The 57,671-nt window shown below is 56.5% G+C and carries 46 protein-coding genes, 2 tRNA genes and 1 pseudogene (2 of these 49 only partly in view); 34 read left to right on the top strand and 15 right to left on the bottom strand.

The features are described 5' to 3' along the window. The 20 genes from MRBLMS1_RS24015 to MRBLMS1_RS23920 all read left to right on the top strand — a co-directional run. On the top strand, positions 1–450 hold the 3' portion of the coding sequence (locus tag MRBLMS1_RS24015) for an ABC transporter permease (RefSeq protein WP_034782513.1). It extends 489 nt beyond the left edge of the window; 450 of the gene's 939 nt are visible here — the last part of the coding sequence; its start codon lies off the left edge, out of view; the stop codon is at positions 448–450. Between the two features lie 9 nt (positions 451–459). Next, complete coding sequence (locus MRBLMS1_RS24010; RefSeq protein ID WP_128140440.1) at positions 460–1,569, top strand: ABC transporter permease; 1,110 nt, start codon at positions 460–462, stop codon at positions 1,567–1,569. Positions 1,570–1,578: 9 nt separating this feature from the next. After that, on the top strand, positions 1,579–3,270 hold the full coding sequence (locus tag MRBLMS1_RS24005; protein WP_485882451.1) for an ABC transporter ATP-binding protein: 1,692 nt from the start codon (positions 1,579–1,581) through the stop codon (positions 3,268–3,270). Between the two features lie 27 nt (positions 3,271–3,297). Beyond that, complete coding sequence (locus tag MRBLMS1_RS24000) at positions 3,298–4,260, top strand: VTT domain-containing protein (protein ID WP_070303333.1); 963 nt, start codon at positions 3,298–3,300, stop codon at positions 4,258–4,260. Between the two features lie 378 nt (positions 4,261–4,638). Next, a complete protein-coding gene (locus MRBLMS1_RS23995; RefSeq protein WP_485882449.1) occupies positions 4,639–5,658 on the top strand; it encodes a glucokinase in 1,020 nt (339 codons plus the stop codon). Between the two features lie 18 nt (positions 5,659–5,676). Beyond that, positions 5,677–5,853, top strand: coding sequence for a hypothetical protein (locus MRBLMS1_RS23990; RefSeq protein WP_160309317.1), 177 nt, complete (start codon positions 5,677–5,679; stop codon positions 5,851–5,853). Between the two features lie 204 nt (positions 5,854–6,057). Beyond that, positions 6,058–6,852 carry an SMC-Scp complex subunit ScpB gene (gene scpB, locus MRBLMS1_RS23985; RefSeq protein WP_092715998.1) on the top strand — a complete coding sequence of 265 codons (795 nt, stop codon included), beginning with the start codon at positions 6,058–6,060 and terminating at the stop codon, positions 6,850–6,852. Continuing rightward, complete coding sequence (rluB, locus tag MRBLMS1_RS23980; RefSeq protein WP_485882446.1) at positions 6,845–8,920, top strand: 23S rRNA pseudouridine(2605) synthase RluB; 2,076 nt, start codon at positions 6,845–6,847, stop codon at positions 8,918–8,920. Before scpB ends, rluB begins: the two co-directional genes overlap by 8 nt. 345 nt (positions 8,921–9,265) lie before the next feature. Further along, positions 9,266–9,754 carry a ribosome maturation factor RimP gene (gene rimP, locus MRBLMS1_RS23975; protein ID WP_034760462.1) on the top strand — a complete coding sequence of 163 codons (489 nt, stop codon included), beginning with the start codon at positions 9,266–9,268 and terminating at the stop codon, positions 9,752–9,754. After that, positions 9,751–11,316, top strand: coding sequence for a transcription termination factor NusA (nusA, locus tag MRBLMS1_RS23970; protein WP_034760148.1), 1,566 nt, complete (start codon positions 9,751–9,753; stop codon positions 11,314–11,316). The genes rimP and nusA overlap by 4 nt, the downstream gene beginning before the upstream one ends. Before the next feature lie 46 nt (positions 11,317–11,362). Beyond that, complete coding sequence (infB, locus tag MRBLMS1_RS23965; protein WP_034760145.1) at positions 11,363–14,221, top strand: translation initiation factor IF-2; 2,859 nt, start codon at positions 11,363–11,365, stop codon at positions 14,219–14,221. 114 nt (positions 14,222–14,335) lie between these two features. Next, positions 14,336–14,752 (top strand): 30S ribosome-binding factor RbfA, encoded by a 417-nt coding sequence (gene rbfA, locus MRBLMS1_RS23960; RefSeq protein WP_456148644.1) that lies wholly within the window; start codon positions 14,336–14,338, stop codon positions 14,750–14,752. Between the two features lie 2 nt (positions 14,753–14,754). Continuing rightward, positions 14,755–15,690 (top strand): tRNA pseudouridine(55) synthase TruB, encoded by a 936-nt coding sequence (truB, locus tag MRBLMS1_RS23955; RefSeq protein WP_485882443.1) that lies wholly within the window; start codon positions 14,755–14,757, stop codon positions 15,688–15,690. A 207-nt stretch (positions 15,691–15,897) separates the two neighbouring features. Beyond that, positions 15,898–17,730 carry a translational GTPase TypA gene (gene typA, locus MRBLMS1_RS23950; RefSeq protein WP_092716010.1) on the top strand — a complete coding sequence of 611 codons (1,833 nt, stop codon included), beginning with the start codon at positions 15,898–15,900 and terminating at the stop codon, positions 17,728–17,730. A gap of 119 nt (positions 17,731–17,849) precedes the next feature. Next, positions 17,850–18,845, top strand: a complete 996-nt coding sequence (gene dusA, locus MRBLMS1_RS23945; RefSeq protein WP_485882440.1) for a tRNA dihydrouridine(20/20a) synthase DusA — start codon at positions 17,850–17,852, stop codon at positions 18,843–18,845. Continuing rightward, a complete protein-coding gene (locus MRBLMS1_RS23940; RefSeq protein WP_456148646.1) occupies positions 18,845–19,306 on the top strand; it encodes a hypothetical protein in 462 nt (153 codons plus the stop codon). The genes dusA and MRBLMS1_RS23940 overlap by 1 nt, the downstream gene beginning before the upstream one ends. Positions 19,307–19,826: 520 nt before the next feature. Next, a complete protein-coding gene (locus MRBLMS1_RS23935) occupies positions 19,827–21,581 on the top strand; it encodes a methyl-accepting chemotaxis protein (protein ID WP_485882439.1) in 1,755 nt (584 codons plus the stop codon). A 63-nt stretch (positions 21,582–21,644) separates the two neighbouring features. Next, the gene (locus MRBLMS1_RS23930; protein ID WP_233516259.1) at positions 21,645–21,992 is read left to right on the top strand and encodes an energy transducer TonB; all 348 of its coding nucleotides are present in this window, start codon (positions 21,645–21,647) and stop codon (positions 21,990–21,992) included. Between the two features lie 168 nt (positions 21,993–22,160). Then, on the top strand, positions 22,161–22,733 hold the full coding sequence (locus MRBLMS1_RS23925) for a hypothetical protein (RefSeq protein WP_139090181.1): 573 nt from the start codon (positions 22,161–22,163) through the stop codon (positions 22,731–22,733). A 150-nt stretch (positions 22,734–22,883) separates the two neighbouring features. Next, on the top strand, positions 22,884–23,267 hold the full coding sequence (locus tag MRBLMS1_RS23920) for a hypothetical protein (RefSeq protein WP_128140431.1): 384 nt from the start codon (positions 22,884–22,886) through the stop codon (positions 23,265–23,267). A 317-nt stretch (positions 23,268–23,584) separates the two neighbouring features. On the opposite strand, the gene MRBLMS1_RS23915 is transcribed toward MRBLMS1_RS23920, so the two are convergent. Both MRBLMS1_RS23915 and MRBLMS1_RS23910 read right to left on the bottom strand, forming a co-directional pair. After that, complete coding sequence (locus MRBLMS1_RS23915; RefSeq protein WP_034760117.1) at positions 23,585–24,034, bottom strand: hypothetical protein; 450 nt, start codon at positions 24,032–24,034, stop codon at positions 23,585–23,587. Between the two features lie 281 nt (positions 24,035–24,315). Then, complete coding sequence (locus MRBLMS1_RS23910) at positions 24,316–26,424, bottom strand: TonB-dependent receptor family protein (protein WP_485882435.1); 2,109 nt, start codon at positions 26,422–26,424, stop codon at positions 24,316–24,318. 287 nt (positions 26,425–26,711) lie between these two features. Here MRBLMS1_RS23910 and MRBLMS1_RS23905 point away from each other — a divergent pair, with 287 nt between their 5' ends. Both MRBLMS1_RS23905 and MRBLMS1_RS23900 read left to right on the top strand, forming a co-directional pair. Then, positions 26,712–27,158 carry a response regulator gene (locus MRBLMS1_RS23905; protein WP_081368151.1) on the top strand — a complete coding sequence of 149 codons (447 nt, stop codon included), beginning with the start codon at positions 26,712–26,714 and terminating at the stop codon, positions 27,156–27,158. A 53-nt stretch (positions 27,159–27,211) separates the two neighbouring features. Further along, positions 27,212–27,964 (top strand): hypothetical protein, encoded by a 753-nt coding sequence (locus MRBLMS1_RS23900; RefSeq protein ID WP_485882432.1) that lies wholly within the window; start codon positions 27,212–27,214, stop codon positions 27,962–27,964. A gap of 48 nt (positions 27,965–28,012) precedes the next feature. Here the strand turns inward: MRBLMS1_RS23900 and MRBLMS1_RS23895 are convergent, their stop codons facing one another. From MRBLMS1_RS23895 to MRBLMS1_RS23875, 5 genes are all read right to left on the bottom strand, one after another. After that, complete coding sequence (locus MRBLMS1_RS23895; protein WP_485882430.1) at positions 28,013–29,374, bottom strand: family 43 glycosylhydrolase; 1,362 nt, start codon at positions 29,372–29,374, stop codon at positions 28,013–28,015. Between the two features lie 181 nt (positions 29,375–29,555). Next, positions 29,556–29,631: transfer RNA gene (locus tag MRBLMS1_RS23890), tRNA-His, on the bottom strand. Positions 29,632–29,764: 133 nt separating this feature from the next. Continuing rightward, positions 29,765–30,610: a glutamate racemase gene (gene murI / locus MRBLMS1_RS23885; protein ID WP_485882428.1), complete on the bottom strand. Its 846-nt coding sequence runs from the start codon at positions 30,608–30,610 to the stop codon at positions 29,765–29,767. A 66-nt stretch (positions 30,611–30,676) separates the two neighbouring features. Then, positions 30,677–32,218, bottom strand: a complete 1,542-nt coding sequence (locus MRBLMS1_RS23880) for a fumarate hydratase (RefSeq protein ID WP_034784516.1) — start codon at positions 32,216–32,218, stop codon at positions 30,677–30,679. A gap of 81 nt (positions 32,219–32,299) precedes the next feature. Then, positions 32,300–32,917 carry a YqhA family protein gene (locus MRBLMS1_RS23875; protein WP_139090187.1) on the bottom strand — a complete coding sequence of 206 codons (618 nt, stop codon included), beginning with the start codon at positions 32,915–32,917 and terminating at the stop codon, positions 32,300–32,302. Positions 32,918–33,225: 308 nt separating this feature from the next. Here MRBLMS1_RS23875 and acs point away from each other — a divergent pair, with 308 nt between their 5' ends. The 6 genes from acs to MRBLMS1_RS23845 all read left to right on the top strand — a co-directional run bounded on the left by acs (position 33,226) and on the right by MRBLMS1_RS23845 (position 39,913). After that, positions 33,226–35,232 carry an acetate--CoA ligase gene (gene acs / locus MRBLMS1_RS23870; protein WP_485882425.1) on the top strand — a complete coding sequence of 669 codons (2,007 nt, stop codon included), beginning with the start codon at positions 33,226–33,228 and terminating at the stop codon, positions 35,230–35,232. A 203-nt stretch (positions 35,233–35,435) separates the two neighbouring features. Continuing rightward, a tRNA-Ser gene (locus tag MRBLMS1_RS23865) sits at positions 35,436–35,526 on the top strand. A 242-nt stretch (positions 35,527–35,768) separates the two neighbouring features. Then, positions 35,769–37,079 carry a tyrosine-type recombinase/integrase gene (locus MRBLMS1_RS23860; protein WP_485882423.1) on the top strand — a complete coding sequence of 437 codons (1,311 nt, stop codon included), beginning with the start codon at positions 35,769–35,771 and terminating at the stop codon, positions 37,077–37,079. Further along, complete coding sequence (locus MRBLMS1_RS23855) at positions 37,072–37,710, top strand: DUF4102 domain-containing protein (protein ID WP_175445081.1); 639 nt, start codon at positions 37,072–37,074, stop codon at positions 37,708–37,710. The genes MRBLMS1_RS23860 and MRBLMS1_RS23855 overlap by 8 nt, the downstream gene beginning before the upstream one ends. A 998-nt stretch (positions 37,711–38,708) precedes the next feature. Continuing rightward, positions 38,709–39,575, top strand: coding sequence for a phage integrase N-terminal domain-containing protein (locus MRBLMS1_RS23850; RefSeq protein ID WP_485882421.1), 867 nt, complete (start codon positions 38,709–38,711; stop codon positions 39,573–39,575). A 137-nt stretch (positions 39,576–39,712) separates the two neighbouring features. Then, positions 39,713–39,913 (top strand): helix-turn-helix transcriptional regulator, encoded by a 201-nt coding sequence (locus tag MRBLMS1_RS23845; RefSeq protein WP_485882419.1) that lies wholly within the window; start codon positions 39,713–39,715, stop codon positions 39,911–39,913. Between the two features lie 333 nt (positions 39,914–40,246). Here MRBLMS1_RS23845 and MRBLMS1_RS23840 read toward each other — a convergent pair whose 3' ends face one another. Then, positions 40,247–42,709, bottom strand: a complete 2,463-nt coding sequence (locus tag MRBLMS1_RS23840) for a hypothetical protein (protein ID WP_485882417.1) — start codon at positions 42,707–42,709, stop codon at positions 40,247–40,249. Between the two features lie 192 nt (positions 42,710–42,901). Further along, positions 42,902–43,060 carry a hypothetical protein gene (locus MRBLMS1_RS23835; protein WP_485882415.1) on the bottom strand — a complete coding sequence of 53 codons (159 nt, stop codon included), beginning with the start codon at positions 43,058–43,060 and terminating at the stop codon, positions 42,902–42,904. Between the two features lie 743 nt (positions 43,061–43,803). On the opposite strand from MRBLMS1_RS23835, the gene MRBLMS1_RS23830 reads away from it, so the two are divergent. From MRBLMS1_RS23830 to MRBLMS1_RS23820, 3 genes are all read left to right on the top strand, one after another. Then, positions 43,804–45,795 (top strand): ATP-binding protein, encoded by a 1,992-nt coding sequence (locus MRBLMS1_RS23830; protein ID WP_485882413.1) that lies wholly within the window; start codon positions 43,804–43,806, stop codon positions 45,793–45,795. A 29-nt stretch (positions 45,796–45,824) separates the two neighbouring features. Continuing rightward, positions 45,825–46,997 (top strand): PIN domain-containing protein, encoded by a 1,173-nt coding sequence (locus MRBLMS1_RS23825; protein WP_485882411.1) that lies wholly within the window; start codon positions 45,825–45,827, stop codon positions 46,995–46,997. Between the two features lie 1,658 nt (positions 46,998–48,655). Next, the gene (locus tag MRBLMS1_RS23820; protein ID WP_485882408.1) at positions 48,656–50,584 is read left to right on the top strand and encodes an AAA family ATPase; all 1,929 of its coding nucleotides are present in this window, start codon (positions 48,656–48,658) and stop codon (positions 50,582–50,584) included. A 337-nt stretch (positions 50,585–50,921) separates the two neighbouring features. On the opposite strand, the gene MRBLMS1_RS23815 is transcribed toward MRBLMS1_RS23820, so the two are convergent. Together MRBLMS1_RS23815 and MRBLMS1_RS23810 are read right to left on the bottom strand one after the other, a co-directional pair. After that, positions 50,922–51,341 (bottom strand): addiction module antidote protein, encoded by a 420-nt coding sequence (locus tag MRBLMS1_RS23815; protein ID WP_485882406.1) that lies wholly within the window; start codon positions 51,339–51,341, stop codon positions 50,922–50,924. 31 nt (positions 51,342–51,372) lie between these two features. Further along, a pseudogene (locus tag MRBLMS1_RS23810) lies at positions 51,373–51,669 on the bottom strand (type II toxin-antitoxin system RelE/ParE family toxin); the annotation flags it as partial. 158 nt (positions 51,670–51,827) lie between these two features. Here MRBLMS1_RS23810 and MRBLMS1_RS23805 point away from each other — a divergent pair. Then, entirely contained in the window at positions 51,828–52,214 is a 387-nt protein-coding gene (locus MRBLMS1_RS23805) for a BPSL0067 family protein (RefSeq protein ID WP_485882404.1), read from the top strand. A gap of 8 nt (positions 52,215–52,222) precedes the next feature. Beyond that, positions 52,223–52,657, top strand: coding sequence for an STY0301 family protein (locus MRBLMS1_RS23800; protein WP_485882402.1), 435 nt, complete (start codon positions 52,223–52,225; stop codon positions 52,655–52,657). 110 nt (positions 52,658–52,767) lie between these two features. Here the strand turns inward: MRBLMS1_RS23800 and MRBLMS1_RS23795 are convergent, their stop codons facing one another. The 4 genes from MRBLMS1_RS23795 to MRBLMS1_RS23780 all read right to left on the bottom strand — a co-directional run bounded on the left by MRBLMS1_RS23795 (position 52,768) and on the right by MRBLMS1_RS23780 (position 57,198). After that, a complete protein-coding gene (locus MRBLMS1_RS23795; RefSeq protein ID WP_485882400.1) occupies positions 52,768–52,983 on the bottom strand; it encodes a type II toxin-antitoxin system HicB family antitoxin in 216 nt (71 codons plus the stop codon). A gap of 257 nt (positions 52,984–53,240) precedes the next feature. Beyond that, positions 53,241–54,821, bottom strand: coding sequence for an isocitrate lyase (locus tag MRBLMS1_RS23790; protein ID WP_485882398.1), 1,581 nt, complete (start codon positions 54,819–54,821; stop codon positions 53,241–53,243). 425 nt (positions 54,822–55,246) lie between these two features. Continuing rightward, the gene (locus MRBLMS1_RS23785; RefSeq protein WP_485882396.1) at positions 55,247–55,810 is read right to left on the bottom strand and encodes a cysteine hydrolase family protein; all 564 of its coding nucleotides are present in this window, start codon (positions 55,808–55,810) and stop codon (positions 55,247–55,249) included. Between the two features lie 83 nt (positions 55,811–55,893). Beyond that, on the bottom strand, positions 55,894–57,198 hold the full coding sequence (locus MRBLMS1_RS23780) for an MFS transporter (protein ID WP_139090201.1): 1,305 nt from the start codon (positions 57,196–57,198) through the stop codon (positions 55,894–55,896). A gap of 163 nt (positions 57,199–57,361) precedes the next feature. Here MRBLMS1_RS23780 and MRBLMS1_RS23775 point away from each other — a divergent pair, with 163 nt between their 5' ends. After that, positions 57,362–57,671, top strand: the 5' end (the start) of a protein-coding gene (locus MRBLMS1_RS23775) for an SDR family oxidoreductase (protein WP_485882394.1). The gene runs 407 nt beyond the window's last position; the window shows 310 of its 717 coding nt (coding positions 1–310); its start codon is at positions 57,362–57,364; its stop codon lies off the right edge, out of view.

Here is a 57,671-nt window from a genome sequence, read left to right as displayed (position 1 = left end):
GTGCAGGGCTGGGGCGACAGCTTCTGGGAAAACCTGCTGCGCTATTCGACCTTGCCGATTCTGATCGGCCTGGCCGTCTCCATCGCACCGACCCTGCGCCTGTTCCGCACCTTCGTGCTGGACGAGGCGAACCAGGATTACGTGCGCACGGCGCGCGCCAAGGGCCTCAAGGAAGGCCGCATCATGTGGGTGCACGTGCTGCGCAACGCCGGCATCCCCATCATTACCTATGTGATGTCGAACTTGCCGGCCCTGCTGATCGGCGCTTTCCTGCTCGAGCGCTTCTTCGGCATCCCCGGCATCGGGCGTGAAGTGATCCTGGCCGTCGAGCGCAGCGACTTTCCGGTGATCAAGGCGATCACCGTGTATGTTGCCGCCGCCACCATGCTCTTCAACCTGCTCACCGACCTGCTGTACCAGGCGGTCGATCCTCGCGTACAACTGAAGTAGAAAGAGACGATGTCGAAACCTCATACATCGCCCGGCCTGTGGGCCCTGGCGTGGCGCCGTTTGCGCGGCGACAAGATTGCAATGGTATCGCTGGCCGTGGTCGGCGCCTTTTTCCTGCTGGTGCTGGCGTCCGCCAGCGGCCTGGTCGCCTCGAACTGGGAAGACGAAGTGGCCGTCAGCTATGCGCCGCCCACCTTTGTCGGCGCCGACAAGGACGTGGCCGCCGATGGCGCCATTCCCCTGGCTGATGAGCGCAGCGCGCCCACCCCCGTCAACGTGCTCGATCCGCTGGCCGACGACATCGCCGAACTGCGCGCCCAGATGGGCAGTAACCCTTCCGCCGGCGTGGAAATGTACGGCGTCACCGACCCGCTGGCCGACGACTTGACGGCCTTGCGCGCCGGCATGGGCAAGGCCAAGAAACTCGTCACGCACAAGGCGGCGACACTGCCGTTCGGCGCCGACAAGTGGGGTCACGACATTATCCAGAAAACCATCAAGGGCGGTGAAACATCGATCGTCGTGGGCCTGGTGGCAGCCTTGCTGGCCGTCGTGCTGGGCACCTTGTTTGGCGCCGTGTCCGGCTACTTCGGCGGCGTCGTCGATGATTTCTTCAACTGGTTCTACAGCATCTTTACGTCGATTCCGTCCATCCTGATGATCTTGACGGTGGCGGCCGTGCTGCAACAGAAGGGCGTGCTGACCATCGTGCTGATCCTCGGGCTGACTGGCTGGACGGGGCCGTACCGTTTGATCCGCGCCGAATACATCAAGCACAAGGCGCGCGAATACGTGATGGCGGCCGACGCGATTGGCGCTTCGCACTGGCGCAAGATGTTTTCCCACATCTTCCCGAACGTGAGCCACGTGGCACTGGTGCAAATGTCGATCCTCGTGGTGGGCTTCATCAAGGCCGAAGTGATTCTGAGCTTCCTCGGCTTTGGCGTGCCAGTGGGTACCGTCTCGTGGGGCAGCATGCTCAACGAGGCACAAAATGAACTGATCCTGGGCAAATGGTGGCAGCTGACAGCCGCCGCCACGGCGATGGCCGTGCTGGTGACGGCGTTCTCGCTGTTTACCGATGCCTTGCGCGATGCGCTCGACCCCAAAGTGAAATAGGAGTTGCTCATGGACCAGAATAACCTGTTGGAAGTGCGTGACCTGCGCGTCACCTTCCGCCTGGACAAGAAGACCACGTTCGAAGCCGTCAAGGGCATTTCGTTCAACGTGCCGCGCAACAGCACCGTCGCGCTGGTGGGCGAATCGGGCAGCGGCAAGTCCGTCAGTTCGCTGGCCGTGATGGGCTTGTTGCCGCCGGATAACACCATTATCGATCCCGCCTCAAGCATCCATTTTGGCGGGCGCAATCTGCTGGACCTGTCTATCGCCGAGCGGCGCACCATGTGTGGCAAGGATATCTCGATGATCTTCCAGGAGCCGATGTCGTCGCTGAATCCCGTGTTCACCGTCGGCTTCCAGATCGCGGAAGTATTGCGCCAGCACATGGGCATGAACCGCAAGCAGGCGCGGGCGCGCACCCTGGCGCTGCTCGAGGAAGTGGGCATTCCCGATCCGGCCACCAAGATCGACGCTTACCCGAGCCAGATGTCGGGCGGCCAGCAGCAGCGCGTGATGATCGCCATGGCGATCGCCTGCGAGCCGAAACTGCTGATCGCCGACGAACCGACGACGGCGCTGGACGTGACGATCCAGAAGCAGATCATGGACTTGATCGCGGCCCTGCAAAAGAAGCATCAGATGTCCGTGCTCTTCATTACCCACGACCTGGGCCTGGTGGGGGAGATCGCCGACCACGTGATCGTCATGCGCCACGGCGAAGTGCGCGAAACGGGCGAGGTGCGCCAGGTCTTTGAAGCACCGACCGACGCTTATACCAAGGCCCTGCTGCATTGCCGCCCGTCGCTGGACGAGCGCCCGTGGCGCCTGCCCGTGATTGCCGATTATATGGAGGGCAAGGCTGGCCCCGGCGTGGAAGTCAAACAGCGCACGCGCGGCTACACGCCCGGTGACGAGCCCGTGCTGGTGGTGAATAACTTGAGCAAAAGCTTTTATACGCGCGAGGGCCTGTTCGGCAAGCGCGAGTTCCAGGCCGTCAAGGATGTGTCGTTCACTTTGCCGCGCGGCAAGACGCTGGGCGTGGTGGGCGAATCCGGCTCCGGCAAGACGACGGTGGGCTTGACCTTGCTGCGCCTGCACCAGGCGACGGGCGGCACGGCCATGTTCCACGGCAAGGATCTGATTGCCATGCCGAACAAGGAATACCTGCCGTATAAACGCCGCATCCAGATCATCTTCCAGAATCCGTATGCCTCGCTGAACCCCCGTTTCACGGTGGGGCAGATTTTGCTCGAACCGATGCGCATCCACAACATCGGCGCCGATGACAAGGAGCGCATCGCCAAGGCCTACTGGCTGCTCGATAAAGTCGGCTTGCCGGAACAGGCTTTCCACCGCTATCCGCACGAGTTCTCGGGCGGCCAGCGCCAGCGTATCGCCATTGCCCGCTGCCTGACCATGCAGCCGGAAATTCTCGTCTGCGACGAATCCGTGTCGGCGCTGGACGTGTCCGTGCAGGCGCAAGTGCTCAATCTGCTGCAGGACTTGCAGGATGAATTCGGCCTGTCCTACATCTTCATTTCGCACGATTTGTCGGTGGTGAAATACATCGCCGACCAGGTGATGGTGATGCACAAGGGGCAAGTGGTGGAACTGGCCGATTCGGATGAGCTGTACCGCAATCCCGTGCATCCGTACACGCGCACGCTGCTCAGCGCCATACCGAAGGGCGTGCAAATCTAAACACGCTTTTACGGTAAGATAGCGACCATGCCCAACCTCATTTACCTGCTCGAACATTACGGTGTCCTGATAGTCTTTGGCATCGTGCTGGTGGAGCAGCTCGGCCTGCCGATTCCCGCTTTTCCCATCCTCGTGGTGGCAGGGGCGCTGGCCGTCGATGGCGACATGAATGGGGCGCTGGTGCTGGCCGCCGCCCTGGGCGCCTGTCTGATCAGCGACTTCACGTGGTTCCGCGCGGGCCGCCATTTCGGCAAGCGCATCCTGCGGCTGCTGTGCCGTATCTCGCTGTCGCCCGATTATTGCGTCAGCCAGACGGAAGACAAATTCAAGCGCTGGGGCCCGAAAGCGCTGATCGTCTCCAAGTTCGTGCCGGGGTTCAATACCGTGGCCGCACCGATGTCGGGCGCGCTGGGCACGCCGCCGGGCCTGTTCTTCCTGTACGCGGGCCTGGGCGCCTTGCTGTGGAGCGGCACGGGCATCGTCGTCGGCGTGATCTTCCATGCCAGCGTGCAACAGGTGCTCGACTTGCTCAGCACCATGGGCAGCACGGCCTTGCTGATGCTGGCCACCTTGCTGGGCTTGTTCCTGCTGTACAAATTCCTCGAACGCCGGCGTTTTCGCCAGGCCCTGCAGATCGAGCGCATCGGCATCGATGAATTGCTCGAACTCATAGAGCAGGGCGAGGAACCGCTGATGGTCGACGCGCGCAGCGCCACGGCGCAGGCGCTGGAACCGGCCGTACCGGGCGCCTTGTTCTTCAATGGCAAGGAGCCGGTGCCCGCCATGATCGCCATGGACAAGGACCGCCACATCATCGTGTATTGCAGCTGTCCCAACGACGTGACGGCCGCGCAAGTGGCCAAACTGCTGCACCAGCACGGCTTTCACCGCGCCAAGCCCCTGCATGGCGGCCTGGACGCGTGGAATGCCGCCTACCGCTCGGACCAGCCGGCGCCCGCCAGCCTGCTGGGCGAAGGCTTGCCCTCCTGATTTCCGCTCCTTCCTGCTCGCCAGGCGGGCAGTCAAAAACCGGTAGTAATAATACGAAAATCGCTTTGCGGCAGCGCCAGGACGGCGGCGCCGCACCCGCGCCGCCGCGTACAAAGCGGCTTTGCGCAAACTCCGGCATACTGTGTTTTCAAGGCGGCTCCTGCTGCTGTGCAGCATGCTTTTCGTGCGCCTGATGAGTGCAAGCACTTACTATAAATCATTGTTCCTAAACAATTTTGGCGTTGCCTGTTGCATTTGGAGTGGAACTACCAATAAAGGCTTGTTTTGATGTACTTAAACTACAAACTTCGCTTGCCTCCGGGCGCATTCATCCTTTAAGCTTGGCGTCCCATGCGTCCCACTTCATCATTTAAAATCATGAGCGCTTCGTCTTCTCCCGTACTGCCGACTTCCGCCTTCGCCGATGGACCGCGCCTGCTGGCCGACGTGGGCGGCACCAATGCCCGTTTCGCCCTGGAAGTGGCCGCTGGCCACATCACCCTGGTGGAAGTGCTGCCCTGTGCCGATTACCCTAGCCTGTCCGCCGCCCTGCAAGCCTATCTGGCCTTGCCGCACGTCGCTGCCGCCGGCGGGCAAGCCGTACGCCATGCCGTGATCGCCATCGCCAACCCGGTCGACGGCGATTTCCTCAGCATGACGAACCACCACTGGTCGTTCTCGATCCGCGCCATGCGCGAAGAGTGCGGTTTCACGACTTTGGACGTGGTCAACGATTTCACGGCGCTGGCGCGCTCCCTGCCGCAGCTGTCAAACGAGCAAAAGCACCAGGTGGGCGCGGGCACGGCCCGTCCGAATACGGCCATCGGCCTGATCGGCGCCGGTACGGGCCTGGGCGTGTCGGGCCTGATTCCGTCGCACGGCGGCTGGATCGCCCTGCAAAGCGAAGGCGGCCACGTCAGCTTTGCGCCGTTCAATGAAGTGGAAGTGAGCATCCTGCAATTCGCCTGGCGCGAATACGAACACGTCTCGGCCGAGCGCCTGATTTCCGGTGATGGCCTGGAACTGATTTACCGCGCCCTGGCCGACCGCGCGGGCGTGCCTGCGGAAGACTTGCCGGCGGCGGAAATCACGCGCCGTGCGCTGGCCGGCGAATCCCAGCTGTGCGACGACGTTATCGAAGCGTTCTGCTGCATGCTCGGCACGGTGGCGGGCAACGTCGCCGTCACGCTGGGCGCGCTGGGCGGCATTTATATCGGCGGCGGCATCGTGCCACGCCTGGGTGCGCGTTTCGACCGCTCCGGTTTCCGCGCCCGCTTCGAGCGCAAGGGCCGCTTCGCCAATTACGTCTCGCAAGTGCCGACCTTCGTCATCACGGCGCAATACCCAGCGTTCCTGGGCGCATCGGCTATTCTCTCGGAGAAACTCGCCTCCCAGTGATGTGCGAGCAGGGGCGATATGTCGCGCCAGGGCCGGGTAAAACGCGTGTTTTGCCCGGTTTTGCGCTTTTCCGCTTTTTATCAGGTACAATTGGCATCGTTGGATGAAACGACGACTGTCGCTCTCCTGTCTGGCTGGTTCGCCGCCACGGGAAAAGCAGCTGCTCCGGAGTTCGTTTCATTGCTGGTTATTTAAGGCCAGCACCATGGATGGCAGGACTTTCACTGCATCCGCTTTAGTCCCGCTTTGCGCGCATCGGCCAAGGCGTCGGAAAAACAGCCTCAACTAGTAACCCAGCACGGCGTCATCATTGATGTCTGCCATCTGTTACGTTGAAATGAACGTTTTTGATTTCTTTCTCTGCATACGAATTGCAACACACATCCGCACAGAATTGCTATGAATACAATTGAGGCTAAAAAAGTCCTCGAAACCGCGTTGCTGTGCGCTCGTGAATCGCTGACGATCCACAGCTTGAAGAAGCTGTTCGTCGATGCGGACGAGAATGGTCGCGTGCGCGGTGTCGGCGTTGGCGCCGATACGATCAAGCAGTTGCTGGAAGAGTTGCGCGATGAGTGGCAAGGGCGCGGCATCGAGATCGTCAGTCTGGCCTCGGGCTGGCGCTTTCAAAGCCGCCCGGAAATGAAGATGTATCTCGACCGTTTGACGCCCGAGCGGCCGCCCAAGTATTCGCGGGCGACCCTGGAAACCCTCGCCATCATCGCCTACCGCCAGCCGGTGACGCGCGGCGATATCGAGGAAATTCGCGGCGTTGCCGTCAATTCGCAGACGATCAAGATGCTGGAAGACCGTGGCTGGGTCGATGCCATCGGCTACCGCGACGTGGTGGGACGGCCGGCCTTGCTGGCCACCACCAAGCAATTTTTGGATGACCTGGGTTTGCAATCGCTGTCCCAGCTGCCGCCTTTGCAGCAAATCAGCGAGATGCAGGGCAATGGGCTCGAAGCCCTGGAAGCGGCCCTGCAGGAAAATTTTGACAAGGCAAGCAATGAGCTTGTCCCCCAGCTTGGTGCAGGTAGCAATACGGCTGTGACAGATGTAGATGTGACAGCAAGCCTTGATGCCGGCCCCGATGCTTCGCCCACGGACGAAGCCTACACTCACGACCCTGCGCCAGAACTAACGGTTGACGCTGCGCCAGGTCAGCACAGCCAAGAAACGAAGAATGAATAATCCGAACACACCCGAGACAGTTACCGCCAGCGACGAAGCCATCGTTGCCAAGCCCAAGCGCCGCACCAAGGCCCAGATCGAAGCTGATACGGCCGCTGCCGTCGCTGCCGGCGACACCGCCGCTGCCAAGCCGAAGCGCCGCACGAAAGCTGACGTGGCCGCCGACGCGCCTGTCGCCGCCGCTGCGGCTGAAGCAGAAGCTGCGCCAGCCGTCAAGAAAACCCGCGCCAAGCCAGCCTTGAAGGCCGTGGCCGATGCCGCCGAAGCGGCTGCCGAAGCGGTTGCCGCCCCTGCACCGCGTCCGCCGCGCGCCCGAGCTGCCGCCAAGGCCGCTGCCGCCGTCGCTGAAACGGCGCCCGAAGCTGTCGCCGACAAGCCGGCCGAAGCGCGCCCGACCCGTGGTCCGCGCCAGATGCGTGGCGTGCAGGCGGAACGCGCACTGCGCCAGCCGCCACGCGCCGAAGCGCCGCAGGCAGCCGACGCCGCGCCTGTCGCAGAGCAGGCCGCCGCGCCTGTCGCCGACGTGTTCGATGCCGAGGGCAACCTCGTGTCCGGTCCGCGCCTGCCGCGCGGCCCGCGCAACGACGTGCCGGGTGCTGGCAAGAATGCCGGCAAGAGCCGTAAAAAGGGCAAGGGCCGCCAGGCTGCGCCAGGCAAACTCAGCGACGCTGATGCTGTTTTCTCGTTCGTCACCTCCGACGCGTTCGACAGCGAAGAGGGCGGCACGGGCCGTATGCAAAAAGTGGCCGTGCGCCGCGACCTGACGTCCGACGACGACGCGCCGAAGCTGCACAAGGTGCTGGCCGAAGCCGGTCTCGGTTCGCGCCGCGATATGGAAGACCTGATCATTTCGGGCCGCGTGTCCGTCAATGGCGAGCCGGCCCACATCGGCCAGCGTATCCTGCCGACCGATCACGTGCGCATCAACGGCAAGTTGATCCAGCGCCGCGTCAGCAAGAAGCCGCCGCGCGTATTGGTCTACCACAAGCCGGCCGGCGAAATCGTCAGCCACAACGACCCGGACGGCCGTCCATCCGTGTTCGACCGACTGCCGACCATGAAGGCGGGCAAGTGGCTGGCCGTTGGCCGCCTCGACTTCAACACGGAAGGCTTGCTGCTGTTTACCACCTCCGGTGACCTGGCCAACCGTTTGATGCACCCGCGCTATGGCATCGACCGCGAGTACGCCGTGCGTACCCTGGGCGAGCTGGAAGAGGGCATGCGCCAGAAACTGCTGGCCGGCGTCGAGCTGGAAGACGGCCTGGCGCAGTTCTCGAAGATTGCCGATGGCGGCGGCGAAGGCATCAACAAGTGGTACCGCGTGGTGATCGGCGAAGGCCGTAACCGCGAAGTGCGCCGCATGTTCGAAGCGATCGGCCTGACTGTGTCGCGCCTGATCCGTACCCGCTACGGCGCCATGACCCTGCCGAGCGGCCTGAAACGCGGCCGCTGGGAAGAGATGGATGAAAACACCGTGCGCGATCTGTTGACCGCCTACGGCATCGAAAAGAAAATGCCGGCATCGGGCGATCCGCGTGCCGCTGGCGCAGCCAAGGGCCGCGAAGCGCGCAAGGCGAGCCGCGATGACGAGCCGAATGGCAACCGCATCGATGTGAGCAACCGCAACGCCGATCCTTTCCCGGTCGCGCCGCGCCGTGGCCAGCCGCAAGGCCAGTTTGCCCGTCCGCAAGGCCAGGGTCGTCCAGGCGGCGCCGGTCGTCCAGGCGAAGCGCGTGGTCCTGGCCGTGGCCAGCCGCAAGGTCCGTTCCAGGGTGGTCAGCCGCGTTCGTCGGCCTCGTTCGAAGGCGCGCCGCAAGGCCAGGGCCGTCCGCCGCGTGCGGCAGGCCAGGGTCAAGGCCGTCCGGCCGGTGGCGGCGAAGGCCGCGCGCCGCAGCGCGGTCCGCGCCAGCCCGACCCGCTGCAAACGGCATTCGGCTTCGCCAACACGGGTCCGCGCCGCAATACGGGCGGTGGCGCCGGTGGGCAAGCGCGTTCCGGTGGCCAGCCGCGTGGCGGCATGGATCGTGGCGGCATGGATGGCATGCCGCGCCGCCGCAGCAAAGGTTAATCGGGAAGAGTTTCTTCTTGCGCGCCCGCTGATCTGCCGCGGGTGCGTGCTCTTGTAACTGTTGTAAGCCGGGCCGCTCCTCGTGTGCGGCATTGCGGCGAAGTTAATAAGAGGTTATAATCTGCAGCCTAATAAAAGTTCTCCGCAGGGTTGTTTGGTGGGGAGTGCTTTCATCTGGTTGGGGAAATACAAGAAGATGGGCAGATGCCCATTTTTTTTTTGTTGAACCGTTTGTAATGGCGCCAGCAAGGCGCCATATATGACTTGAATGCGTGTTTTTGCATGGTGTCGGCGCTCATTGCGGCGCCGTCATGCCGAAAACGGGCCTTATTTCTGGAGAATTTTTTGCAGCAGTTGGGATTAATTGAAAAGACAGTTACAGGTCTGGGCTATGAGCTCGTTGATGTCGAACGTGCCGAGCGCGGGCTGCTGCGCGTCTTTATTGATTTCAGCGCCGCCGATGCCGCTGAAAAAGGCCCGATCACGGTCGAAGACTGTGCCACGGTGAGTCACCAGTTATCGCATGTGTTGACGGTAGAGAACGTTCCTTACGAGCGTCTCGAGATTTCTTCCCCGGGTCTCGATCGTCCGGTGCGCAAGCTGGAAGACTTCGTCCGTTTCGCAGGCCAGGAAATCATCGTCAAGCTGACTGTGGCGATGCCGGGTACGAACAACCGGAAATCGTTCCAGGGGATTCTGCAAGAACCCGTGGGCGATAAATTGTCGTTGGAATTTGAAGGTAAGGATGGTCCGGCGATGTTGGAGTTTACGCTCGCCGATGTGGATAAGGCACGCTTGGTGCCGCAGGTGGTTTTTAAGGGACGCAAAGCATGAGCCGCGAAGTTTTATTATTGGTTGACGCGCTGGCGCGCGAAAAAAACGTCGATAAAGATGTCGTCTTCGGCGCCCTCGAATTCGCGTTGGCGCAAGCCACGAAGAAACGGTATGAGGGTGAGGTAGACATCCGCGTTTCGATCGACCGCGAAACGGGCGAATTCGAATCGTTCCGCCGCTGGCACGTTGTGCCCGATGAAGCGGGCCTGCAATTGCCGGATCAGGAGATCCTGCATTTCGAGGCAAAAGAACAGATCGCCGATATCGAAGTCGATGACCATATCGAAGAACCGATCGAATCCGTCGAATTCGGCCGCCGTTTCGCCCAGGATACCAAACAGGTCGTCCTGCAGCGCGTACGTGACGCCGAACGCGAACAGATCCTGGTCGACTTCCTGGAACGCGGCGATTCGCTCGTCACCGGCACCATCAAGCGCATGGAACGCGGCGACGCCATCGTCGAATCGGGCAAGATCGAAGCGCGTCTGCCACGCGACCAGATGATCCCGAAAGAGAATCTGCGTATCGGCGACCGTGTGCGTGCCTTCATCTTGCGTATCGACCGCAACATGCGCGGCCCGCAAGTGATTCTGTCGCGCACCGCGCCGGAATTCATCATGAAGCTGTTCGAACTGGAAGTGCCGGAAATCGAGCAAGGCATGCTGGAAATCAAATCCGCAGCCCGCGATGCCGGCGTCCGCGCCAAGATCGCCGTCTACACGGCCGACAAGCGCATCGACCCGATCGGTACTTGCGTCGGCATGCGCGGTTCGCGCGTGCAGGCCGTGACCGGCGAACTCGGTGGCGAACGTGTCGACATCGTGCTGTGGTCGGAAGATCCGGCGCAGTTCGTCATCGGCGCCCTGGCACCGGCGAACGTGTCGTCGATCATGGTCGATGAAGAAAAACACGCGATGGATGTCGTCGTGGACGAAGAAAACCTGGCAATCGCGATCGGCCGTTCCGGCCAGAACGTGCGCCTGGCCTCGGACCTGACCGGCTGGAAGATCAACATCATGACGGCCGAAGAATCGGCTGACAAAGCTGCCCAGGAAACGGCTGCCGTGCGCATCCTGTTCATGGAAAAGCTCGATGTCGACCAGGAAGTGGCCGATATTCTGGTGGAAGAAGGTTTCGCCAGTCTGGAAGAAATCGCTTACGTGCCAATTTCCGAAATGCTGGAAATCGAATCGTTTGACGAAGATACCGTCAATGAACTCCGTACCCGTGCGCGTGATGCGCTGGTTACCGAAGCGATTGCTTCGGAAGAGGGTCTGGAAGGCATGGACGAGGCGTTGGTGGGTCTGGAAGGCATGGACCGCATTACCGCCGGCAAGCTGGGTCTGGCTGGTATCAAGACCGTTGAAGCATTTGCAGCACTGGCATACGACGAATTTGGCGCAATCCTGGCCTTGTCTGCGGACCGTGCGCGTGAACTGATTACAAGTGAATTTAAAGATGTGACCGACGATGAGATGAAGTTGGTTGACTCGAAATACGACGATCGTGCCAAGGCGTTGCAAGCCAAGGCATGGAGTCTGGCCGAATCCGCAAAGGCTTAATTTGAGTATCTTTATCATCTCCGCGACACATAGAAAAGAGGACTGAATGGCGAGTAACAACGTAGCCCAATTTGCCACCGAACTGAAGATGCCTGCAGATTTGCTGCTGACGCAGCTGCGTTCTGCCGGCGTCGAAAAAAGTTCGACGTCAGATCCATTGTCGAAAGATGATAAGGACAAGCTTTTGGATCATCTGCGCCGCACACACGGCGCAGCGGCTGACACAGAAAAGAAAAAAATCACCGTGACCCGCAAGGAAACGACTGAAATCAAGCAAGCTGACGCCACCGGCAAATCGCGCACCATCCAGGTGGAAGTGCGCAAGAAGCGCACTTTCGTCCAGCGTGACGAAGCTGCGCCGGTCGCGGCAGAACCGGTCGCGCCTGCCGCACCGGTGATCGATCCCGCCGACGTGGCGCGCCGTGAAGAAGAAGCCCGTAAACAGGCTGAACTGATCGCCCGCCAGGAAGCCGATCTGCGCGAAAAGCAAGAACGTCTGGCCAAGCTCGACGCGGAAAAAGAAGCCCAGGCGAAAGCCACGCAACAGGCTGAATTGGCTGCGAAGAAAGAAGCTGAAGCAGAAGCGAAGAAAGCGGCCGCCAAGGCTGCCGCCGCGCCTGCCGCCAGCGCCGCTGCGCCTGTCGTTGACGATGCCGCCGCCGAAGCGAAGAAAGCTGCTGCCGCTGAAGAAGCGAAGAAGAAAGCGGCTGCCGCTGCTGTTGCCGCCAAGGAAGCCGCTGACAAAGCGGAAGCCACCGAGCGTGCACGCAAGGCCGTTGCCGACGAAGTTGCCCAGATCAAGGCCATGATGAACGCGCCACGCCGCGCCATCAAGGCACCGGAACCCGTACCGGTTCCCGTCAAGCCGAAGGCGCCGGAAGGCACCCTGCACAAGCCTGCTGACAAGAAACCTGGCGACAAGCCGGGCGACAAGAAGCCTGCTGTTGCAGACAAGAAATCCATCAAGTCGGCCAATGTGTCGTCCACCTGGTCCGATGACGCGAAAAAACGCGGCACCACCGGTGGTCCCAAGCCACGCGGCAACAGCGGCCCAGGCGGCCGTGACAGCTGGCGCGGTGGCGCGAAGGGCCGTCGCCCGACGCACCATGACGACCGTGAATCGAACTTCCAGGCTCCTACGGAAGCCGTCGTTAAAGACGTGCACGTACCGGAAACGATCACCGTGGCTGAACTGGCGCACAAAATGTCCGTCAAGGCATCCGAAGTCATCAAGCATTTGATGAAATTGGGCCAGATGTGCACGATCAACCAGGTGCTGGACCAGGAAACCGCCATGATTCTGGTGGAAGAAATGGGCCACAAGGCGTTCGCCGCCGAACTGGACGATCCGGAAGCGCTGCTGGCCGATGTGGGCGAACACGCGCACTTCGAAACCAAGCCACGCGCACCGGTGGTCACCGTCATGGGTCACGTCGACCACGGCAAGACCTCGTTGCTCGATTACATTCGTCGTGCCAAGGTTGCTTCCGGCGAAGCGGGTGGCATTACGCAGCATATTGGCGCTTACCACGTCGATACGCCACGCGGCATGATCACCTTCCTCGACACCCCGGGCCACGAAGCGTTTACCGCGATGCGTGCCCGTGGCGCCAAGGCAACCGACATCGTCATTCTGGTGGTTGCCGCCGACGATGGCGTGATGCCGCAAACGAAAGAAGCGATTGCCCATGCGAAAGCAGCCGGCGTACCGCTGGTGGTGGCGATCAACAAGGTCGACAAACCAGGCGGCAACGTTGACCGCGTGACGCAGGAACTGGTCGCCGAGCAAGTCGTGCCGGAAGAATACGGTGGCGAATCGCCATTCGTGCCGGTGTCGGCGAAAACGGGTCAAGGTATCGACGACCTGCTGGAACAAGTGCTGTTGCAAGCCGAAGTGCTGGAACTGACGGCACCGGTCGATGCGCCTGCGCGCGGCCTGGTCGTCGAGGCACGTCTGGACAAGGGCCGTGGTCCTGTCGCGACGATCCTGGTGCAGTCCGGTACGTTGAAACGCGGCGACGTGATTCTGGCTGGCTCTTCGTATGGCCGTGTTCGCGCCATGCTGGACGAGAACGGCAAATCGATCGCTGAAGCCGGTCCTTCGATTCCGGTCGAAATCCAGGGTCTGACGGAAGTGCCGGTTGCCGGTGAAGAAGTCGTCGTCATGGCTGACGAGCGCAAAGCGCGTGAAATCGGTCTGTTCCGTCAAGGTAAGTTCCGCGACGTGAAACTGGCGAAACAGCAAGCTGCGAAACTGGAAAACATGTTCGACCAGATGGCCGAAGGCGAAGTGAAAAACTTGCCATTGATCATCAAAACCGACGTGCAAGGTTCGCAAGAAGCGCTGGTCGGTTCGCTGCAGAAACTGTCGACCTCCGAAGTGCGCGTACAAGTTGTGCACGCAGCCGTCGGCGGCATCACGGAATCGGACGTCAACCTGGCAGTCGCCTCGAAAGCGGTCATCATCGGCTTCAACGCCCGTGCTGATGCCCAGGCACGCAAGCTGGCCGAGTCGAATGGCGTGGACATTCGCTACTACAACATCATTTACGATGCGATCGACGAGATCAAATCGGCGTTGTCGGGCATGTTGGCACCAGAGAAACGCGAAACCGTCATCGGCCAGGTCGAGATCCGCCAGGTTATCCTGGTCTCGAAAGTGGGCGCGATTGCCGGTTGCCTGGTCACCGATGGCGTGGTCAAGCGTGCTTCTTCCGTCCGCCTGTTGCGCAACAACATCGTGGTGTGGAGCGGCGAGATCGACTCCCTGAAACGCTTCAAGGACGATGCGAAAGAAGTTCGCGCCGGTCTGGAGTGCGGCCTGTCGCTGAAGAACTACAACGACATTCAGGTTGGCGACACACTGGAAGTGTTCGAAGTCCAGGAAATCGCTCGTACCCTGTAATCACAGAAGCAATGGCGCGGACATAGTGATGTCCGCGCAAACACGTGGGGCGCATTGGTCAACGGGCAACCGTTTGACCCATGCGCCCTGCGGCACTTAGGACAGCATAAAATCATGGCTAAACATAGCAAAACCATGCCAGCGCGCGGCTTGCGCGTGGCCGACCAGATCCAGCGCGATCTGGCTGAAATCGTCGCCTACGAATTGAAGGATCCGCGCGTCGGCACGATGATCACCATTACCGAAGTGCAGATCACGCCCGATTATGCGCACGCCAAGGTGTTTTTCACGATGTTGAAAGACAGCAAGGAAGCCATCAAGAACACCACCGAAGGCCTGATGGCAGCATCCGGCTTCATCCGTGGCTTGCTGGGCAAGCGCCTGCACATCCACACTCTGCCGCAACTGCATTTCGTGCACGACAGCTCGACTTCGCGCGGCATGGAAATGTCGCTGCTGATCGACAAGGCCAACGCCACGCGCGCGGCCGACGCCGAGCCGGATGTCAAACCCGAAGCGGACGAGCAATAACAGTGGCGGGTCCGAAGAAACCGCCCGGCATCAAGCGGGTGCGCGACCTGGTCGATGGCGTCTTGCTGTTGGATAAGCCTGTCGGCTGGTCCAGCAATGACGCCCTGATCAAGGCCAAGCGTGTCTTGAACGCAAAGAAGGCGGGCCATACGGGCACTCTGGATCCGTTCGCCACGGGCTTGCTGCCGCTGTGCTTTGGCGAAGCGACCAAGTTCTCGCAGGACTTGCTGGAAGCCGACAAAACCTACGAAACCCTGGTGCACCTGGGGCAGACGACGGATACGGGCGATACGGAAGGCGAGGTGCTGGAAACGCGCGACGTCAGCGTCACCGAAGAGCAGATCGAAGCCGTGCTGGCGCAGTTCCGCGGGCCTATCCTGCAGACGCCACCCATGTACTCGGCCTTGAAAAGGGACGGCAAGCCCTTATATGAGTATGCAAGGGCAGGCATCACCCTGGAGCGCGAAGCGCGCCCGGTGACCATCCACAAGCTCGAGTTCCTCGGCTATGAAGCCCCGTTCCTGAAATTGTCCGTGATGTGCAGCAAGGGCACGTATATCCGCGTGCTGGGCGAAGACATCGGCCATGCCCTCGGTTGTGGCGGCCATCTGAACGCCTTGCGGCGCACGCAGGTGGGCAACCTGACGCTCGATGGTGTCGTCACGCTCGATGAACTGACGGCGCATGCCGCGCCGTTGAGCCTGCTGGCTCCCGTCGATGCCTTGCTGTCGAGTTTCCCTGCCGTCCAGCTGACGGAAGAATTGGCCAAGCGCTTCCTGCATGGCCAGCGCATTGCGCTGGGCAAGGAAGACGTCGCCGTGCCAGCCGAGCCGGGCAGGGTGCGCGTGTATCACGACAGCAAGCTGCTGGGCACGGGTCAGTTGCAGGAATACAGCATCTTGGCGCCAGAGCGTCTCATTGCCACGGCGCACCAATAAGTCACGGCAACGTCACATTACCCAGCGACACTCTTGAACCAGTGTCGCTTTTTTAAACAAATCGTCCCCGACTGCAAGAGCCGCCAGCATTTTTAGATAGCGTTGCAACGCAACATGCTATACTACGCGGTTCCGGAAATAGATTAGCATTCGGGTATCTCGTACACCTTGTACGCACTCCGCAGTTTTTCAGTAACTACTACGACCATGTCAAATACAAAACGCGCAATTCGTAATATCGCCATTATCGCCCACGTTGACCACGGCAAAACCACGCTGGTGGATCAGCTGCTGCGCCAGTCCGGCACCTTCCGTGAAAACCAAGCGGTCGACACCCGAGTCATGGACTCGAACGACCTGGAAAAGGAGCGCGGCATTACGATTCTGTCGAAGAACTGCGCCGTTGAGTACGAAGGCACCCACATCAACATCGTCGACACCCCAGGCCACGCCGACTTCGGCGGCGAAGTGGAACGTGTTCTGTCGATGGTGGACTCGGTTCTGCTGCTGATCGATGCACAGGAAGGCCCGATGCCGCAAACCCGTTTCGTCACGCGCAAGGCGCTGGCACTGGGTCTGAAGCCTATCGTTATCGTCAACAAGATCGACCGTCCAGGCGCACGTCCGGACTGGGCCATCAACCAGACGTTCGAACTGTTCGACAAACTGGGCGCTACCGATGAGCAACTGGATTTCCCTATCGTTTACGCTTCGGGCTTGAACGGCTATGCCGGCCTGACCGAAGACGTGCGCGGCGGCGACATGAAGCCGATGTTCGACGCCATCCTGGAACACGTTCCAGTGCGCGACGACAATCCTGAAGGCCCGCTGCAAATGCAGATCACCTCGCTGGACTACTCGTCGTACGTCGGCAAGATCGGCATTGGCCGCGTCAACCGCGGTACCGTCAAAGTCGGTCAAGACGTGCTGGTCATCAATGGCCCAGGCGCGACTCCGATCAAAGGCCGCATCAACCAAGTGCTGAACTTCAAGGGCCTGGAGCGCGTGCTGGTTGACGAAGCTGTTGCCGGCGACATCTGCCTGATCAACGGTATCGACGAAATCGGCATCGGTTCGACCCTGTGCGCACTGGATACCCCGGAAGCGCTGCCGATGCTGACCGTCGATGAGCCGACCCTGACCATGAACTTCATGGTCAACAACTCGCCACTGGCTGGCCGCGAAGGCAAGTTCGTTACCTCGCGTCAACTGCGTGACCGTCTGGAAAAAGAATTGAAAGCCAACGTTGCTCTGCGCGTTGCACCAACCGACGACGACACGATCTTCGAAGTATCGGGCCGCGGCGAGCTGCACCTGACGATTCTGATCGAAAACATGCGTCGCGAAGGCTTCGAGCTGGCCGTATCGCGTCCACGCGTGGTCTTCAAAATGGTCGATGGCGTGCGCCACGAGCCGTTTGAAAACCTCTCCGTCGACGTTGAAGAAGCCAACCAGGGCGGCGTCATGGAAGAACTGGGCCGTCGTCGCGGCGACCTGCAAAACATGGAATCGGATGGCAAGGGCCGCGTGCGTCTCGAGTACCTGATCCCGGCGCGTGGCCTGATCGGCTTCCAGGGCGAATTCATGACCCTGACCCGCGGCACCGGCCTGATGAGCCACGTATTCCACGAATACGCGCCAGTCGACAACACCCGTGGCGAAATGGCCGGCCGTCGTAACGGCGTGCTGATCTCGCAAGATGACGGCGCTGCTGTTGCCTACGCGATCTGGAAACTGCAAGACCGCGGCCGCATGTTCGTGTCGCACAATGACCCAGTCTACGAAGGCATGGTCATCGGTATCCACTCGCGCGACAACGACCTGGTCGTCAACCCGATCAAGGGCAAGCAGCTGACCAACGTGCGTTCGTCGGGTACCGACGAAGCGGTGCGCCTGGTACCACCAATTCAGATGTCGCTGGAATACGCAGTCGAATTCATCGAGGACGACGAACTGGTGGAAATCACGCCTAAATCGATCCGTCTGCGCAAGCGCTTCCTGAAAGAGCACGAGCGTAAAAAAGCGTCGCGTGATTCGTAATCTGTTGTAGAGCATGGCCTGCGGGCCATGCCGCGCTCAAGCCCGTTGCTCCGCCTTTCCTTCACCGGTGAGGCGCGCAGCGGGTTTGTCATTTGCAGCTCCTGTTTTTTGTAGATACCATGACTTCCACTTCTTTGCCTTCCCGCCGCCTGTCCGTCGCCCCGATGATGGACTGGACCGACCGCCATTGCCGCAAGTTCCACCGCGAAATCACGCGCCATACCTGGCTCTACACCGAGATGGTGACGACGGGCGCGCTGGTCTACGGCGACGTGGAGCGCCATTTGCGCTTCAACGAGGAAGAACATCCGGTCGCGCTGCAGCTGGGCGGCAGCGATCCGAAGGACCTGGCCACCAGCGCCAAGCTGGGCGAGCAGTGGGGTTACGACGAGGTCAACCTGAACTGCGGCTGCCCGTCCGAGCGCGTGCAGAAGGGCGCATTCGGCGCCTGCCTGATGGCCGAGCCGCAACTGGTGGCCGACTGCGTGAAAGCCATGCGCGACGTGGTCGACATCGACGTTACGGTGAAGCACCGCATCGGCATCGATGACAGCGAGTCGTACGACTTCGTGCGCGACTTCGTCGGCACCGTGGCCGACGCCGGCTGCAAGACGTTTATCGTGCATGCGCGCAACGCCATCCTGAAAGGCCTGAGCCCGAAGGAAAACCGCGAAGTGCCGCCCCTGAAATACGATTACGCGTATCGATTGAAACGCGACTTTCCCCAGTTCGAGTTCATCATCAATGGCGGCATCAAGACGTTCGATGAAATCGACCTGCACTTGCAGCACCTGGACGGCGTGATGCTGGGGCGCGAGGCGTACCACAACCCGTATGTGATGGCGCAGTTCGACCAGCGCTATTACGGCGACGATGCGCCTGTCAAAACGCGCGAACAAGTGCTCGAAGCGATGATTCCGTACATCAGCGCGCAGCTGGAAAAAGAAGCGGGGAGATTGAAGCTGAACAGCGTCACGCGCCACATGCTGGGCCTGATGCAAAACCTGCCTGGCGCGCGCGGCTTCCGCCAGACCTTGTCCGATTCGAAGAAGCTGGCTTCGGGCGACCCGCGTTTGCTGCTGGAAGCGGCCGCGCGCTTGTCGCTGCCTGCGTAATGGACGATTTCCACGGCCATGCGCGCCACATCGACGGCTACCTGCAAGCCGTCAGCGCGCTCAAGGATGACGGCAGCGACTTGCTCTGCACGTATCTGGGGCCCGCCGCGCCGCAGGCATCGTTCGATGCCCTGTGCCGCGTGCTGGATGTGACGCCCGACGGCTTGCGCCTGCAGCCGCTCGAAACGGTCGTGTGCAGCGGCGTCTTGTGCACGCCGCGCCAGTGGCTGCTCGAGCGCCTGCATCCGACGAGCGAGGCGGACCGCCAGCCGCTCGACGTCCGTTTATATGACGGTTTCGAGCGCGAACTGGCCGAACTGCTGGGCGCCGAGCCCCGCTGGTATCAACTGGTATCGTCTGGCCAGCGCAGCCTGGCCGGTCAATTGGGCGCCATCTGGAGCGTCTTTGTCTTCGGTACAGAGTGCCACGCCTATGTGATGCATTGCAGCTGGGACAGCTGAGTCAACTTGTCTATACCGGTGCCACTGCGCACTGGTATTGTCCGCACTTCCCCTTCCTCTGAGTCCCCCTCCCAAAACGATGCAATTTGGCTACGCCATGTGTTGTAAATGCGCTGTTTCGGCGCATGCCCGCACTGTCGTGGGGCATTTCTAAGAGGCAAGAAACGGCGTTGTTGCCATTTCCCCGAAGAAAGTTAATCAGCCATTTATTCGGGTACATATTGCTTGCTTTGAGGCAAAATTTACACCTATAATTGATTATAGACAAATATTTCTCATATGAATGTTTGATGTTGATCTCACATCAACGGTGTCAAAAATTCAGTGTGCGGAGCAAGTTTGCATTCGCAGTCACTGGCGTTTCCAGGGCTGCTGAAAGACCAGGAAGTACCCCGGGCTGCGTGCGGCCGGATACCGCCAGCATACCAATGGGTAAGGGCGGACACCGGTGTTGCGCAGCCTTCGTCTTGTCGTGCCGGGCAAAAATCCTTATCAATAGTTTCATTTACGAAGAGCCGAAATGAATTTAGCAAAAATGAAGGTTGGTACCCGCCTGGGCCTGGGTTTCGCCCTGGTACTGGTTCTGCTGGTGGCCGTGACCGTCCTCGGCATCGCGCGCATGGCGCAAATCCAGGAGCGTCTCGATCACGTGATCAATGTCAACAACGTCGTCACCCGCCTGGTGATCGACATGCGTGGCAACGTCAGCGACCGCATCACCTCGCTGCGCATCTTGACCTTGATGACCGATGCGGGCGATATGGAGCCGGAAATGGCGCGTATCAAGACGCAGACGAGCACCTATCAGGAAACGCAGAAGAAGCTCGAAGAGAAATTCGCCGTCGAGTCCACTCCTGAAGAAAAAGCGCTGCTGACCTCGATCAAGGAATACGAAGCGGCCGCCATGCCGGCCATCGCCAAGGCATCCGCGCTGTGGATGGCCAACGATGCGGAAGGCGCCACGCGCGTGATGATCAAGGAAATCCGTCCGGTACAGAAAAAATGGATGGAAGCGCTGGAACAGCTGGCCGTGCTGGAAGACAAGCTCAACGAGCAGATGCAATCGGATGCCCGCAAGGCCTTCGACAGCGCGCGCCTGTTCATGATCATTCTCGGCGTACTGGCCGTGGCGATGGGCGTGGCGGCAGCACTGGTGATTACCCGCGGTCTGCTGAAACAGCTGGGCGGCGAACCTGACTACACGGCATCGATCGCCGGCAGCATCGCCAATGGCGACCTGTCGATCGGCATCCACACGCAGCCATCGGACAATTCCAGCCTGCTGGCGGAAATGAAGGAAATGCGCAACAGCCTGGTGGGCATCGTCGGCCAGGTGCGCGTCGGTACGGAAACCATCGGCACGGCGTCGCGTGAAATTGCCGACGGCAATATCGATCTGTCGTCGCGCACGGAAATGCAGGCAAGCGCGCTGGAAAAAACGGCGTCGGCCATGGAAGAGCTGACCTCGACCGTGAAACAGAATGCGGACAATGCGCGCGAAGCCAACAAGCTGGCCGCCACGGCATCTGATGTCGCCATCAAGGGCGGCTCCGTGGTGTCGCAAGTGGTTGACACCATGAGCTCGATCAATGAGTCGGCGAAGAAGATTGTCGACATCATTGGCGTGATCGATGGCATCGCCTTCCAGACCAACATCCTGGCGCTGAATGCTGCCGTGGAAGCGGCACGTGCCGGCGAACAAGGCCGCGGCTTTGCCGTGGTCGCGTCGGAAGTGCGCAACCTGGCCCAGCGCTCCGCCGGCGCCGCGAAAGAAATCAAGATCCTCATCGACGATTCGGCCGAGAAGACGGAACGCGGTACGCGTCTGGTCGGCCAGGCCGGCGTGACGATGGGCGAAGTGGTTGACAGCGTACGCCGCGTGACCGACATCATGAGCGAGATCGCCAGTGCCAGCCAGGAACAAAGCGCCGGCATCGAACAGGTCAACCTGTCGATCATCGAAATGGATGGCATGACGCAGCAAAATGCGGCCCTGGTGGAGCAGGCAGCCGCCGCGGCGCAAAGCTTGCAGGACCAGGCGGCCGAACTGGCTCACGTGGTCAGCATCTTCAAACTGGTCGAAGGCGAGGAGAAACCGGCGGCGTATGTGCCGGCACCCGTGGCTGTCGCACCAGTGGCCGTGCGCAAGCCGGCACCGGCATTGCGCCCGGTGAAGTCGCTGACGCGCAAGACGGAAGCTGCCGCTCCCGTGGCTGCTGCGGCGCCACGCAAGGCGGCAGGCGCGGGCAGCAATGACGAGTGGGAAGAGTTTTAAGCGCGGCCAACAGCGCACAGGAAATGGTAACTGCCGTATTTGATAATAATCATGGGGAAGCACATGTTTGAGAATAAGCGTTTGATGAGTGTTGCAGCAGCCTTGCTGGTGTCCGTTTCTTCCGCCGCCTTCGCGGCCGAGGTGCCGGCGTCGTTCGATGCCAAGAACTGCAAGGCCGACTATCCGAAAGCCTCGCTGATGAACGAAGAGCAGGGCACCGTGTCGATGTCCTTCCTGGTCAATGCCGATGGTAGCGTTGCCGATTCGAAAGTCGACAAGAGCAGCGGCTTCAAGAACCTGGACAAGGCCGCCATCAAGGCCCTGTCCGCATGCAAGTTCAAGCCGGGCACCAAGGATGGCGCCGCGGCGCAAACCTGGACCAAGGTCGACTACGCCTGGAAGCTGGACTGATCCACGTATCGCCGGGAGCCAGGCTCCCGGCATGGCCGTATCCGCTACGGGCGGCGCCTGCAAAGGTGCCGCCCGTACTGTTATGTGCGTCAGCCAACGGCACTGTTGCCGCCGATTCTGTTACCCTCGAAACATATCTTCGGGATCTCCCACCACAAGAGGCCTATCATGCAGCGCATCCTGACACTTTCTTCCCTGGCCGCCACCGGTTTGCTGCTTTCCGCCTGCGCCTCGCTGGGCACGCCCGTGGGCTTGCAGGCGGGGCAGACCGTGGCCGTCGTCAATAGCCTGAGCTGGGACAATCCCCTGACGGGCAAGCGTGACGGCGTGCGCACGAGCTGGCCCATCAAGAATGGCAAGATTGCCCCTGAATATTTTCCGCTGGCGCAGCTGAAGCAATGCGAAGCTGGCGGCAAGCCTTGCGCCTGGGGTGTCATGCGGGCGCAGCGCGGCGCGCCCACGCTGAGCTATGCGGACGGCGGCGTCGACCTGGCCGTAAGCGTATCGATCGACGTGGCGCGACGCCAGGATGCGCGCCAGGGCGAGACGCAAACGGCGATGGCGATTCCCCAGGATGTGGCCGCGCTGGAAGGGCGGCAACAGGTGCAGCCCAGCTGGAAATTGAAGTATGGCAAAGTCGAGCAGGTCGAGCTCGATTACGGCGTGCGCTATCAGGTGTGCGTACAGCGTTACGATGCGGCTGGCAAGGCCATCGATACGTGCGCGATTCCATTTATTTGAGGAAACATGCGGCGTAGGCCGCTTGTGGTGCCATTGCCACATTTCATGTTGCGGCGTGCGTCGGGGTGTAACAATCGGTAAAAGCGCAGCAAAGGCCCGCGTAATTTCTTATAGTGGTTAATTAAGGTAGTACACATTAGGAGAATTGCGATGAAAACCCTGTTGGCAGTAATTTCGCTGGCCGCCTTGGGTGGCTGCGCCGTGGCGCCGCCCGGTCCCGCGTATTACGGTTCGCGCGCGCCGCAGGGGGCTTACAATCCCTATGAATGGCATACGGTCTCGTCCGAGCCGGTACAGTCGGGCCGCGTGATGAGCGCGCCGCGCGTGGAATATACGAATGAGCCTGTGTATGTGCAACAGCAGCCGGTGTACGTGCAGCAGCCCGTGTATGTGCCGGCGCCCGTGTACGCACCGCAACCGTATTATTACAATCCGCCCGTGACGATCGGGCTGGACTTCATGTTTGGCTTTGGGCGCTACGGTGGACACCGCCGCGGCTGGGGCGGGCATGGCCGCTACCACGGCCGCCGCTAATCTATCGCACTTGTGCGCAGAACTAAGCCGGACAAGCATTGCTTGCCCGGCTTTGTCATTTTATTAGTGGAAATACACGGCCGTCTGGTGCAGCACGTCCGCCGAGCACAGGATGTACATCGCCGCCGCTGCCAGACCTATTTGCAAGGCACCAAAGCTGATCGGGATGAGGCGGGACATGTCGTACTCCTGAGTAGAATGAGGTGTTGTCAGGCTTTCATCATAGGATGAGTTGATGCCTTTGGGCATCGGATGAATGTCCGCCACGATGTAGGACAACACCTCGTGCGTGAGGCCCCGCCTTGCTCTCCAGCCGCCTAGCGGTTTTTCCAGCGCACTACCGGCTCTTCCGGCGCCGTGTCCGGCACGTTCGAAATCGTCAGCCAGTGCGTCAGGCGTTCCGGGTGCTTGAGATTGATGCCCATGCCATCGATGATGCCCACCTGTTCCAGCATGCGCGCATCGATTTTCGCCTTCGACACCGTAGGCGCGCCCATGACCATGCGGTCATATGCCTTGCGCGCCTTGTGTTCCCACTTGTGCAGATTGCTTTCGTCGAAGCGGTTCGCTTCGAAATACACGGTCAGGGTGCCATCGAGGTTGCCGAAGCCGACAATGCCCGCGCCCTTGCGGATGGTGGTGTTGTTGCTGATGTCGAATTCCGCCGTGGGCACGAAAATGCCGGCGCGGCCATCGATGTCGGGACGTCCCACGGGCGTTTCCTTGCCGTAGGAACTCGTTTCGGTAATGGTTTTTTCTGCAGACATGGTGCGTGTGCGGCGGCCGTGCCGGGAGCGCAATCGGGCCCGGTGGTGCCAGCCTTCCTGTTCAAAAAATGCGTGCTGATGATCAGGGCGGGGTAGGGGCCCTGGCGGAGCGATGCTTGGCATTGCTTGATACCTCGCTATTGTAGCGCCAATTTAATTCTTTATGGCAACATTTATTGATATGGTGCACCTATTTTTTCATGAAAAATGCCGCCCGGCCATACGGCGGGGCGGCATTTGTACGTCTGCTGCGCTTTGACGGGCGCAGCTGTGCACGGACATCAGAACGCCAGGCGACCCTGCAGGTAAACCATGCGCGGCGCGCCCACCAGCTTGCCCAGGTTGCCGTCCGAGGTGCGCGTGAAGTAGCGCTTGTCGGCGAGGTTGTTGACGCCGGCAACCAGCTCCAGGCCACTCTGGCCCGGTACTTTCCATTTCACTTGCGTGTTCCAGGTACGGAAGCCGGGAATCACGCCCACGCTGCCGGCCGCGTTTTCCGCCACGGTGTTGGCTTCGTCGGCGAACTGGCGGCTCTGGTGGCTGCTCGACAGGTCGAAGCCCCAGGCGCCCAGCTGGTAGTGGGCGCCGATGGTGTCCGTGGTACGCGAATAGAAGGGCACGTCGTTGCCCGCGTTCACGCCATCCTGCAAGGTCGCCTTGGTGTAGGTGTAGGTGGCGTAGGCGTTCAAGCCGGCCAGCGGGCCGGACTTGTCGAAGTGGTAGTCGATGGCCGATTCCAGGCCCCGGTGGTGCGTGGCGCCGACGTTGTAGAAGACGACGTTCTCGCCGCTGCCGATGGACTGGATCTGGTTGTCGAACTTGATGTTGAACAAGGTCGCTTCGGCCGACAGCTGGCCGCTCTTCCAGCGCGCGCCCAGCTCGGCCGTTTTCGCCAGTTCCGGCTGCAGCGGGTTCTTGCTTGACTGCGCATTGAGCTGCGTATTTTGCACGGCGCCAAACGAGCTGTTGTAGTTACCGAACAGGGTCACGTTGTTGTTGAGCAAGTAGGCCACGTTCAGCGAGGGCAGGGCCTTGTTGTTGAGCAGATCGATCTTCTGGTCGGTCGGCAAGTGATTGAAGCGTTCCGTCTTGATGTGCTCGTAGCGCACGCCCGGCGTGATGCGCCAGGCGTCGATAGCGATCTTGTCGTCGATATACACGGCTTGCGCATCGGTCGAGTTGTCGGCGAAGCGCGTCGGCTTTTGTTGCACGCCGGTGGCGATGACGACGTTGTAGATGGTCTCGTCAGCCCGCTCGGCCAGGTAGCGGTAGCCGACGGTGACGTCTTGCGACACCTTGCCGGTCGTGAAGCGCTGCGTGTAGCGCGGCTCGATGGCCGTCGTTTCATAGTTGCGCGGCTGGCGGCCCAGGCCGGTGCGGTTCGCATTGATCAGGGTGCTTTCGCGCGAGCTCTTGTAGTAGTAGCTGCGCACTTCGAATTCCTGCGTGTTCGACATGGCATTCAAGTAGCCGATGTCGAAGGCCTTGCGCTCGCCGCTCCAGAAGTCGGTCGGACGCGTGTTCTGGAATGGGTCGGCCTTGTATTGCGCGGCGGTCAGGCCGCCCGGCGTGCGCGACGTCACGTCGTAGTAGGACAGCTTGGCGTACACCTCGGCGGTCGGGCTCAGGTCATAGCGGAATTTGAGGGCGAAGTCGTTGACCTTTTCATCGCTGCCCACGCGCCAGTCGCTGCCGCGGATGCCCGAATACAGCACCGCCAGGCCCAGGCCGCTGTCGAGCTGGGTGCCGGCAAAGACGCTGGCCTGCGTGTTGTGGCCCACTTCGCTGTACGAGTTGTAGCGCACGGTGGCGTCACCCGTGATGCCTGGCGTGGTGGGTACGCGGCGCGTCTTGAAGTTGATGATGCCGCCCACGTTTTGCGGGCCGAAGCGCACGGCGCCGCCGCCGCGCACCACGTCGACCGTCTCGACATTGGCCAGGCTGACGGGGGCGAACGACAGTTGCGGCTGGCCATACGGCGCCACCGACATCGGGATGCCGTCCAGCAAGACCGTGCTGCGCGGCGAATAGCGCCCGGCCAGACCGCGCACGCCGATATTCAGGGAGATGGCGCTGCCGGCGCTGCCCGAGTTGTCGCTGATCTGCACGCCGGGAATGCGGCGCATCACGTCGCTGAGGCTGGTCGCGCCCGAGTTCTCGATGTCGTCCTTTTGCACCACGGTGCGGGCGCCCGCGAAATTCTTCGTGCTGGCGGCCATGCTGGTGCCCAGCAGGTTGCTGCTGACCTGGATCGATTCCAGGATGGGGCCGGCATTATCGGCTGTGTTGGCTTGCTGTGCCTGCGCGATGGGTGCGTTCAGGCAGGCGAGGGCGATGGCCAGCGCGCACGGGCGCAGCGAAAAGGGCAGTGTGAAAGGTGTGGCAGCCATGCATGGATCTCCGTAATGACAATGTTTGCGCGGCAATCGGGCGGCGCGACAACATCGTGGCGTGGACATCCGGCGCAAGGGGATAAGAATGATAATGATTCTCATTTTATCCGTCAATTGCGAATGTTGCGTAGTGGCTATATGCCTGCCTGTGTGATGGGGAAGTGTTGCTGGCGCGGTACGGTGGGCGGTTTGGATTGCCGCTTGGCACCATTGCTCGGGTGCGGCGGCATTGCGGGCGCTTCTTGTATACTCCCGCTTTTGCAGCCGTCAGACGTGAACGTACAATGAGCCAGACAACTGAAACGACACCAGGCATTTCCTCCGTGGAACGCCGCCAGGGCGACCAGCCGGCAAGTGCTGCGCGCAAATTGAATCTGCTGGTGGTCGACGACAACCAGGAAGTGGGCGAATCGCTGGCCATGCTGCTCGAAGCGCTGGGCCACCACGCCGTGGTGGTGCGCAACTGGCAGATGGCCGTCGAGCAAGTCAAGCTGTGCGTGCCCGACGCCGTCTACCTCGACATCGAAATGCCCGGCATCAGCGGCATCGAAATCGGCCGCCGCCTGCACCACAATCCCGAAACGGCCAACGCCGTGCTGATCGCCGTCACCGGCCACAGCCTGCCCATGTACATGGACGACGCGCTGGCCGTTGGCTTCCGCCACTTCCTCGTCAAACCCGTGCGCTTGGAAGACCTGGCGACGACGGTGCAGTCGGTGCTGGCGGGCTAAAATGTGTGCTATGGTTTGCCGCCTATCCACGGGTATCCGGACACAGGCACGCAATGACCATGCATTCCCTACAGCAAGCTGCAAGCAGCGACTTGGCCAGCCGCTATCTTGGCGTACTGGCCGATTTTGATACGGCCTTGCTGGATCGTCATGCGCCGCATGCCGATGCGGAAAAGCTTTCTGGCCTCTTCCTTCCCAGCGTGCCGCCCAACTGGCTTGGCGCCCGGCAGCGCATCATGATCGTGGGCTGCGAAACGCGGCAATGGAATGTGCTGCAGGTGGGGGAGCGTTTTAGTTCGATCGAGCACTATGTCAAGCGCTCGATGGCCGTGCACCAGGCTTACTTTGCGCAGCAATTGTCACAGTCGGATATCAGGGGTCGTGCCTTCCATAATTTTACGCGCGCCGTGGCGCAACGCTCCGGCAGCGAGGGTTTGATCTACTCCAATCTGTTGTGCATGGCATGGAAGCGGGGCAGTCCTGTCCGGTGCGATTACTTTGATGTGATCAAACGCTATTCCAAGCTGCTGCTGGATGTGCAAATCGATTTCTTCCAGCCCGAGATCATCATCTTTGCCAACGGCAGCTCCACCGCCGGGCACCGGCGCGACTTCTTTCCGCTGGCCCGCGATGAGCATGGCAAGGCCATCGGCACCGATTACGTCAAGCAGCACATTCCCAATGCGCAATTGTGGCAGTTCCCGATGGACCACAGGACGTGCTATCGCATCCAGCATCCGTCGTCGCGCTCACCAAGTTCAGCGCGGGCGCGCGAGTTCCTGCTGGGCCTGCTCCCCGCCCGCTGAGAGAGCCTCCCGGCAGTGCCACACCACCCGCCGGGATACGTTCGTTTGTTACGGCCGGCTCAGCGACCACTGCTGGTTGTTCGCATTGGTCAGATTCCACTGGATGATCTGCGCATTTTCCGCCGTGCTCAGATTTAAGACGTCCAGGGTCAGGTTGCTGTAGCGGTTGCTGATTGTCTGGTAGCCGGCAGCGGGGCTGGCGAAACGCCATTGCTGGCCCAGTCCGCCCCAGTAGCTCCATTGCGCGATATTCGTGCCGGCTGTGGTCGAGTTGTTGTAGTCGTCCAGGCCCAGCAGGCTGTTCGCATTGATCAGGCTATAGTAGCCATCGCCGTGTCCCACCACATACCATTGCTGGTGTTTGGCCCCCGTATACGTTTGCTGCTGCACCAGCGCGCCATTCGCCGTGCCGGCGCCCGCCACGGCCAGCGCCTTGCCGCTCAGGCGCGAGCGCAGCACCGTGGGGCCATCCGAGATGCCGCCGCAGCTGGCGACCGTGAAATTGCGCGTCAGGCTGGGCCAGCCGCTGTCATACGTCATCTTTAAAATATCGAGCTTGGCCGCGCCATTGTCGTTGACGTCGTAGTAGTGGATCGACGTGTAATTGCAGCCATCCTGCTTGAGCACGCCGATATGGCCCGGGCCCTTGTACTTGCCGTCGAGGTTGGGCAGCACCGTGCGCGTGCCGCTGTACGGCCCCGTCACGCTGCTGGCGCGCTGTACTTCCACGTAATACGTGCTGGCGGCGCCCTGGCAGCATTTGCCGCGGTTGACGAACAGATAGTAATACTCGCCGTCGCGCGTGATGTAGGGCGCTTCGATATCCTTGCCGCCGCCACCGAGGATGGTCGTCACGTTGCCCGTGGTTTTGCCCGTGGCCTGGTTGATTTCCGTCACGCCGATGCCGCCGAAAAACGAGCCATACGACATGTAGACCTTGCCGTCATAATCGCGGAACAGGGCCGGGTCGATGGCATTGATTTCCCCGCTCCCCCCATACGATTGCACGACGATGCCCAGGTCCGTCCAGCTCGGATTTTTCAGCGAGGCCGAGCGGGCCACGCCGATGGCCGACACGGACGTGCCGAAGGTGGAGACCGAGTAATATAGATAATAGTAGCCGTTCATGTGGATCACGTCCGGCGCCCAGTACGAGCCGCTGAAGTTGGGGATTTTATTGGCGATCCAGGCAGGCGGCGTGCTGAACACGGGCGCGGGGCCGGCTGACCATTTCAGCAAGTCCGTTGAGGTGGAATACCAGATGCCGTCGCCCGTCGTGAAATTGAAATACGTGTCGCCGTCGCGCGTGAGGGTGCCAGGATCGTGCGCGTTGGGCACGCCCGTCAGGTTGATTGCTTGCGCCGCATGGGCGCAGAACATCAGGCACAGTGCTGCCAGGATTTGCTTCATCGTTGTCTCCGTACTGTTTTTATGGGGCGGTCCAGGCCGCACCCCAGAGTAGGGCGATGGTCAAATTTGCACTAATGAATTTTTTGCAGGAAGCGATACCAGGGCCGGTATCTGAGGAGAGATAAAACGGGGGCCGGAATAGAAAAAGCCCGGTTCGAAAACCGGGCTCTTCTTTATTCTGTGGGGTGGCTGATGGGGCTCGAACCCACGACAACAGGAATCACAATCCTGGACTCTACCAACTGAGCTACAGCCACCACTGTCTTACTTACCTGTTTAGCTGTTTTGCTGAACAGGTGCCGAATTATACAAAGAACTCGGCAAAGTGGCAAATCTAAATGCAGTCTTTTTTAAAGAATCGAAAGATTGCATGAAAACGCCTGTTTTCCCTCATACAGACAGGTGTTCGACAGGCGGGTGCAAGTCCAGCAAACCGGTGAAGGCTTGCGCCAGGGCTTCGACCTTGGCCGTCGTGTAGCCCTGCAGTTGCGGCGCGTCGTTGCCGCTGCGGCGCAGGCTGGCAGCGTCGAGTAGGCGGGTCAATTGGCGCGCCACGGCTTCGCCGGTGTCGACCAAGGTGACGGGTTCCGCCGTATGTGTGCGCACCGTACGTGCGATGGCGTCCTGCACGAATGGGTAGTGGGTGCAGCCGAGCACGAGGGTATCGACGCCTTGCGCCAGCAGGGGCGCGATATAGCGGTCGAGCATGGCGCTGGTGGCGTCGAGCGGGTCGCTGCCCATCGCGGACTGTTCGATGCGTTCGACCAGGCCGACGCAGGGCTGCAAGATGAACACGGCGCCCGTCGCGTTGCTCACCTGTTCGCGCAAGGCCAGCAGCTTGTCGCCGCGCAAGGTGCGCTCGGTCGCCAGCACGCCGATCTTGCCGTTGCGGCTGATGGCGGCTGCCGGTTTCAGGCCAGGTTCGACGCCGACGATGGGCAGGTCCGGGTAGCGCGCGCGCAGCGCCTTGATGGCGGCGATCGTGGCCGTGTTGCAGGCGACGACCAGTGCTTTTGCGCCGTGCTGCAGCAGATAGCCGGCCACTGCCAGTGAACGGTCGATCACCTGCTGTTCCGTCTTGTCGCCATACGGCGCATGGCCGGAATCGGCAAAGTAAATCAGGTCTTCCTGCGGCAGCTGCGCGCGGATATGGCGCAGCACCGACAGGCCGCCCACGCCGGAGTCAAAAATGCCGATGGGCGCGTCAGGGTGGGCATTGCTTGCAATAGAAGTCATGGGAAACCGGAGTAGATAAAAAAACGCCGCGCTATGTTGCTGCGCGGCGTTAATGGTAGAGCTTGTTTAAGCAACCGTCACGGGAATCTTGCTCACGCTATTGAGTTGCTCGATCTTCGCCTGCCACTCTTTCGGGCCCGTGTTGTGCACCGAGGTGCCTTTCGCATCCACGGCCACCGTGACCGGCATGTCGACGACGTCGAATTCGTAGATCGCTTCCATGCCCATGTCGGCAAAGCCCAGCACCTTGGCGTGCTTGATGGCTTTCGACACCAGGTAGGCGGCGCCGCCCACGGCCATCAGATAGGCCGACTGGTGCTTCTGGATCGATTCGATGGCAACAGGGCCGCGCTCGGCCTTGCCGATCATGGCGATCAGGCCGGTTTTTTCCAGCATCATGTCGGTGAATTTGTCCATGCGCGTGGCGGTCGTCGGACCGGCCGGGCCGACGGCTTCGTCGCGTACAGGGTCGACCGGGCCGACGTAGTAGATCACGCGGTTCTTGAAGTCGACCGGCAATTCCTCGCCCTTGGCCAGCATGTCCTGGATGCGCTTGTGCGCGGCGTCGCGGCCCGTCAGCATCTTGCCGTTCAACAGCAAGGTCTGGCCCGGCGTCCACGAAGCGACTTCTTCTTTTGTGAGGGTGTTGAGGTCGACGCGCTTGGATTTTTCCGTATCCGGCGTCCAGTGCACTTCCGGCCACGACGACAGCGATGGCGGTTCCATGTAGGCAGGGCCCGAGCCGTCCAGCACGAAGTGGCCGTGGCGCGTGGCGGCGCAGTTCGGGATCATGGCGACGGGCTTCGACGCGGCATGCGTCGGGTGCATCATGATTTTCACGTCAAGCACGGTCGTCAAGCCGCCCAGGCCTTGCGCGCCGATGCCCAGCGAGTTGATCTTGTCGCACAGCTCGATACGCAGTTCTTCCAGCTTGTTTTGCGGACCGCGTTGTTTCAGCTCAAACATGTCGATGTCTTCCATCAACACTTCTTTTGCCATCAGCATGGCTTTTTCGGCCGTGCCGCCGATGCCGATGCCCAGCATGCCAGGCGGGCACCAGCCGGCGCCCATGGTCGGCACGGTTTTCATGACCCAGTCGACCAGCGAGTCGGACGGGTTCATCATGATCATCTTGGACTTGTTTTCCGAACCACCGCCTTTGGCAGCCACTTTCACGTCGACGGTATTGCCTTCAACCAGTTCCATGTGCACGACGGCTGGCGTGTTGTCCTTGGTGTTCTTGCGGTCGAAATGCGGGTCGGCCACGATGGAGGCGCGCAGCTTGTTGTCGTCGAAGTTGTAGGCGCGGCGCACGCCTTCGTTGACGGCGTCGGTGACGGTGCCGGAGAAGCCTTCGAAGCGCACGCCCATGCCGATTTTCAGGAAGACGTTGACGATACCCGTGTCCTGGCAGATAGGACGCTTGCCTTCCGCGCACATGCGCGAGTTGGTCAGGATTTGCGCGATCGCATCTTTTGCCGCCGGGCTTTGCTCGGCCGCGTAGGCGCGCGCCAGGTGCTCGATGTAATCAGCAGGGTGGTAGTAGCTAATGTACTGCAACGCTGCGGCGACGGATTCGATCAGGTCTTCTTGCTTTATGACAGTCATGGTGTTCTCGCGGTGGATAAGAAGGGTAAGACTCTTTGCTGAAAGCCCATGGCCGCCGCTGGCAGCCATGGGCTTGTTTCTTTAGTGTGGTGCTCTGGCTTGGTTCTGTGTCACCGTCATGATGCGGTCCGTGTAGGCAATCGCCATCGCCGACAGGATGAAGACCATGTGGATCACCGTTTGCGCGATGATCACTTCGATCTTGTACGAGTTGGCGTTGATGAAGGTCTTCAGCAGGTGGATGGACGAGATGCCGATGATGGCCATCGCCAATTTCGTCTTCAGCACGGAAGCATTGACGTGCGACAGCCACTCCGGCTGGTCTGGGTGGTCATCGAGGTGCATGCGCGAAACGAAGGTTTCGTAGCCGCCGATAATGACCATGATCAGCAGGTTCGAAATCATCACCACATCGATCAGGCCTAATACCACCAGCATGATGGTCGCTTCGTTGAGCTTGGTCGGCAGGGTGCCGCCTGGTACGGCAACGGCCGTCAGGACGTGCTGCAGGGCTGCATCATTGCCGAACACGGCGCCGATCAGGTCGGACAATTCCACCCAGAAATGGAAGACATATACGCATTGTGCGAGGATCAGGCCCAGGTACAGCGGCAACTGCAGCCAGCGCGACATGAAGATGAAGGCGGACAGGGGGCGCAGCTTGGTATTTTTGGCAGACGGTGGTAGGTGGTCGATCATGTGGGGGTTCCTGGGGGAGTAAATACCAATTTTTGGCATGCCCGACATTTTACACTTGCTGTTGATTACTGCGCATGGCCTTGCTCCTGATTATTAGGTTTGATGAAACACAAAGTGGTATTGAACCTTCGGCGCACCATGCATTTTCCCAGCGAAAATACTGTACGGTGTCCCCTTGACTCCTATTGCTGAAGGCGCTTATGGTTAGCCTTGATAGGGGTAAAACGCTGCATAAACGCGACATGTAAGGCGTCCGTAAGACATGGGGCCTATCGTGTTAGCAAACAATTACTACACTGGAGACAAGCATGAGCGCTACAGAGAACCAAGGGCAGGGCACACAGCAGCAGGGACCAGAAGAGTCACGCGTATTTGACCCGTCGGCAGCGTTTGCCGCACAGGCAACGATTTCCGGCATGGAAGCCTATCGCGCCATGGTGGCCGAGGCCGAACGCGACTACGAAGGCTTCTGGGCCAAGCTGGCGCGCGAAAACCTGAGCTGGAAAAAACCGTTCACCCGCACCCTGAACGAAGACAATGCCCCATTCTACAAATGGTTCGAAGACGGCCAGCTGAACGTGTCGTACAACTGTCTGGACCGCAACATCGAAAATGGCCTGGGCGACAAGACGGCCATCATCTTCGAAGCGGACGACGGCACCGTCACCAAGGCCACCTATAAAGAACTGCACGAAAAAGTCTGCAAGTTCGCCAACGGCCTGAAATCCAAGGGTATCGCCAAGGGCGACCGCGTCATCATCTATATGTCGATGTCCGTCGAAGGCGTGGCTGCCATGCAAGCGTGTGCGCGCATCGGCGCCACCCACTCCGTCGTGTTCGGCGGCTTCTCGGCCAAATCCTTGCAGGAACGCATCATTGACGCGGGTGCCGTGGCCGTCATCACGGGCGACGAGCAACTGCGCGGCGGCAAGAAGCTGCCATTGAAATCCATCGTCGATGAAGCGCTGGCGCTGGGCGGCTGCGACTGCGTGAAAAACGTCATCGTCTATAAACGCACGGGCAGCGACCTGCCGATGGTGGCCGGCCGCGACACGTGGCTGCACGAGCTGGTCGAAGGCCAGAGCGCGCAATGCGAACCGGAATGGGTCGATGCCGAGCATCCACTGTTTATTCTCTACACATCCGGCTCGACGGGCACGCCGAAGGGCGTGCAGCACTCGAGCGGCGGCTACCTGCTGTGGGCCGCGCTGACGATGAAGTGGAGTTTCGACATCAAGCCGAATGATGTGTTCTGGTGCACGGCCGACATCGGCTGGGTGACGGGCCACAGCTACATCGCGTATGGTCCGATGGCCGTGGGCGCCACGCAAGTGGTGTTCGAAGGCATCCCGACCTACCCGAACGCGGGCCGTTTCTGGGAAACCATCAAGAAGCACAACGTCAGCATTTTCTACACGGCGCCAACGGCCATCCGTTCGCTGATCAAGGCGGCCGACGTGGACCCGAAAGTCCACCCAAGCAACTACGACCTGACGAGCCTGCGCCTGCTGGGCACGGTCGGCGAGCCGATCAATCCGGAAGCGTGGATGTGGTACTACAAAAACATCGGCGGCGAGAAATGCCCGATCGTCGATACCTTCTGGCAAACGGAAACGGGCGGCCACATGATCACGCCATTGCCTGGCGCGACGCCAATGGTCCCCGGTTCCTGCACCTTGCCATTGCCCGGCATCATGGCCGCCATCGTCGACGAAGCGGGCCAGGACGTGCCGAACGGCCAGGGCGGTATCCTGGTGGTGAAGCGCCCATGGCCATCGATGATCCGCACGATCTGGAACAACCCCGAGCGTTTCAAGTCCAGCTATTTCCCGGAAGAGCTGGGCGGCAAGATGTACCTGGCAGGCGACGGCGCCATCCGCAACAAGGACACCGGCTACTTCACGATCACGGGCCGCATCGATGACGTCTTGAACGTGTCGGGCCACCGCATGGGCACGATGGAAATCGAATCGGCGCTGGTCGCCAACCCGCTGGTGGCCGAGGCCGCCGTGGTGGGCCGTCCGGACGACACGACAGGCGAATCGATCTGCGCCTTCGTGGTGCTCAAGCAAGCGCGCCCGACCGGCGAGGAAGCCAAGAAGCTGGCCCTGGAGCTGCGCAACTGGGTCGGCAAGGAAATCGGCCCGATCGCGAAACCGAAGGAAATCCGTTTCGGCGACAACCTGCCCAAAACCCGCTCCGGCAAAATCATGCGCCGCCTGCTGCGCGTGCTGGCCAAGGGCGAGACGATTACGCAGGATGTGTCGACCCTGGAGAATCCGGCGATTCTGGATCAGTTGAAGGAAGCGTCCTGATGTTGCTTGGATAGCCAAAACCCAAACCAGCATCCGGGGTCGGACCCGCCGGGTCCGACCCCGGCCTTTACTTGGTTACTGTAGATGCGCTACTTTTACCCCACGGTAAATAACTTTGGCAGTCCGTAGATTCTTTGCTATAATCTGCGGCTTCGCGACAAGCGAGAAATAGTACGCAATGTAAGTAAGACACATTGCCTGCAGGAGAGGTGGATGAGTGGTTGAAGTCGCACGCCTGGAAAGCGTGTATAGGTTCATAGCCTATCGGGGGTTCGAATCCCCCTCTCTCCGCCACGGATAGTAATTAAGTAAGATCAGGACGTCTCAGGAAGTCCCTCAAAAACCGCTTAGAGCCTTGATTCTAAGCGGTTTTTTCGTTTTTCGGCGTCTCAGGTCGTGTCAGCCCATTTCAATGCATCGCGCTTTTTTTAGGGTAGGTGATGTGGAATCGGCGGCATACCCTTGATCGTCTACTCTTTTAATTTGCACCATCTTGTCTATAGTGTTCTTTCAACACGTTGACGTGGAGGTGCATCATGCCCAAGATCATTGCTCCGCTGACTGACGCTCGTATCAGGAACGCCAAGTCACGCGAGAAGTTGTACAAACTGTTTGATGGCGACGGCTTGTATATCGAGGTGACGCCAAGCGGTTCGCGCATCTGGCGCTTCAAGTTCCGACAGGCCAACGGCAAGGACAACCTGCTGACCTTCGGCCCATATCCGGAAATCACGCTACAGCATGCTCGCGAAAAGCGCCTTGAGACCCGCCGCCTGATGCTGCAAGGGATCGATCCCGGCAAGCACCGCGATGACGCCAAGCGGCGATTGAAGGAGCGCGCCGCCAACACATTTGAAAAGATTGCCCGCGAGTGGCACGCCAACAAGGTGCCGACCTGGAGCGAGCGCACCGCCAAGAACGTCCTGCAACGGCTGGAGGCAGATATCTTCCCGGCCATTGGCCGCAGGCCCATCGATGAACTCAAGCACCTCGATGTAATCGCTGCACTGCGCAAGATCGAGGAGCGCGGCGCAAGCGAAATCGCCCATCGCCAGAAAGCGGTATGTGCGTCAATTTTCAGCTACGCGATTCAATGCGGATTCACAGAGAGTAATCTGGTCACCGATATGAAGGATGTGTTGAAGACCGTCCGCGCCGGACACTTCGCCGCTATCAACGCCGACGAACTACCGCAGTTCCTGGCCATTCTGGACCGCAACGAAGCACGCATGTTCGCGCCGACGCGCATTGCGCTGCGGCTGATGCTGCTGTGCTTTGTGCGTACCAGCGAGTTGATCGAAACGCCCTGGAGTGAAATCGACCTGGAGCGCGGCGAGTGGATCATTCCATGGCAGCGCATGAAGCGCGGCAAGCTGACCGTCAATCCGGATATGACCAACCATCACGTCTGCCTGTCGCGCCAGGCGCTGAAGCTGCTGCGCGAACTGCACGCGATCACGGGCCGCAGCAAGTACCTGTTCCCGAATCAGCGCGACCACGAAAAGCCGATCAGCAATAACACGATACTGGTGGCGCTTGGACGCATGGGATACAAGGGCAAGATGACCGGCCATGGCTTCCGGGCGCTGGCCATGAGCACCATCAAGGAGCGCCTGGGCTACCGGCATGAAGTCGTGGACCGGCAACTGGCACATGCACCAAAGGATAAGGTGGCCAGCGCCTATGACCGGGCGCAGTTCCTGGCGGAACGGCGCAAGATGATGCAGGATTGGGCCGACTACATCGATGCCGTAAGCGGCAAGGGAGCGCCGCCGCAGACGCCAAGATTAACGCTGGTCAGTGGCGAATTCAGCCGGGATGGCGGAACAGGAGGGCACCATGTCTAAGTATGTATTGCGCCTCACGGATGAGCTTATCAATCAAGCTGCTCCGAAGGACAAAATATACAAACTATCCGATGGGGCTGGTCTGTACATCGCAGTGCAGCCCAGCGGCAGCAAGGTCTGGCGCATGAAGTATCGCCAGCAAAGCGGTGGCGAAAGCGTTCTGACTTTTGGCAGGTATCCCGAAGTCTCTATCGTCAAAGCCCGCGAACACAGGCTTGCAGCGCATCAGCTGCTGGAGCTGCAGCAGGACCCGCGCACAGAATTCAATCGAGAAAAATTGCATCCACTGCCAAAGCCTATTCCAATCGACGAAATATTCGATGAGCCGGAGTGGGGCCATGTGCAGACCAGTATCCGGCGGGCGACCCTGCTCGCTATCCGTCACCTCGAAACCGCCTTATTTCCGGCATTGCAGCGCATTTCCATCAGTGAAGCACAGCACAGTATCCAGCAAGCAGCCATTCGGCAAATTGAACAGGCTGGTTTGCAGGTCGTCTCCCGTCAGCTGGAGGGTGTCGCGACGGCGCTCGCTGCCAGTTATTTACGTAACGGTATGAGCATGGACCAATTGGTTAGTGCGATGAAGGAGTCAAGGAGGCGGGTACGTCGCCAGGGCGACAACATGCAGTAGCTATCGGAGTCTTTGACCGGGTCCCAATTCTGCGTACTACGAAAAGCGCACTTGACGAAACGAACCACTTGCAAACGTCGATATCAGGCATAGAATGAAGCTCTCTTATGTGGGAATCGCTCCCACGAGGGCATGCTTCGAGCATGTCCCTATGCTTAGCGGCATAGGCGTTGCGGTCGTTACCCGCCACCATGATACATAGCAGTTTCTGCTAGATATATCGCCGGGCCATGCAGAAGCATGCACATCTCGGCAAGATAAAGCGCTGCCTTCAGCGCCTACATATCCCACAGTCCGCAAGACGGATTGCCTGGATGATTGCGCCCGGTGGGCGCTTCTTCAAACAGGAGCAAGACTCCTGCCCTGATTGGTTCGCATGCCCCGCGAGGTTGCGCACCGTATGAAGCACAGCATGGCTTTGCCGCAAGCCGCAGCGTCAGCAGAAATGCCAGCGATGCGATGCCATCGCGGCTGCCGCCAGCGCATGTGCTTCAGAGTCGCCAGTATCGTCACCGCGAGTGCGATGCTGGCTTGTATGCCGTCGCATGCCATGGCTACGTGCGCGCGTCGTTACTGGCGGCGTGCTGCCAGTGACGACGCGCCGCCGACGGCATAGGCCCAGGCGGCAAGCGGCATTCCACCGCGTGATGGTGTTCAGTGACGGGGCCAGGCGCCCCGCATCGCAGGCAAGCCCTGCGATGTCCTTTGCCCGCAATGGGCTGATTAGTTGAAGTTGATCCGTGCACGATGTGCACTCCATGGACCCTGGGTGATTGGTCCCCGCTGCGGCAGCTTCCTCCGGGAGCGCGCAGCGGTGCCACACGCGCATGCGGCGCGGGCAGGCAGTAACAGCAACCGCATACACGGGAGTGGTGTCCCGAGGCCCTTGATTCAACCTTTTCTGCCGAGGCAGTGAGGGTGGCCAGAAACACTTACCCGACAGGATTACACCACGCGGCATCGATGTGAAAACCAATGATCGGAAGGATGACTTTGCCATGCGCGACCTGAACTACCAGCTCAAGCAACTGTGTCACCGCAACCGGGATGGCAGCTTTGCGACGCAGGCCGACCGCGAGCGCCTATTAAACCTGTGCGCCAACGACCTGGCGGAACGGGGCTTCCAGCATATGAGCGTGGACAGCCTGAAACCGAAGCATGTGGCGGCGCTGCTCGACAAGTGGAAGCAGGATGGCGTCAGTACTGGAACCATCAAGAATCGCATGAGCGCCCTGCGCTGGTGGGCCGAGAAGATCGGCAAGGAAAACATCATTGCGCGCACCAACGGTGAATACGGCATCGTAGAGCGGGTGTTTGTCACCAATCTCTCGAAGGCGAAGGTGCTCGACGCCGACACGCTGACCCGTGTGAATGATCCGTATACGCGCATGTCCTTGCAGTTGCAGGCGGCGTTTGGATTGCGGCGCGAGGAAAGCATCAAGATCAAGCCGGGATGGGCCGATGGCGGGAGCGTCTTGCGGCTGCAGGATAGCTGGACCAAGGGCGGCAAATACCGGGAGGTGCCGATTGCCACCATGCAGCAGCGCGCCATGCTGGAAGCGGCCAAGGCGCTGGTGGGCAAAGGCAGCTTGATTCCGGCGCAGTTGCGCTATCGGGACCAGTTGAACCGCTTTCGTGCGCAGTGCGACAAGGCTGGCATCCATGGTGTGCATGGTCTGCGCCATGAGTACGCGCAGCGGCGCTATGCCGAGCTGACTGGCCGACCGAGTCCAGCCAGTGGCGGCCCGACGTCGAGGCAGCTGGATGCTTCACAAAAATTGGTAGATCACGCCGCGCGGCTGAAGATTTCGGCGGAGATGGGGCATGGGCGTGAGCAGGTCACTTCCATCTACCTGGGCAGATGACCGCTCACTTGTATCAGGGCAGTAGCGAATGGAACAGAAGAGTTGCAAAGGAGTGCAGCCTTGGCGCTGCCGGAATGATCGCGGAGAGTCGGCATGACTCTCCATTGTTTGCTGTTCATCAATCGAAGGAGAATCTTATGACCACGACTAAAAAATTCCTCCGCTTGCCTGCGGTCATCGAGGCCACCGGCTGGTCACGTGCCACGATCTGGCGCAAGGTGAAGGCAGGCGTGTTGCCAGCGCCAATTCCCATCGGCCCCAAGTCTGTTGCCTGGGACGCTGACGAAATCGCTCATTGGCAGCAGCGCTGTATAGATGCTAGAGGTGGAGCCGCTTGAGCGGGAGGTCAATAACTGCTTGATCTGAAACACTCTACCATCGTGAGAGGTATCTAGAAGGTATTATTGATGTGGCTAGCACCTGTCGCACTTGTCGAGATCGTAACGCAATGGATTGTGTGTGTGCTTGAATTGTATAGTGGGCTTTTCAGGCGACCGTTGCAGAGTTTTCAATGGGAGAGATAGAGATCGATGCGCTGAGGCATAATCAAATAAATAATTAATTGTAATTTATTGTGCATTTGTTGTCTAATATTTCATCTAACTTAAAATGTTAGATGAAATATTTTTTATGATCAACTAAGTGGAAATAAATATTATATGTAAATTATTTTACTTAAATATTTGACGGTTTGCACTACGTCTAACATTTTCACTTTCGTCATCCAGGCTAATACGTATTCCAGGAGTAAAACGCTCCTCTGGGGTCAAACCAAAATCATCAACCTCTCTTTCCTCTTCTGCTTCTAAGTAACGGACAAATTCGTCGGCTTTTTTTAAACGAGTTTCTACGCGTTCAAGTCGCTTTTGCACATCCACCCAAGATCCTTCCCATAAACCATATTCCTCTATGGAGAGCGACGCCAGTTCCGCTGAAATCCGGGAATCAAATACCGCAGTATCAGTCGATACCAATTCTATATATGTAAATGCCTTTATTAAATCGTTATAAATATAGTTACCGTATGCCGTAATTCTGAGGCCGTCAATATCGTCATTGAACTCGTCGATCCGATTGCTTGATTCGATTAGCCCATATTTAAGAAGCATATCACAACTTAATCGGAAGTCTTCATCCATCTGAAAACGATTGGAGAAATCAATAATTATTGATGATATTGGTTGAAAAGCAGTACCTTGTATTTCATTTAATTTTGATAGCGGGCGTAGTACCCGAAGAGCAGTAAAATGCGACGATCTAATTTTGGATCGCAGTTGGAAAATATTCGGAACATGACTCTGCGTCTCATCGTAAAAAAAGCGATTCGGTATCATCACCGGCTTTAGTACTTGATGAATTTGCCATTTCCATGTATTTGACGAGGTAATCTCTTCGATATTGGTATACCTAGAAATTAACATCCCCCTAAATAGTTCTAAGGCTAAACGAATATTCCCGTGGGCGCAAGCCGTCAAAAAACTAGCTAAATGGGAATTTGGATTGCGAAATTCTTTCTCAAAACTAACAACTAAACTTCGAATGGTTTTTCTAACATCGTCATTTGCATCTATCCCGCCAATGTGGCGACTAATGAGATCAGCAGATAGTAGTTTCTTAACATACTCTAGTCTTTTAATGAAAACACTATGGGGAGGGGGCGAACTTAAGTGGAACCCAGAGTTTTGGTAAGCGTCTAACACTCCATGGATTGACGATGCATAAAATCTTTCCTCTCGCATTGACACGATAGTAAGGCATTTAAGAGATGCCGCAATTTCATGTGCGGTGGAAAAGCAATGTTCCTGTAATTTTCTTCCGTACTGATCGGTGTTGTCAATGACTACCACAGCACCTTTGTGTATTGAGCGAAGGTATTCTACTAGTCTTTCAGCCACATATTTTTGGTCTTTTTTCCATTCTGCGATTAAATTGTTTAAAGATTTCTGATAGTCGACACTTCCATCGATTAATCCATATAAATCTTGTTTCTGAGCTACTTCAAAACGATCAGAGAAGAGGCGCAATAGATTATCTCTGTTTCCATCTAGGATCTTATTTATATCAAGTCCTGCGACTAACTTCTGCCATATTTGATTATGTACCTGGCCTAATTCTTCGGGTGTGGAAAGCAGATCAATTATTATTGTGACAGCATTCTTTCTTAATATTTGCGGCTGTCGAACAAAGAGTAATTTACGTAGGAAAGTTGATTTTCCAATTCCCTTTCCACCGAAGAGAACTACGACATCTCCGCGCCTCTCCAAGATGCTTTTTTCAATACGATTCCCAAATGCACCTCCTCCATCATCATTAGTTATTTGTTTAATTCCGTATTCTTCTAAGTATGGAGTTAAGGAATCTGTGAGAAGTGATTGAGCAGAACGAAATGCATTCTCATATTCCCTATCGGAGACATAGCATGCATCCATGAAATCTAAATGAGTTTCGTCAATTACTCCAAAATATCGATCAGCTATTGGGCGCAATTGCTGAACATATTTATTTGGTTGAATAGCACGTGCGTACGCTGGTATTTCAAAGCCTGGTCGATATGTTTCTCTGTTTTCTTGAATGCTTCTAGACAGTAAAGAATTTAGGGAGCCATCGTAACTAACACATCTATAAGATAAAGAGTTAAATATTTGTGTAAATGAGCTGGAAAATCCGTCAAGGCTAGGTATCACAAAAGCGCGTAATGATTTCCAGTCAATCCCTTGTTCGAAAGCCCTAAAAATTATCCATTCATGTCCGTTGGTTATGGCTCCATAGGAGCAGCCAAGATCTAAGCAGTAATTTCTTACCTGCAAGATGGCTGAGCTAACGTTCTTATCTGTCATGAGTGTGCGAATCGAGATGTGGCCGACATCTTGACCAGTTCGAGCAGTAATAGGAATTGAGAAATAAAGTCCTTCTCGCTTAGCTTCTATTACAATTGCAATTTGGCCAGAGGCCTTTTTCAATACGTAGTCACAATAACCAGAATTAACTGCCTTCTCAAGAGCGGTATGGTTTTCCGGCCATCCTAATACATCATGGATAATTCGATTTATAACCTGATGGCGTGTATCCGCTTCGTTTAAGGAGCGACCTTCATTTTCTTTAGCTAAATTAATAGCGACAATGTGCTCATGCATAAATAAGACCATACCTTAAAGAAATAAAAATCTGTTGAGAAATTAAATATTTAACGCTATCAAAAAAATCATTCGGCATATTGCACAAATCTATCAATTATCTTGTCAGGGACTGATCCTATATTTCTTTGACACCTTCTTGTGGACGCTCCAGGACTGTCCAAGTATCGCTAGCCTCATCATTGCTATACTTTACTGGATCATCGGCCTTGATAGTCTCCGTTTTTGTATTTTGACGTCGTCGATGTTAAAACTATATTTCTTCGTGAAGGAGGTGATTTTTTCTTTCGCATCTAGGGTGCGGGGCATAGCTGCGGCTACCGCAATTTCTTGCAGTTCGGTGATCTTCACAGTGTATTCTCGATACACAAGTAGGTATTTTTGCTGTAGTGTACTTGCAGATCATACTTTACGCGGTTTTAGAAATACTATCCAAATGTAACAAACAAAATTCTTTTTGTTGAACGTGTAAGCGTCGTGCAAATGACGAAAAATAGCTTAAAATTTACTAAATATATCGCCATCATGAAATTAATGATGTCAATGTGTCGACGCGATGTGTCGAACTAAAATAGTTTTTAGCGGTGTTAGATCGGATTTTGAGCATGGTTGAACACTTCTTATTGTGAGGAAATAATGATATTTTAACCATCATATATTTTATTCTTGCTCCTGCGTCGGATTTAGCAAGAATCTTCTGTCGACAAATGTTGTCATTTTTCGTAGACTAGAGTAGGTATTTTCTGTACATCGCTTCTAGAATTAGGATGGAGGCAGTGTAGCTATCCGATGAAGATCGCCGCGAACTAGATATGAAAGTGAAAAAACTTAAAACCTGTGAGATGCAGGATCGCAGCAACCATCGAGGGTATGTACTACTTTATGCGCTATTCTGGTAGGCTTCAAAGGATCTATGCCAGTATGGCATGCTAGAAGTCTGTAAGGGCATGTGCTGATTTTTGTAATATTAATATATTGCACTAGCGGCTTGGCGAGGAACCTAAATAAAAAGCTACTGAGGTCTAATAAGACAATGTTGCGCTTCGTCTCTCTAGTAAGTGTTAAATAATTTTTAAATTGAAAGTAATCAGTGCATGGGAACTATTCAAGTTACGGCAAAAAAAGATTTCATTCAGTCATTAACATCGGCAAGACCTATTGCTGCGTTGGCTGAGCTTATTTGGAATGGGTTTGACGCAAAGTCCAACAAGGTTGAAATTTTCTTGGATATTAATGAAATGAACGGACTTGAATCTGTTCGTGTACGCGATTATGGTCAAGGAATTATATTCTCTGAAGCAGATAAGTTATTTGGTAGCTTAGGGGACTCGTGGAAAAAGGCAGCTGTTCGCCAAGACGGTCGCTCGCTTCATGGTAAAAATGGTAAAGGCCGCTTTAAGGCGTTTGCTTTAGGTAGTCAAGTTGAGTGGGCAACGACGTACAAAAGTGGTGAGAAATCGCATTCGTATAAAATAATTGGAAAAGCAAATGCCTTAGACAATTTTGATATCGGAAATGTTTCGGAAGTGGGTAACGATATATGCGGAACTGAAGTTACGATTCACAACGTGCTAAACGATTTTAGATCTCTAAAAGACGAAACAGCTCAAATGAGTTTGGCAAAGATATTTGCTGTATTTTTAACTGAATATCCCGAGGCATCAATTGAGTATGATGGAAACAATGTTGACCCCACAGCAGTACAAATTCAAAGAGAAGAATACAACTTAGGTGAAATAGACCTCAGTGGTGAACGTAAAGTGCTTGCTTCCGTTGTAATTATTGAGTGGAGCATTCCTACCGAACGAGTAGTCCATCTTTGTGACTCTTCAGGAATTTCTTTGCATGAAACTCCAGCTGGGCAGCAGGTTAGAGCGCCAGGTTTTAATTTTACTGCATATATAAAGTCAGATCATTTTCGGGAACTAGACAAGAGTGGACTGTTGGCGCTAGCGGATCTTCATGAAGACGTTCAGTCTATAGTACGTGTTGCAAAAAATAAAATGAAGGAGCATTTCCGTCGAAGACTTGCTTCAAGTCAAAGTAGAATAGTAGAAAAGTGGAAGAGGGAAAAGATTTACCCTTATGAAGATAGTCAAAATGTAGATCCAATTGAATTTGCTGAACGGCAGGTATTTGATATTTTGGCTGTAAATGTGCAAAGCTATCTTCCTTCGTTTGAAGAATCAGATATAAAACAAAAGAAATTTACTTTCTTCTTGCTAGCACAAGCAATCCGTCAGAACCCAGATTCTGTACAGTTCATTATCGGAGAGGTTTTGGGTTTGAAGAAAGAGGCTCAAGATGATTTGGCACTTCTTCTTGAAAAAACACCTCTATCTTCAATTATAAGTTCCGCCAAAATAGTTGCTAATAGACTCGATATGCTAAACGGTCTTGAGGCCCTAATTTTTGATAAAGAAAGTAAGAAGAAGCTGCTTGAACGGGATCAGTTGCATAAAATTCTTGAAACTGAGGCTTGGCTCTTCCATGAGGAGTTTTCTCTCGCTGGAAGTGAGCAACGTTTGGAAGAAGTGTTGCGTAAGCACTTATCGAAATTAGGTCCTCGTACAGACGACGCCAAAGCTGTTGAGGTTGGCGATGGGAAGACTGGACGCGTTGATCTAATGTTGCAGAAGGTTGTGCAGCCCAGAAATGGTCAATATGATTATTTAATTGTGGAATTAAAAAGGCCATCACAGAAAATTAACGATGATGTGTTGACGCAAATAAAAAAATATGCAATTGCCGTTGCCAGTGACGAGCGATTTGCTGGTGTTCCAGCCACCTGGACATTTGTAGCTATTTCAAACGAAATGGATGCATATGCAAAACGTGAAGCTAATCAGCGGGGCCGTCCCAAGGGGCAGGTTTTCGATGATGCTGAGTTAAACATTACTGTGTGGGTCAAAGAGTGGGCTGAGGTTATCAATGATGCAAGATCTCGATTGAGATTTGTGAATGAGCAACTATCATATGAAGCAGATAGAGATAGTTCCAAAGCTTATTTACAGAGAGCGCATGCAAAATTCATCCCAAATTTTAGTGATGAGGATGATGGAGAAGATTTAAATTCCGGAATTTAATTAAAATTCTAGACATATAATTATTGGCCATGAAAAAAATCCAAACTGCTAGATTGCCATTTGTTGTTGACTATTCAGAAATAAAAATACGTATACAGAAAAAAATCATATCGGCAATAAGCATTGATACCACAGTATTCGATGATAGTGGAATGAGGCTTGATAGAGGACTTTTTTCGCAATTACAACAATTTGGTCGTCATCCTGCAAAATTGGTAATTTCTGAAATCGTTTTGAGGGAAATTTCTAGGCATTTAACTAGCTCAATCACTACAAAAAAAGAAAGATTTGGACGTGATATGGTTGATGCGGCCGACTTCGTAGGTTTTGATCAGGTTTATGTTCAGGAAGTAAAAGATAAATTTCATGAACTGCCTAGCTCTTCTGATCTATGTGAAATGCAGGTCGAGAAGTTTTTGCATGAATCAAAAGCTATTGTTGTTAGCGCAGATGATCATATTAATGTAAGTGATGTCCTGAGATGCTATTTCAATGCGAATCCACCATTCCATCGTGAGAATCTGAAAAAAAGTGAATTTCCCGATGCAATTGCTTTATTGAGTTTAGCAGGATGGGCAACGGATGAGGGAACAGAGTTAGTAGTGGTTTCGCGAGATGCTGATTGGGCAACGTTTTGTGAAGAGTCTGATAAACTACATCTTGTAACGGATCTTGCCACAGCGTTAGCGTTATTTCAAACACCAGATGAAGCGGTTAAAAGTGTAATTGAGGAATTAAGAGGGATGCTAAACGATCCTGAGTCAGAAATTTTTTCACAAATTGAAGAGGAAATTAGGGATTTTGATTGGGTTGATCATGTTACCAGTGACATCGAATCACAATTTCAATGTGAGGAAGACGATTCAGAAGTGGAGTTGAAAAAATGCGAGTTTGTGGATGGGCCTAACACTATAGTCGTAACTGATATTGATGAAGAAGCTGTTTCTGTTATTTTTGCTTTGCAAGTTTCGGGTGAATATAAGGCTAATTTTTCGTTTCAGAAATGGGACTCTGTTGATCGAGAGTATATTTCTATGGGAGGTGGCAGTATTGTGCAAGATTTCGATGTTTCAGTTTCCGTGGTTTTACGAATCCCGAACAAATCAACAGATCCAGAGGATATGAAATGGGAGATTGAACCTAATTCCTTGCATTTTTATCTGGACGAATTAGAGCCAGATTGGATGAGTGGACGGGACTAAGTGATTTTCTGACTTTCATGTGTTAGTGGTGACGATATTACCCCCGCACCCGTATCACGACGGTTGACATTTGTTGCCATTACACCTCGGTGAAATCGGTCATTGGAAGCCCCCGCAATGTTGCCAGAAGCGGTCAAACCCGTGAAAATATAGGCCTTCGCGCGTGAAACGTAATGGTAGAGCTGGTGCCTTCTGATCGGTTAATGGAGGGGGATGTTTTGGGTTATGTTGAAATTTCAAATTGCCATAGTCTAGGATATATGCGGGTCCTGGCATTGGATTTGAATCCCCCTCTCCGCCACAGACGAAAAAAGAAAAAGCTACCCTCGGGTAGCTTTTTTTTCGTCTGTACGCGGAGAGAAGCACGCCCCCTGCGGGGCGTGCGCGGGGGATTCGAAGGGTCGGGCCTACCGGCCCGGCCCTCTCCGAATCGACCAACTGCTGCCGCTGCGCGGCAGCCTCGCGCGCCTGCGGCGCGCGTTCGTGGTTCTAATTAGGGTTCGACTGAGCAAGCTTCCACAGCGTCCAGCGCATAAGTTTCGTGTCCGAATTGCGGGCCTGACCCCTGCCCTTTCCTTAGTTTGTATGCAAATGGTGACTTGCCCCCAGCACCGCGTGTTAAGCCAGGCACGCGCCTTACGCTATATTCTCACATTTAGGGGGACTGCTAAGTAGATAAAGCCTATACTCGAATTGCGAACGGCACGTGCGGATGCCGGCTCTAGGAGTAGTGATGCGAAAACTAAAAACGGCTACAGTAATGTTTGCCATGCTTGTATTAGCGGGGTGCGCATCAACTACTTTAGAGAGCAAAGTATTCAAATCATATAGAGTGGGCGAGACAAAGACTGCGACAATAGGGGATGCTTTTCTAGTCGATCAAAATGGCTCAGAAAGGACCGTGAGAACCTGGGTTGGGATTCTAAACTCCCCAGACGGCTGGCAGGTTTCGAAGGTGGCGTCAGAGGACTATATTCGCCGGGAGCTACTTTACTCCGGTAGGTCGGGGGATATTATTAAAGTCGCCTATCGAGAATATCGAGGCGGGATGGCGGCGCCAGCATTTTTCCAAAACGTCGAGTACGACTTGAGTACTTCGAAAACTATAAAGTTTATGCGATTTACGCTTGATATCGTCAGTGCCACAAATCAGTCAATAACTTACAAAGTAGTGTCAGATAGCGAGAAATGATCGTATTCAGACTACTTTTCTATCCTAAAGTAACGGATGAAATAGGTCCGAAAATCAAGTCGGAATGTTCTCGTTATGCCGGATATGATATACGTCAATGTGTATGCTTACTAAGGTAGTGCAGTGTTTTTTAGGCTGAAACTGACATGGTTGGGGCCGTGTCGTAACGGTGGACCTGACCCCGGGTCGCGGGTCGTGCCCTGATCCCGGCTCGGACCCGTGATGAAAGGCTTTAGAGCTGAATTCACAATAAATTTCATCTTGCTACTTGGCCGAAAAATCCGATAAAAACTATAGCCGCAGAAGTAAGTCGTAGAACTATGCGAGGTTGGGAGTCGTTGTAATATTTACTGTAATCTATTGTATTTTTACAGGTCATCATGAAGATCGTTTTGATGTTAATTGCAGTGGATTCATAACAAAAATTGCATTACACTAAGTTACCATAAAATTCCCGGAGGGGCACATGCTGGTTGGACTGTTTTTGCGTCACTATAAAATTTATCGTGCAATTAATTTTATTCCTATTAGTGCAGGAGCTGGATTTTCCGCGTATCTGGGAGCGAATGGAAGCGGAAAGAGCTCAATCTTGGATGCTTTAGATAAATTTTTTAATGGTGGTGACTGGAGTATCAACGTACAAGCTAAGTCGGAAGGAGGAATATCTGGCGATGAAAAAGCACCTTTCATAATGCCAATATTTTTAGTGCCTAGGGATATGTTGAGAAATGTTGAAGCTGCCGACGCGCTTAGTTCGTACTTGTGGACTACTAACTACAGAACAGTCGATGCGCATACCGATTTCTACGATATACGTGCGAACCTTGTAAAAAGTGGATATAGCCATGTATCGCATTATTTACTATCACTAGGAAAGCAATATGGAAGGAATGGCGGATTTATCGCGTCATTTGGAAAAGATCCTGCTCTTATAAAAATTTTTGATGAGCTGTCTATTGGCGAGTCTGAAATCAATGATTTGCTATCTGAAGTTGTTAGTTTATATGCATATTTTTATATTCCTGTGGAGGCTGATGCTAACCTGTTTTCAGCAATTGAATCTCGGCACGTGCAAAAACTTTTGGATGAGGATATAAAGGAGAAAATTCAGAAAGCTATTGGTTCCGGTACGGTTGCCATAATAAATACTTCGCTGCAACAGTTTGTAAGTGAGATTGGTAATAGCCTTAAAAATTATGAATATAAAGGATCTTATAAAAATAAACTTACTATGAATGATCTAGTGGAGAAGGTTTTTGAGGCTTACTTTTCAATAAAAATATTGCATGGAAAACAGAAAGGTCACTCTATTCCGGTCAGGGAGATGAGTGCTGGAGAAAAGAGGCGGGCATTAATAGATCTCTCTTACTCCTTATTGGCTCGAAGCGCATCAAGGAGTCATACAGTCATTCTAGCTATTGATGAGCCGGATGCATCCTTACATACTTCAGCTTGCCATGACCAATTCGCAAAGCTTGCAGCTATACCCGGAATTACCTCTCCTCCAACCCAAGTGTTAGTCACTACACATTGGTACGGATTTTTACCAATTGTTCAAAATGGGGTTGCGCATGCCATTAGTCAAGAAAACGAAAAAAACACATTTTATTCTTTTGATCTGTATAATTTCCGTGAGCAAATTAAACACAAATTAAAAGGCGCAATTGCACCTATAAGTTTAGATGTTGAGCTTAAAAGCTATAATGATATGATTCAGTCGATTGTTTCTTCGGCGATAAGGACAACTCCCTACAACTGGATCCTCTGTGAAGGTTTGTCTGATAAGATCTATCTGGAATATTATTTGGCTGATTTGATCGAGAAAGACAACCTAAGAATTCTTCCACTCGGTGGTTGCAAAGAAGTTCGCAGGACATATGAATATTTGTGGCAACCTTTGAATGATCCTGCATATAGAGCGACTGGAAAAGTATTATGTTTGGTAGATACTGATGCGAGGTTGGAAGCGATTGTTTTAAAACCAAAAAGTGTATCAATTCAATTTAGCAGAATTATTTATGAACCCTTGGTTGATGATTGTATACTTGTTAATGTAGATGATCAAAGAAGTTCTCCTGCTACGGAAATCGAACAAGCTTTGAACGCGGATCATTTTGTTGATACAGCCTCTCGGCTGGATAGTTTGGGTTCCAATCAAGTAATCAAGGAAATTATATCGTCTGCCACAATAAATGCTAGCTCAGCCTCTGTCTTTGGACATTTGGATTTGGGACCTCTTGCCACTAAAAAAATGATGGAAGAGTATTTTGATAAAGATGATAATAAAGTCAAATTTGCTCGCCAATATGTGGCTGAAAATTCGGTGGGGATACCTTCGTGGGTAACGGAGGTGGTCGACTACTTTCGTCCCCGGAAGCCTCGCAAATCTAAGTAATTCGTCAATTTTTTCTGTCAAAGCCTGATAGGCAGCGACGCAAGATTTGATGTGATGAAGCTAACACCCATAGCACCCATAGGGATTGGTCTGCCATTTGGATAGTGGCTGAAGCATTGCGCACGGTAGTAGCCAGCTCAGTCGAGAGCCTGATCACGCCCTCGGCGTGCGAAGCTGCCCGCGCAACGGGCAGCAGTTGGTCGGATCGAAGGGGAGCGGCCGGTAGGCCCGATCCTTTGAATTCCCCAATTGACTATGAACTCATGCCGACAAAGGCCTAATAGGCTTTTAGGCGTCCACAGCATCAGTCCGTGTCCGCCGAATGACAGACCTAGCCCTAGACAGCTGCTGGCTTCGCTGCAGCCGGCTTGCCCCGCGAGCGCGGTTTTGCAGCCCCCGCTTTTTTGGAAGCCCCATCCACCTTATCCCGCTTCCCAGGCCCAATAACCTCCGCCACCAGCCGCACCCCAAGCGCACCCAGAACGCGGGTCATAGTCTCCATGCGCGGCTGGCTATTCGGGCGAAGTGCCTTGTACAGACTCTCTCGTCCCAATCCCGCCGCCTTGGCGATATCGCTCATGCCGCGCGCACGGGCGATATCGCCAATGGCGGCGGCAAATATGGCGGCGTCGTTGGTTGCCAGTGCTTGCGTGATGTAGGCTGCGGCTGCTTCATCGCTGGTGATGTATTCCGCTGGATCGAAGTCCTCCAGATCCAGCCCTTCAAGGTTGGACAATGTGATGTTGTGTTCAGTCATGATGCACCTCCTGTATTTTTTCGGGTCGCCATTATTTTTTCGGGTTTGTGGCAGACGTCTTCAATTCCTTGATCATCTGCCTGGCCTTCTTGATGTCGGCGGTCTGAGTACTCTTGTTGCCTCCAACGAGCAACACGATCACATACCCTTCAACTTCAATGAAGTAGACGCGCCAGCCTGGCCCTACATTAATGCGTAGTTCACGGACGCCGCCACCCACCGGTTTCACGTCACCTAGCCCGCTTTCCAGTCGGACGATGTGCTGGGCAATGATTGCCCTTGTCCTGTCGTCCTTGATCTCGGACAGCCAGTTGCTGAAGTTTCTGGTTTTTTTGACCGTCTTATAAAATCATTGTATTCATTCGAATACAAAAGCGCAATCAAATTTGCGCAACCATTATTCCCCCGCAAACCTTGTCCCTCCTCAATCCCCCCATAGTTTCCCCCATGTATCGTAAGCCTCTCCCACCAACCCCGGAGAGCCCCATGCCCTACACCTACACCAAAGTCGACGATCTGGAAAAAACCACCATGGTCGGCAACCATCAATGCGCCACCTTGGTCCGCCACTACGCGGGCGCGCCTGCCACACTGGTCTGGAAGCAAGGGGAGGCCGTGCTGGGAAATCGGCTACTGCGCAAGGGCACGGCCATTGCCACGTTCATCAACGGCAAGTATGCGAATCATCCGCAAGGCAATCACGCGGCCCTGTATATGGGGCAGACCCTGGACGGTATCCTCGTCATGGATCAGTGGACAGGCAAGCGCCTGGGCATCGTGACTTCTCGAACCTTGCGCTCCAAAGGCCAGTACAAGAATGGCTTGCATATCGATCCCAGCAACAATGCCGACGCTTTTTTCGTCATTGAATAGGGGTGTCCATGCAATATCAACGTTTGTTGATCAGCGCCGCCTGCTGCATTTTCCCTGTGTTCACGCAAGGTGCGATGGCCGCCCCTCTCGCTTGCCCGGCGAGCGTGCCTGCGACATCGATCAGCCTGACTGCCGTACCGTCCGGTTGGACACCGTATATTGACGGCCCCCTCTACCTGAACGCCGCATCGCCCATCGATGGTGCACCGGAGCGCAGGGGGCAGCTTGTGCCCAGCGCGGAGCGCAAGAGGAAAGGGCAAACGACGCTCAGCTACCGTCTGGAAGGCCGCTATCCGGACGGCAAGTGGCTGCAATGCAGCTACGGCGTGCATGGTGAAGTAACGCTGTCGAGGCGCATGGATGACAGTGTCAGCGTTTGTGAATTGACTTACCGGAAGGGCAGCAAGGCTGGGCAGAATGAGATCGATATCGATTGCCGTTAAGTGATTTTGGTATCGGCGCTATCGCTTGGCGCAGCTGCAGGCTTCCTCACGATTTGCTATCGAGTGTTTCAAGGTCGAGCTGGACCAGCGCCCACATCCCTCCCGCATGATCAGGATTTGCCTGCAGGGTTACAATCTTGCTTTGCGTGATTTCCACGGGTTCGCCTAGCTCCAGCAAATGTCTCGATGTGGCTGGTGATGGCGGTCAGAACGTTGTTGAGCGCGTCTTCCACGCTATCGCCCCAGGAGTGGACACCTTGGATGTCGGGGACGTTCACGCCGTACACGCTACCGGTATCTTTGAAAATGACAACGGGGATATGCATGGCTGCTCCCTGTGATTGAGCTGAGCGTGTGTTTCAGCATAGTCGCTGCGAGACCAGGATTCAAAATACAAAAAGATCACGGAAGCGGGTTTTTGCACTCAACAAGCAACCCGCCAATCCTAGCCTGTGGCCATGCATGTCGGCTTACGCGTTCCGCTAAGCCGACCTACAAAACAACAAAACTGCCGCCTGCCAACAACGCAGACGCAAAAAAGCCCGCCGAAGCGGGTTTTTCACTTTACAGCCAATCCAAAAGCTCAGAACTGGTTCATGGTGTTGTCTTTACCAGCCGCCTTCAGCGCCGCTTCGCCGCTGAAGTAATCCTTGTGATCGTCGCCGATGTCCGAGCCGGACATGTTTTGATGTTTCACGCAGGCGATGCCCTGGCGGATTTCCTTGCGCTGCACGCCGGCCACGTAGCCCAGCATGCCCTGGTCGCCGAAGTATTCCTTGGCCAGGTTGTCTGTCGACAAGGCTGCCGTGTGATAGGTCGGCAGGGTGATCAGGTGGTGGAAGATGCCGGCTTCGCGGGCCGAGTCGGCCTGGAAGGTGCGGATCTTCTCGTCGGCGGCGATCGCCAGTTCCGTCTGGTCGTACTCCACGCTCATCAGCTGGGCACGGTCATAGGCGGACACGTCCTTGCCTGCCGTTTTCATGCCGTCGAAGATTTGCTGGCGGAAGTTCAGGGTCCAGTTGAACGACGGGCTGTTGTTGTACACCAGCTTGGCGTTCGGGATGACCTTGCGGATTTCGCTGACCATGCCGCCAATTTGCGCGATATGCGGTTTTTCCGTTTCGATCCACAGCAGGTCGGCGCCGTTTTGCAAGGAGGTGATGCAGTCGAGCACGCAACGCTCTTCGCCGGAACCGGCGCGGAACTGGAACAGGTTGCTCGGCAGGCGTTTAGGACGCAGCAGCTTGCCTTCGCGCTTGATGATGACGTCGCCATTGCCCAGCGCGTCGGCCGACACTTCTTCGCAGTCGAGGAAGGAGTTGTATTGGTCGCCCAGGTCGCCTGGTTCATTGGTAACGGCGATCTGCTTGGTCAGGCCGGCGCCCAGCGAGTCGGTGCGGGCGACGATGATGCCGTCGTCCACGCCCAGTTCCAGGAAGGCGTAGCGGATGGCGCGGATCTTGGCCAGGAAGTCTTCGTGCGGCACCGTGACTTTACCGTCCTGGTGGCCGCATTGTTTCTCGTCGGACACCTGGTTTTCGATCTGGATGCAGCAGGCGCCCGCTTCGATGAATTGTTTCGCCAGCAGATAGGTCGCTTCGGCATTGCCGAAACCGGCGTCGATGTCGGCGATGATGGGCACGACGTGGGTGACGTGGCCGTCGATCTTGGCCTGGATGGCTTGCTTCTCAGCACCTTGAGCCGCGTCCAGCTGGCGGAACAGGCCGCCCAGTTCGCGGGCATCGGCCTGGCGCAGGAAGGTGTACAGCTCGCGGATCAAGCTGGTGACGGCGGTTTTTTCATGCATCGACTGGTCTGGCAACGGGCCGAACTCGGAGCGCAGGGCGGCGACCATCCAGCCGGACAGGTAGAGGTAGCGGCGGTCGGTGCTGTTGAAGTGCTTCTTGATCGAGATCATCTTCTGTTGACCGATGAAACCGTGCCAGCAGCCGAGCGATTGGGTGTACTTGGATGGGTCCGCATCGTAGGCGGCCATGTCGTTGCGCATGATCTTCGCCGTGTACTTGGCGATGTCCAGGCCCGTCTTGAACTTGTTCTGGGCGCGCATGCGGGCGGCGGACTCGGGATTGATGGCGTTCCAGGCGCTACCTTGTTGGTCTTTCAAACCGGCAACAGCCTTGATGTCGTCTTGATATTGGGACATGTGTATCTCCTAAAGAAAAACTAAGTTTGAGAAAATCGTCGAGTGCGCCGCTGTGTCGATGCGAACTGCATGACTAAATAGTAGGCTTATCCGTGTCGATGTTCAAGTCTTATATAAGACATATAACTTAAATTAAGTCTTTGTTTTTAATGGTATTAATTATTATTTTTCATGATATGAAATGAATTTTCAAAAAGTGAGAGCATTGCTGGCTGAGTCTGCTGTCGGAAATTCCGCGATGTGAAACGTCTTTTCAGAATTTGGTGCAGCGCGACAAATCGGGACGAAAAAAAGCCACCCGAAGGTGGCGCAAGCTTGTGCATGTCTGCAGGGAATGGGCGGGAGGCCTTGCGGGGAAGGCTGTTCCAGCGTGAATGTCGTGTGCCGGCAACAACCTGGTAGTCAAGATGGGACGCCGGCGCAGGTCAGGGGCGGGACAGTGCATCGATTACGTCCGCAGCTGTCACCACTTGCGCATACTCGCCTTGCAAATTGGCCAGCGCCATCGCATGCACCTCGTCCGCCGTTCTCGGCGTGCCCGCATAATCGACTTGCGCAAATGCAAAACACGCATCGGCGACAACTTGCGTGGCAAAGCCCAGATTGCCCGCCGTGCGCGCGCTCGACTCCACGGAATTGTTGGTGCTGACGCCTACGATGACGAGCTTGCTGATGCTGCGCACGCGCAGCCAGCGTTCCAGTCCCGAGTGGATGAAGGCATCGGGCACATTTTTCTCCACGACATGCTCCTCCGGCAAAGGCGCCAGCGCTACCTGAAATTCCACGCCGGGCTGGCCCGGCCAGAAGGGCGAGCCTGGCGTTCTGGAAATGTGGCGCACATGCACGACGGTGGCGTCCGCCGCGCGCCATGCTTGCAGCAGGGTGGCAATCTGGTGTTCCGCAGCGGGATTGTTGCGGCTTCCGGCAGCGGGGCTGGCCATGCCTTGTTGCATGTCGATGATGATCAGTGCGGGATGGTGGGCATGCATGTTGGTAGCCTGGAATGGATGGCAGGCGCACTTGGCGCCTGCCTGGGGGATAGTGCCGGAGTGATTGCCGGAGGCTAGCGGATCTAGCGCCCCACGGTCTGCCGTTGATCCTTGATGAACAGCGCCGTCAGCATGCCCACCACGCACACGCCGATTACATAATAGGCAGGGCCCAGCACGTTGTTCTTCAGCATCAGGGTCACGACCACGGGCGTCAGGCCGCCAAAAATCGCGTACGACAAATTGTAGGAGAACGACAGCCCGGAGAAGCGCACCTGGGCCGGGAACGCTTGCACCAGCACGTAGGGCACGGCGCCGACGACGCCGACGAACAGGCCCGTCATCGCGTACAGGGGCAGCAGCAGGTCGGGGCGGGTGCCGACGGTGGTGTAGAAGATATACGTACTGATGGCCAGCAGCACGGAGCCGACGAAGATCACGCGTTTGCCGCCCAGGCGGTCGGCCAGCATGCCGGCGATGATGCAGCCGAAGGCCAGGCACAGTGTTGCTACGGTATTGGCGACCAGGGTGGTGCGCGGCGCGATGTGGTGGATCTTTTGCAGCAGGGCAGGCGTCATCAGAATGACGACGACGATGCCGGCCGACAGCATCCACGTCAGCAGCATCGAGACGACGACGGCGCCGCGGTGGCTGCGCAGCACGGATTTCAAGGGCATTTCCGTGGCCAGTGCCTTGCGCTGCTGCATTTCCGCAAACACCGGTGTTTCATGCAGCCAGCGGCGCAGATACATGGCGCCAAAGCCGAAGATGCCGCCCAGCAGGAATGGATAGCGCCAGGCGCCATCGGTGATTTCTGCCGGCGTGTAGACGGTGTTCAAGCCCGTCGCGACGAGCGAACCGAGCAGGATGCCGACGGTCAGCCCGGCCGTCAGCACGCCGCAGGCAAAGCCCGTGAAACGGCTCGGCACGTGTTCGGACACAAACACCCAGGCGCCCGGCACTTCGCCGCCCACGGCCGCGCCCTGGAAGATGCGCATCAACAGCAGCAGCAGCGGGGCGGCCAGGCCGATGGTGGCATATGTTGGCAGCAGGCCGATCAGCAGTGTCGGCACGGCCATCATCAGGATGGAGAGAGTAAACATGCGCTTGCGGCCGAGCAAGTCGCCGAAGTGGGCCATGACGATGCCGCCCAGCGGACGCACGACGTAGCCGGCGGCAAAGATGCCGAAGGTTTGCAGCAAGCGCAGCCATTCCGGCATTTCCGGTGGGAAGAACAACTGGCCGATGGCGTTGGCAAAGAAGACGAAGATGATGAAATCGTAGAATTCCAGCGCGCCACCGAGGGCGGCCAGCGACAGGGTTTTGTAGTCTTGCTGGGTGAGGGGACGGCTTGCGGCGTTGATTGCGGCGGTGTTGGAAGTAGGCATGTGTCTCGTTCTTGTGTGTTATCGGAGATTGCCAGAGCTAGCATACGCATTTCCGCCGCGTGAGTAAATGCTGTGACAGGCGCGCGGGTAGGGGGAGCAGCCTCAGCTGTGCTTAATACAACGCCGCTATCATCAGCGTTGACTTCATTGGAAAGGATACTGCATGAACATCATGATCGTGGGCGCCAGCCGGGGCCTGGGACGCGCACTGGTCGACGGTTTGCTCGTGGACGGACATGCCGTCATCGGCGTATCGCGTCAGCAACCCGCCGACTTGCCTGCCGGCCAGGGTACGCAGCTGCAATGGATCGCGGCGGACCTGGCGGCACCCGCCGAGGCCGTCGAACGCATCGCGCGCGAAGCGCCTGCCGCCCTGGACGCCGTGATCTACAACCTTGGCGTGTGGGAAGAAAAGGCGTTCAGCGATGACTACGCTTTTCTCGGCGATGCGGACGATGCCATCGTCGACATGG

Source organism: Massilia sp. LMS1-1-1.1, assembly GCF_040815535.1.
Lineage (GTDB): Bacteria > Pseudomonadota > Gammaproteobacteria > Burkholderiales > Burkholderiaceae_D > Janthinobacterium > Janthinobacterium aestuarii.
Note: the sequence above shows the minus strand (reverse complement) of the source record. Positions and strands in the feature narration are given on the sequence as shown.

Excerpts from the sequence above, each read along its gene's own strand:
- MRBLMS1_RS24010 (WP_128140440.1), top strand. The coding sequence starts at position 460 with ATGTCGAAACCTCATACATCGCCCGGCCTGTGGGCCCTGGCGTGGCGC.
- MRBLMS1_RS24005 (WP_485882451.1), top strand. The coding sequence starts at position 1,579 with ATGGACCAGAATAACCTGTTGGAAGTGCGTGACCTGCGCGTCACCTTC.
- MRBLMS1_RS24000 (WP_070303333.1), top strand. The coding sequence starts at position 3,298 with ATGCCCAACCTCATTTACCTGCTCGAACATTACGGTGTCCTGATAGTC.
- MRBLMS1_RS23995 (WP_485882449.1), top strand. The coding sequence starts at position 4,639 with ATGAGCGCTTCGTCTTCTCCCGTACTGCCGACTTCCGCCTTCGCCGAT.
- MRBLMS1_RS23990 (WP_160309317.1), top strand. The coding sequence starts at position 5,677 with ATGTCGCGCCAGGGCCGGGTAAAACGCGTGTTTTGCCCGGTTTTGCGC.
- scpB (WP_092715998.1), top strand. The coding sequence starts at position 6,058 with ATGAATACAATTGAGGCTAAAAAAGTCCTCGAAACCGCGTTGCTGTGC.
- rluB (WP_485882446.1), top strand. The coding sequence starts at position 6,845 with ATGAATAATCCGAACACACCCGAGACAGTTACCGCCAGCGACGAAGCC.
- nusA (WP_034760148.1), top strand. The coding sequence starts at position 9,751 with ATGAGCCGCGAAGTTTTATTATTGGTTGACGCGCTGGCGCGCGAAAAA.
- infB (WP_034760145.1), top strand. The coding sequence starts at position 11,363 with ATGGCGAGTAACAACGTAGCCCAATTTGCCACCGAACTGAAGATGCCT.
- rbfA (WP_456148644.1), top strand. The coding sequence starts at position 14,336 with ATGGCTAAACATAGCAAAACCATGCCAGCGCGCGGCTTGCGCGTGGCC.
- typA (WP_092716010.1), top strand. The coding sequence starts at position 15,898 with ATGTCAAATACAAAACGCGCAATTCGTAATATCGCCATTATCGCCCAC.
- dusA (WP_485882440.1), top strand. The coding sequence starts at position 17,850 with ATGACTTCCACTTCTTTGCCTTCCCGCCGCCTGTCCGTCGCCCCGATG.
- MRBLMS1_RS23940 (WP_456148646.1), top strand. The coding sequence starts at position 18,845 with ATGGACGATTTCCACGGCCATGCGCGCCACATCGACGGCTACCTGCAA.
- MRBLMS1_RS23935 (WP_485882439.1), top strand. The coding sequence starts at position 19,827 with ATGAATTTAGCAAAAATGAAGGTTGGTACCCGCCTGGGCCTGGGTTTC.
- MRBLMS1_RS23930 (WP_233516259.1), top strand. The coding sequence starts at position 21,645 with ATGTTTGAGAATAAGCGTTTGATGAGTGTTGCAGCAGCCTTGCTGGTG.
- MRBLMS1_RS23925 (WP_139090181.1), top strand. The coding sequence starts at position 22,161 with ATGCAGCGCATCCTGACACTTTCTTCCCTGGCCGCCACCGGTTTGCTG.
- MRBLMS1_RS23920 (WP_128140431.1), top strand. The coding sequence starts at position 22,884 with ATGAAAACCCTGTTGGCAGTAATTTCGCTGGCCGCCTTGGGTGGCTGC.
- MRBLMS1_RS23915 (WP_034760117.1), bottom strand. The coding sequence starts at position 24,034 with ATGTCTGCAGAAAAAACCATTACCGAAACGAGTTCCTACGGCAAGGAA.
- MRBLMS1_RS23910 (WP_485882435.1), bottom strand. The coding sequence starts at position 26,424 with ATGGCTGCCACACCTTTCACACTGCCCTTTTCGCTGCGCCCGTGCGCG.
- MRBLMS1_RS23905 (WP_081368151.1), top strand. The coding sequence starts at position 26,712 with ATGAGCCAGACAACTGAAACGACACCAGGCATTTCCTCCGTGGAACGC.
- MRBLMS1_RS23900 (WP_485882432.1), top strand. The coding sequence starts at position 27,212 with ATGACCATGCATTCCCTACAGCAAGCTGCAAGCAGCGACTTGGCCAGC.
- MRBLMS1_RS23895 (WP_485882430.1), bottom strand. The coding sequence starts at position 29,374 with ATGAAGCAAATCCTGGCAGCACTGTGCCTGATGTTCTGCGCCCATGCG.
- murI (WP_485882428.1), bottom strand. The coding sequence starts at position 30,610 with ATGACTTCTATTGCAAGCAATGCCCACCCTGACGCGCCCATCGGCATT.
- MRBLMS1_RS23880 (WP_034784516.1), bottom strand. The coding sequence starts at position 32,218 with ATGACTGTCATAAAGCAAGAAGACCTGATCGAATCCGTCGCCGCAGCG.
- MRBLMS1_RS23875 (WP_139090187.1), bottom strand. The coding sequence starts at position 32,917 with ATGATCGACCACCTACCACCGTCTGCCAAAAATACCAAGCTGCGCCCC.
- acs (WP_485882425.1), top strand. The coding sequence starts at position 33,226 with ATGAGCGCTACAGAGAACCAAGGGCAGGGCACACAGCAGCAGGGACCA.
- MRBLMS1_RS23860 (WP_485882423.1), top strand. The coding sequence starts at position 35,769 with ATGCCCAAGATCATTGCTCCGCTGACTGACGCTCGTATCAGGAACGCC.
- MRBLMS1_RS23855 (WP_175445081.1), top strand. The coding sequence starts at position 37,072 with ATGTCTAAGTATGTATTGCGCCTCACGGATGAGCTTATCAATCAAGCT.
- MRBLMS1_RS23850 (WP_485882421.1), top strand. The coding sequence starts at position 38,709 with ATGCGCGACCTGAACTACCAGCTCAAGCAACTGTGTCACCGCAACCGG.
- MRBLMS1_RS23845 (WP_485882419.1), top strand. The coding sequence starts at position 39,713 with ATGACCACGACTAAAAAATTCCTCCGCTTGCCTGCGGTCATCGAGGCC.
- MRBLMS1_RS23840 (WP_485882417.1), bottom strand. The coding sequence starts at position 42,709 with ATGCATGAGCACATTGTCGCTATTAATTTAGCTAAAGAAAATGAAGGT.
- MRBLMS1_RS23830 (WP_485882413.1), top strand. The coding sequence starts at position 43,804 with ATGGGAACTATTCAAGTTACGGCAAAAAAAGATTTCATTCAGTCATTA.
- MRBLMS1_RS23825 (WP_485882411.1), top strand. The coding sequence starts at position 45,825 with ATGAAAAAAATCCAAACTGCTAGATTGCCATTTGTTGTTGACTATTCA.
- MRBLMS1_RS23820 (WP_485882408.1), top strand. The coding sequence starts at position 48,656 with ATGCTGGTTGGACTGTTTTTGCGTCACTATAAAATTTATCGTGCAATT.
- MRBLMS1_RS23815 (WP_485882406.1), bottom strand. The coding sequence starts at position 51,341 with ATGACTGAACACAACATCACATTGTCCAACCTTGAAGGGCTGGATCTG.
- MRBLMS1_RS23805 (WP_485882404.1), top strand. The coding sequence starts at position 51,828 with ATGCCCTACACCTACACCAAAGTCGACGATCTGGAAAAAACCACCATG.
- MRBLMS1_RS23800 (WP_485882402.1), top strand. The coding sequence starts at position 52,223 with ATGCAATATCAACGTTTGTTGATCAGCGCCGCCTGCTGCATTTTCCCT.
- MRBLMS1_RS23795 (WP_485882400.1), bottom strand. The coding sequence starts at position 52,983 with ATGCATATCCCCGTTGTCATTTTCAAAGATACCGGTAGCGTGTACGGC.
- MRBLMS1_RS23790 (WP_485882398.1), bottom strand. The coding sequence starts at position 54,821 with ATGTCCCAATATCAAGACGACATCAAGGCTGTTGCCGGTTTGAAAGAC.
- MRBLMS1_RS23785 (WP_485882396.1), bottom strand. The coding sequence starts at position 55,810 with ATGCATGCCCACCATCCCGCACTGATCATCATCGACATGCAACAAGGC.
- MRBLMS1_RS23780 (WP_139090201.1), bottom strand. The coding sequence starts at position 57,198 with ATGCCTACTTCCAACACCGCCGCAATCAACGCCGCAAGCCGTCCCCTC.